At 62.9% G+C, this 56,842-nt stretch carries 54 protein-coding genes and 1 pseudogene (1 of these 55 only partly in view); 24 read left to right on the forward strand and 31 right to left on the reverse strand.

All coding sequences use genetic code 11. The features are described 5' to 3' along the window. Nucleotides 1-3: 3 nt before the first annotated feature. A complete protein-coding gene (locus MU551_RS13595) occupies nt 4-483 on the forward strand; it encodes a GNAT family N-acetyltransferase (protein WP_247045408.1) in 480 nt (159 codons plus the stop codon). Here the strand turns inward: MU551_RS13595 and MU551_RS13600 are convergent. The 6 genes from MU551_RS13600 to MU551_RS13625 form a co-directional block, all read right to left on the reverse strand. Next, nucleotides 478-1,218 carry a CE1759 family FMN reductase gene (locus MU551_RS13600; protein WP_247045410.1) on the reverse strand — a complete coding sequence of 247 codons (741 nt, stop codon included), beginning with the start codon at nt 1,216-1,218 and terminating at the stop codon, nt 478-480. The two genes, MU551_RS13595 and MU551_RS13600, sit on opposite strands and share 6 nt — an antisense overlap. Beyond that, on the reverse strand, nt 1,215-1,688 hold the full coding sequence (locus MU551_RS13605; RefSeq protein WP_247045412.1) for a MarR family winged helix-turn-helix transcriptional regulator: 474 nt from the start codon (nt 1,686-1,688) through the stop codon (nt 1,215-1,217). Before MU551_RS13605 ends, MU551_RS13600 begins: the two co-directional genes overlap by 4 nt. A 2-nt stretch (nt 1,689-1,690) precedes the next feature. Then, nucleotides 1,691-2,881, reverse strand: coding sequence for an LLM class flavin-dependent oxidoreductase (locus tag MU551_RS13610; RefSeq protein WP_247045414.1), 1,191 nt, complete (start codon nt 2,879-2,881; stop codon nt 1,691-1,693). A 94-nt stretch (nt 2,882-2,975) separates the two neighbouring features. Continuing rightward, nucleotides 2,976-3,944 carry a glycoside hydrolase family 43 protein gene (locus tag MU551_RS13615; RefSeq protein ID WP_247045416.1) on the reverse strand — a complete coding sequence of 323 codons (969 nt, stop codon included), beginning with the start codon at nt 3,942-3,944 and terminating at the stop codon, nt 2,976-2,978. A gap of 89 nt (nt 3,945-4,033) precedes the next feature. After that, nucleotides 4,034-4,978: a glycoside hydrolase family protein gene (locus MU551_RS13620; protein WP_247045417.1), complete on the reverse strand. Its 945-nt coding sequence runs from the start codon at nt 4,976-4,978 to the stop codon at nt 4,034-4,036. 12 nt (nt 4,979-4,990) lie between these two features. After that, a complete protein-coding gene (locus tag MU551_RS13625) occupies nt 4,991-7,042 on the reverse strand; it encodes a glycoside hydrolase family 36 protein (RefSeq protein WP_247045420.1) in 2,052 nt (683 codons plus the stop codon). Between the two features lie 368 nt (nt 7,043-7,410). On the opposite strand from MU551_RS13625, the gene MU551_RS13630 reads away from it, so the two are divergent. From MU551_RS13630 to MU551_RS13655, 6 genes are all read left to right on the forward strand, one after another. Continuing rightward, nucleotides 7,411-7,677, forward strand: a complete 267-nt coding sequence (locus tag MU551_RS13630) for a hypothetical protein (protein ID WP_247045422.1) — start codon at nt 7,411-7,413, stop codon at nt 7,675-7,677. Further along, the gene (locus MU551_RS13635) at nt 7,674-8,594 is read left to right on the forward strand and encodes an SDR family oxidoreductase (RefSeq protein ID WP_247045424.1); all 921 of its coding nucleotides are present in this window, start codon (nt 7,674-7,676) and stop codon (nt 8,592-8,594) included. Before MU551_RS13630 ends, MU551_RS13635 begins: the two co-directional genes overlap by 4 nt. A 51-nt stretch (nt 8,595-8,645) precedes the next feature. Continuing rightward, nucleotides 8,646-9,221 (forward strand): HhH-GPD-type base excision DNA repair protein, encoded by a 576-nt coding sequence (locus MU551_RS13640; protein ID WP_247045427.1) that lies wholly within the window; start codon nt 8,646-8,648, stop codon nt 9,219-9,221. A gap of 85 nt (nt 9,222-9,306) precedes the next feature. Next, nucleotides 9,307-9,891, forward strand: coding sequence for a histidine phosphatase family protein (locus tag MU551_RS13645; RefSeq protein ID WP_247045429.1), 585 nt, complete (start codon nt 9,307-9,309; stop codon nt 9,889-9,891). A gap of 94 nt (nt 9,892-9,985) precedes the next feature. Next, nucleotides 9,986-10,354, forward strand: a complete 369-nt coding sequence (locus tag MU551_RS13650; protein WP_247045432.1) for a nuclear transport factor 2 family protein — start codon at nt 9,986-9,988, stop codon at nt 10,352-10,354. 17 nt (nt 10,355-10,371) lie between these two features. Continuing rightward, nucleotides 10,372-10,773 carry a RidA family protein gene (locus tag MU551_RS13655; RefSeq protein ID WP_247045434.1) on the forward strand — a complete coding sequence of 134 codons (402 nt, stop codon included), beginning with the start codon at nt 10,372-10,374 and terminating at the stop codon, nt 10,771-10,773. Between the two features lie 30 nt (nt 10,774-10,803). Here MU551_RS13655 and MU551_RS13660 read toward each other — a convergent pair whose 3' ends face one another. From MU551_RS13660 to MU551_RS13680, 5 genes are all read right to left on the reverse strand, one after another. Continuing rightward, nucleotides 10,804-11,409, reverse strand: coding sequence for a TetR/AcrR family transcriptional regulator (locus tag MU551_RS13660; protein WP_247045436.1), 606 nt, complete (start codon nt 11,407-11,409; stop codon nt 10,804-10,806). A gap of 129 nt (nt 11,410-11,538) precedes the next feature. Continuing rightward, entirely contained in the window at nt 11,539-12,333 is a 795-nt protein-coding gene (locus MU551_RS13665) for a strictosidine synthase (RefSeq protein ID WP_247045438.1), read from the reverse strand. 30 nt (nt 12,334-12,363) lie between these two features. Then, nucleotides 12,364-13,221 (reverse strand): alpha/beta fold hydrolase, encoded by an 858-nt coding sequence (locus MU551_RS13670; protein ID WP_247045440.1) that lies wholly within the window; start codon nt 13,219-13,221, stop codon nt 12,364-12,366. 72 nt (nt 13,222-13,293) lie between these two features. Then, nucleotides 13,294-14,289 carry an NADP-dependent oxidoreductase gene (locus MU551_RS13675; protein WP_247045441.1) on the reverse strand — a complete coding sequence of 332 codons (996 nt, stop codon included), beginning with the start codon at nt 14,287-14,289 and terminating at the stop codon, nt 13,294-13,296. A 178-nt stretch (nt 14,290-14,467) separates the two neighbouring features. Next, nucleotides 14,468-15,487 (reverse strand): LacI family DNA-binding transcriptional regulator, encoded by a 1,020-nt coding sequence (locus MU551_RS13680; protein WP_247045443.1) that lies wholly within the window; start codon nt 15,485-15,487, stop codon nt 14,468-14,470. A 113-nt stretch (nt 15,488-15,600) separates the two neighbouring features. Between MU551_RS13680 and MU551_RS13685 the strand changes: the two genes are divergently transcribed. Further along, complete coding sequence (locus MU551_RS13685) at nt 15,601-17,526, forward strand: glycoside hydrolase family 127 protein (RefSeq protein ID WP_247045445.1); 1,926 nt, start codon at nt 15,601-15,603, stop codon at nt 17,524-17,526. Nucleotides 17,527-17,586: 60 nt separating this feature from the next. Here MU551_RS13685 and MU551_RS23630 read toward each other — a convergent pair. Next, nucleotides 17,587-17,934, reverse strand: a pseudogene (locus MU551_RS23630) (RICIN domain-containing protein); the annotation flags it as partial. Here MU551_RS23630 and MU551_RS13690 point away from each other — a divergent pair. From MU551_RS13690 to MU551_RS13700, 3 genes are all read left to right on the forward strand, one after another. Then, entirely contained in the window at nt 17,818-18,105 is a 288-nt protein-coding gene (locus MU551_RS13690) for a hypothetical protein (protein ID WP_247045446.1), read from the forward strand. The pseudogene MU551_RS23630 and the gene MU551_RS13690 overlap by 117 nt on opposite strands. Nucleotides 18,106-18,149: 44 nt before the next feature. Continuing rightward, nucleotides 18,150-18,572: an alternative ribosome rescue aminoacyl-tRNA hydrolase ArfB gene (arfB, locus tag MU551_RS13695; RefSeq protein ID WP_247045448.1), complete on the forward strand. Its 423-nt coding sequence runs from the start codon at nt 18,150-18,152 to the stop codon at nt 18,570-18,572. 170 nt (nt 18,573-18,742) lie between these two features. Beyond that, a complete protein-coding gene (locus tag MU551_RS13700) occupies nt 18,743-19,450 on the forward strand; it encodes an SDR family oxidoreductase (protein ID WP_247045451.1) in 708 nt (235 codons plus the stop codon). A gap of 54 nt (nt 19,451-19,504) precedes the next feature. Here MU551_RS13700 and MU551_RS13705 read toward each other — a convergent pair whose 3' ends face one another. Together MU551_RS13705 and MU551_RS13710 are read right to left on the reverse strand one after the other, a co-directional pair. Beyond that, nucleotides 19,505-20,137 (reverse strand): dihydrofolate reductase family protein, encoded by a 633-nt coding sequence (locus tag MU551_RS13705; RefSeq protein WP_247045453.1) that lies wholly within the window; start codon nt 20,135-20,137, stop codon nt 19,505-19,507. Between the two features lie 67 nt (nt 20,138-20,204). Further along, nucleotides 20,205-21,713 (reverse strand): MFS transporter, encoded by a 1,509-nt coding sequence (locus MU551_RS13710; RefSeq protein ID WP_247045455.1) that lies wholly within the window; start codon nt 21,711-21,713, stop codon nt 20,205-20,207. A 356-nt stretch (nt 21,714-22,069) separates the two neighbouring features. On the opposite strand from MU551_RS13710, the gene MU551_RS13715 reads away from it, so the two are divergent. Beyond that, nucleotides 22,070-22,621 carry a hypothetical protein gene (locus MU551_RS13715; protein ID WP_247045457.1) on the forward strand — a complete coding sequence of 184 codons (552 nt, stop codon included), beginning with the start codon at nt 22,070-22,072 and terminating at the stop codon, nt 22,619-22,621. Nucleotides 22,622-22,649: 28 nt separating this feature from the next. Here MU551_RS13715 and MU551_RS13720 read toward each other — a convergent pair whose 3' ends face one another. The 7 genes from MU551_RS13720 to MU551_RS13750 all read right to left on the reverse strand — a co-directional run bounded on the left by MU551_RS13720 (nt 22,650) and on the right by MU551_RS13750 (nt 32,472). Beyond that, entirely contained in the window at nt 22,650-23,264 is a 615-nt protein-coding gene (locus MU551_RS13720) for a dihydrofolate reductase family protein (RefSeq protein WP_247045459.1), read from the reverse strand. 139 nt (nt 23,265-23,403) lie between these two features. After that, nucleotides 23,404-25,356 (reverse strand): FAD-binding monooxygenase, encoded by a 1,953-nt coding sequence (locus tag MU551_RS13725; protein WP_247045460.1) that lies wholly within the window; start codon nt 25,354-25,356, stop codon nt 23,404-23,406. 328 nt (nt 25,357-25,684) lie between these two features. Then, the gene (locus MU551_RS13730; RefSeq protein ID WP_247045462.1) at nt 25,685-27,166 is read right to left on the reverse strand and encodes an ABC transporter ATP-binding protein; all 1,482 of its coding nucleotides are present in this window, start codon (nt 27,164-27,166) and stop codon (nt 25,685-25,687) included. After that, nucleotides 27,163-28,020, reverse strand: a complete 858-nt coding sequence (locus MU551_RS13735; RefSeq protein WP_247045465.1) for an ABC transporter permease — start codon at nt 28,018-28,020, stop codon at nt 27,163-27,165. The genes MU551_RS13730 and MU551_RS13735 overlap by 4 nt, the downstream gene beginning before the upstream one ends. Next, complete coding sequence (locus MU551_RS13740) at nt 28,017-29,054, reverse strand: ABC transporter permease (protein WP_247045467.1); 1,038 nt, start codon at nt 29,052-29,054, stop codon at nt 28,017-28,019. Before MU551_RS13740 ends, MU551_RS13735 begins: the two co-directional genes overlap by 4 nt. Before the next feature lie 11 nt (nt 29,055-29,065). Beyond that, on the reverse strand, nt 29,066-30,616 hold the full coding sequence (locus MU551_RS13745) for an ABC transporter substrate-binding protein (protein WP_247045469.1): 1,551 nt from the start codon (nt 30,614-30,616) through the stop codon (nt 29,066-29,068). Between the two features lie 347 nt (nt 30,617-30,963). Then, nucleotides 30,964-32,472, reverse strand: coding sequence for a CoA-acylating methylmalonate-semialdehyde dehydrogenase (locus tag MU551_RS13750; RefSeq protein WP_247045471.1), 1,509 nt, complete (start codon nt 32,470-32,472; stop codon nt 30,964-30,966). A 310-nt stretch (nt 32,473-32,782) separates the two neighbouring features. On the opposite strand from MU551_RS13750, the gene MU551_RS13755 reads away from it, so the two are divergent. Continuing rightward, nucleotides 32,783-33,355, forward strand: coding sequence for a helix-turn-helix domain-containing protein (locus tag MU551_RS13755; RefSeq protein WP_247045473.1), 573 nt, complete (start codon nt 32,783-32,785; stop codon nt 33,353-33,355). A gap of 103 nt (nt 33,356-33,458) precedes the next feature. On the opposite strand, the gene MU551_RS13760 is transcribed toward MU551_RS13755, so the two are convergent. Continuing rightward, the gene (locus MU551_RS13760; RefSeq protein ID WP_247045475.1) at nt 33,459-33,623 is read right to left on the reverse strand and encodes a zinc transporter permease; all 165 of its coding nucleotides are present in this window, start codon (nt 33,621-33,623) and stop codon (nt 33,459-33,461) included. 200 nt (nt 33,624-33,823) lie between these two features. On the opposite strand from MU551_RS13760, the gene ligD reads away from it, so the two are divergent. Beyond that, nucleotides 33,824-35,068 (forward strand): non-homologous end-joining DNA ligase, encoded by a 1,245-nt coding sequence (gene ligD, locus MU551_RS13765; protein ID WP_247045477.1) that lies wholly within the window; start codon nt 33,824-33,826, stop codon nt 35,066-35,068. 10 nt (nt 35,069-35,078) lie between these two features. Here the strand turns inward: ligD and MU551_RS13770 are convergent, their stop codons facing one another. The 9 genes from MU551_RS13770 to MU551_RS13810 form a co-directional block, all read right to left on the reverse strand. Next, nucleotides 35,079-35,357, reverse strand: a complete 279-nt coding sequence (locus MU551_RS13770) for an MmyB family transcriptional regulator (protein WP_247045479.1) — start codon at nt 35,355-35,357, stop codon at nt 35,079-35,081. A 25-nt stretch (nt 35,358-35,382) separates the two neighbouring features. Next, nucleotides 35,383-35,607, reverse strand: a complete 225-nt coding sequence (locus MU551_RS13775) for a hypothetical protein (protein WP_247045481.1) — start codon at nt 35,605-35,607, stop codon at nt 35,383-35,385. 39 nt (nt 35,608-35,646) lie between these two features. After that, nucleotides 35,647-37,020, reverse strand: a complete 1,374-nt coding sequence (locus MU551_RS13780) for an L-serine ammonia-lyase (RefSeq protein WP_247045483.1) — start codon at nt 37,018-37,020, stop codon at nt 35,647-35,649. After that, the gene (locus MU551_RS13785; RefSeq protein WP_247045485.1) at nt 37,020-37,658 is read right to left on the reverse strand and encodes a sarcosine oxidase subunit gamma; all 639 of its coding nucleotides are present in this window, start codon (nt 37,656-37,658) and stop codon (nt 37,020-37,022) included. The genes MU551_RS13780 and MU551_RS13785 overlap by 1 nt, the downstream gene beginning before the upstream one ends. Further along, on the reverse strand, nt 37,651-40,608 hold the full coding sequence (locus MU551_RS13790) for a sarcosine oxidase subunit alpha family protein (protein ID WP_247045487.1): 2,958 nt from the start codon (nt 40,606-40,608) through the stop codon (nt 37,651-37,653). Before MU551_RS13790 ends, MU551_RS13785 begins: the two co-directional genes overlap by 8 nt. After that, on the reverse strand, nt 40,605-41,024 hold the full coding sequence (locus MU551_RS13795; protein WP_247045489.1) for a sarcosine oxidase subunit delta: 420 nt from the start codon (nt 41,022-41,024) through the stop codon (nt 40,605-40,607). Before MU551_RS13795 ends, MU551_RS13790 begins: the two co-directional genes overlap by 4 nt. Before the next feature lie 15 nt (nt 41,025-41,039). After that, a complete protein-coding gene (locus MU551_RS13800; RefSeq protein ID WP_372489856.1) occupies nt 41,040-42,260 on the reverse strand; it encodes a sarcosine oxidase subunit beta family protein in 1,221 nt (406 codons plus the stop codon). After that, a complete protein-coding gene (gene glyA / locus MU551_RS13805; protein WP_247045588.1) occupies nt 42,257-43,555 on the reverse strand; it encodes a serine hydroxymethyltransferase in 1,299 nt (432 codons plus the stop codon). Before glyA ends, MU551_RS13800 begins: the two co-directional genes overlap by 4 nt. 171 nt (nt 43,556-43,726) lie before the next feature. Beyond that, nucleotides 43,727-44,404: a GntR family transcriptional regulator gene (locus MU551_RS13810; protein WP_247045491.1), complete on the reverse strand. Its 678-nt coding sequence runs from the start codon at nt 44,402-44,404 to the stop codon at nt 43,727-43,729. Nucleotides 44,405-44,523: 119 nt separating this feature from the next. Between MU551_RS13810 and purU the strand changes: the two genes are divergently transcribed. The 10 genes from purU to fdhD all read left to right on the forward strand — a co-directional run. Then, nucleotides 44,524-45,438, forward strand: coding sequence for a formyltetrahydrofolate deformylase (gene purU / locus MU551_RS13815; RefSeq protein WP_247045493.1), 915 nt, complete (start codon nt 44,524-44,526; stop codon nt 45,436-45,438). Nucleotides 45,439-45,489: 51 nt separating this feature from the next. Further along, a complete protein-coding gene (locus MU551_RS13820) occupies nt 45,490-47,982 on the forward strand; it encodes a GcvT family protein (protein ID WP_247045495.1) in 2,493 nt (830 codons plus the stop codon). A gap of 37 nt (nt 47,983-48,019) precedes the next feature. Beyond that, nucleotides 48,020-48,646 carry a cyclodeaminase/cyclohydrolase family protein gene (locus MU551_RS13825; RefSeq protein WP_247045498.1) on the forward strand — a complete coding sequence of 209 codons (627 nt, stop codon included), beginning with the start codon at nt 48,020-48,022 and terminating at the stop codon, nt 48,644-48,646. Continuing rightward, nucleotides 48,643-49,518 carry a bifunctional 5,10-methylenetetrahydrofolate dehydrogenase/5,10-methenyltetrahydrofolate cyclohydrolase gene (locus MU551_RS13830; RefSeq protein WP_247045500.1) on the forward strand — a complete coding sequence of 292 codons (876 nt, stop codon included), beginning with the start codon at nt 48,643-48,645 and terminating at the stop codon, nt 49,516-49,518. The genes MU551_RS13825 and MU551_RS13830 overlap by 4 nt, the downstream gene beginning before the upstream one ends. Nucleotides 49,519-49,578: 60 nt before the next feature. Continuing rightward, a complete protein-coding gene (locus MU551_RS13835; protein WP_247045502.1) occupies nt 49,579-50,454 on the forward strand; it encodes a methylenetetrahydrofolate reductase in 876 nt (291 codons plus the stop codon). A gap of 11 nt (nt 50,455-50,465) precedes the next feature. After that, complete coding sequence (locus tag MU551_RS13840) at nt 50,466-52,793, forward strand: FdhF/YdeP family oxidoreductase (protein WP_247045504.1); 2,328 nt, start codon at nt 50,466-50,468, stop codon at nt 52,791-52,793. Continuing rightward, complete coding sequence (gene folE / locus MU551_RS13845) at nt 52,790-53,389, forward strand: GTP cyclohydrolase I FolE (RefSeq protein WP_247045506.1); 600 nt, start codon at nt 52,790-52,792, stop codon at nt 53,387-53,389. Before MU551_RS13840 ends, folE begins: the two co-directional genes overlap by 4 nt. 310 nt (nt 53,390-53,699) lie before the next feature. After that, nucleotides 53,700-54,917: a formaldehyde dehydrogenase, glutathione-independent gene (fdhA, locus tag MU551_RS13850; protein WP_247045508.1), complete on the forward strand. Its 1,218-nt coding sequence runs from the start codon at nt 53,700-53,702 to the stop codon at nt 54,915-54,917. 110 nt (nt 54,918-55,027) lie between these two features. Next, a complete protein-coding gene (locus MU551_RS13855; RefSeq protein ID WP_372489857.1) occupies nt 55,028-56,344 on the forward strand; it encodes a molybdopterin molybdotransferase MoeA in 1,317 nt (438 codons plus the stop codon). Next, nucleotides 56,332-56,842 carry the 5' portion of a formate dehydrogenase accessory sulfurtransferase FdhD gene (gene fdhD, locus MU551_RS13860; RefSeq protein ID WP_247045510.1) on the forward strand. Its footprint extends 371 nt past the window's final position, so 511 of the gene's 882 nt are visible here — the first part of the coding sequence; its start codon is at nt 56,332-56,334; its stop codon lies beyond the right edge, outside the window. Before MU551_RS13855 ends, fdhD begins: the two co-directional genes overlap by 13 nt.

The raw sequence follows: 56,842 nt of genomic DNA on the forward strand, positions 1-56,842 counted from the left end.
GCCGTGACTGTTGATTTCTCTGCAAGCGCCAATATCCCCCGGCGGGCTACTACAGCCGACGCCGCGACAGTTGCCCGGTTGCTTCACGATTTCAATACAGAGTTCGATACTCCTACCCCCGGCCCGGACGCCTTGAAAAGGCGGCTGACGTACCTGTTGGCGGGCGACGATTTGGTTGCATTAGTCGTCGGGGAGCCGGCAACAGGACTCGCGGTGCTCAGCTTCCGGCCCAACGTCTGGTACGAAGGGCCCGTTGCGATCCTTGACGAGCTGTACGTCCGCCCCGACCAACGTGGTCAACGTCTGGGCAGCGCGCTTCTGACCGCCGCATGCGACCTGGTCCGACGTCGGGGTGGGGAATTGATGGAAATCAACGTCGACGGCGAGGATACCGACGCACGGCGTTTCTACGAGGCCCGGGGGTTCAGGAACACTGAACCGAATCGGACGGATCCGCTGCTTTACTACTTTCGAGAGCTATGAGCCCGCGTCCGGGCCCAACCTTGTACTGCTGGAGTTTCGTCCCGCCCCGCCTGCTGCGAGCTGCATGAGTGTGGAGTCGAAGTCGAGGTCCTGGGTGGTTTGCGCAGCCCTCGTGGCCCGCCCGGCGAACTCGTGTTGGTAGCCACTCCAGGCGGCATCCGAGATGGCGCGGCCAACGCCCGTCCTGATGACCTGCGCGAGTTCCTGTGCGGCGCGTTCGATCCGGTCGCCAAATGCCGGAGAACCCCAATCTTCGGGCGCTGCGAACACTGATGTGGGCAGGGTCAACGCACGGAAGTAGGCAAAGAGTGAGCGCAAATGATCGTCGACGACGAGCGCGTGGCGTGCCGTCCCTGCCGTGGCGGCGATCATCACGGGCTTTCCGATGAGAAGGTCACTGTCGATCAGATCCACGAAGGACTTCAGGAGACCGCTGATGCCGGCCTTATAGACGGGAGTCGACACAATTAATGCGTCGGCTTCGGAGAGAGATTTCATGGCCTCTTCGATGGTGCTGCCAGGGAAACCTGCGGTGGTGGCGCGGGCGATATCAAGTGCGAGTGGGGCCAGCTCTATCACGCGCACCTGCGCAGAGCGGCCCTGCTCAGCCAGCAGGGCGGTGGTTTTCCCGGCCAAGCGATCTGCCAGCATACGGGTCGACGACGGTTCACTGACTCCCGCGGTGACGACGACGAGGGAAACCGCTGCCGCGGTGGGGCTTGAGTCAGCGCTCATGGTTGTGGGGTCCGTTCTTCCGGGGCGGTTGAGTTATGTGGTGTTGCTGCGAGTTCCCGGCACAGATCCCGCAGCAAGGCGAGCTTGCCGGCGTCGAGCGTTCGGGTCATCGCGTCAGCGACCTGCATGGCGTGGCGTGCTCCAACTCTGCGCTGGAGGGCGGCACCGGCAGGCGTCAGCCGCATGCGGGATACGCGCTTATCGTCCGGATCAGGGAACCGCTGGACCAGGCCGCTCTTCTCCAGGCGGACGAACAGCCTGGACAATCCGGGCTGGGTCAGGAGTACGTCCTCACCCAGTTCGGTAATGCGTTTCCCTTCCGGTGCGGTCGACAGGGCATACAGGACGCCGTAGTCGCGAGGAGGAAGATCGGCCCAAACATCGCTTTGTTCAAGCTCTCTAACGATCGCTGTCTGCGCCCGGAAAAGCGCTTCCCAGGCCTCGTTGGCCAGGCGGGCATTGCGCGTCATCTTCAGGCCACCGTCGGGAAACGGGCGATCAGATCCGGGTCGCTGTCCTCGTAAGGCGAACTGCCGGTCAGGTTGTCACCGCGGTTGGCGCGGGGTTTTGGCTGACGGGGCGCCGCGGCGCCGTACTTGGCCCTGAGAAGGCTCTCGTGAGTGGGAGCATCGGGAACGCCCGGTGCACGCCGTGCGTCCATTTCCTTACGCAGCACGGGAACCACTTCAGTTCCGAGCAATTCGATCTGTTCGAGGACTTGCTCGATCGGGAGCCCGAACGCGTCAACGACCCACAACTGGCGCTGGTAGTCGCCGAAGCCCTCCTGGAAGGTCAGCGTCTTGTCGATCACCTGCTGGGGACTGCCCACGCTCATCGGAGTACTCTCCATGTAATCCTCAAGGTCATAACTGTGGCCGTAGATCGGGGAGCCCTCGAAGTACGGACGGAAGGTTCTGACGGCGTTCTGGGAGTTCTTCGCGATGAACGAATGGCCGCCCAGGCCCACAATCGCCTGTGCCGCAGTGCCGTGCCCGTAGTGCTCGAAGCGTTGCCGATACAGGTCCACGAGTGGCTTGAAGTGCAAGTTCGGAGCGAGCAGATTGTTCGCGAAGAAACCGTTGCCGTAGTAGGCAGCCTGTTCCGCGATCTCCGGGGTCCGGATCGAACCGTGCCAGACGAACGGCGGGACGTCATCGAGGGGGCGGGGCGTCGAGGTGAAGCCTTGGAGAGCACTGCGGAACCCGCCCTCCCAATCTACGACGTCCTCGCGCCACAAGCGGTGCAGGAGGTTGTAGTTCTCGAGCGCGAGCGGCAGGCCTTTGCGGATGTCCTTGCCGAACCACGGATACACGGGAACGGTGTTTCCGCGGCCGACCATCAGGTCCAGCCGCCCCTTGGCGATGTGCTGCAGCATGGCATAATCCTCGGCCAGCTTGACGGGATCGTTTGTAGTCATCAGCGTGACTGATGTGCTGAGGATGATCCGCTTCGTCAAGGCAGCGACCGCCGCGAGGAGTGTTGTGGGTGAGGACGACACAAACGGGGGGTTGTGGTGCTCCCCTACCGCGAAGACGTCAAGTCCAACCTCATCTGCCTTCTGCCCTATCCGCAGAAGTGCCTGGAGACGCTCTGCCTCGCTGGGGGTCTTCCCCGTAACCGGGTCCTTTGTAACGTCGCTTACCGAAAATATTCCGAACTGCATGATGTCCGCCTTTCATTGTCGTCAGGTACAACAACATGCGCAGTCATGTATTCCCAAGGCGTCGATCTTCGATAAGCGCTAGCCCGCAGCCGGGTCAGAAACGGTCTGGATTCCCCCAAGCGGTGTAGAGCCGTCCGTACTCTTCGGCGGTCACCGGCAGCACGACACCGTGGCAGGGGTCCGGCGGCAGCCGAAAGTCCTCGGAAGGAGTCCATTGGCCGCCGGCAAGGTTGGTCGTCTCGAAGGGAACGTAACGGCGTTCCGGCGTGAACTCGTCGAGCCACAGGAACCACTTGTCCTCAGTGTTCGACCCGTACACCAAGGGCCCCTCGCCCCGGCTGATCGCGTCGAGGCCGATGCCTTCGGCCAGCGGCTTCCAGTCGAGCGCGGTCAGTGATTCGGCGGTCTCCGAGAAGACAGACTTGCCGTGCGGGGCCTTTCCACTCCGGGCGCGTTCGTCTTTGACGAAGCGGTAATAGAGGCCTTCGTGGTCGATCACCGTGGCGTCAATCGTGGGCCATCCCCGGTCGATCCAGACGCGCGGCTCGGAGAACTCGCGGAAGTCGCGAGTGGCAGCGTACATGATCCGGTTGTAGCTCTCGCCTTCGTGTTCGGCGTTGTCATAGAGGGTCGAAGACCAGTGGACGAGGAAGGCGTCCTGCCCAGGATCCCAAACCGACTCCGGCGCCCAGGTGTTGCCTGCCTCGGGCGGCGCCACCTCGACGAGACGGCCTTCCCCCCAGTCCACCAGATCCGTCGACTCCCAGACCATGATCGAGCGGCTCCCCCTGCGCTGGAGTCGCTCCCAGTCGGCGCAATCGTGTACACGCAGGTCGGTCGCAACGAGGTAGAACCGGTCGCCTTCCGGCGAACGCACTATGTGCGGGTCACGGACGCCGCGTTCCCCCAAAGCCGAATACAGGACCGGCTTGCCTTCGTTGAGGTCATCGAAGTGCAACGGGTCGTTCCCATCGCTCAGGGCGAAGTGGATCTGCTCACCGTCGGCTGATTCGCGTTTGAAATGGACATAGAGGTACCCCGCGTACACACGGCTGGAACTCATCGGTCTGGACCACTCTTTTCTGTGTCAGGGTGTAGCCAATGTCGGCTGGGATTAGTGTTTCAGCTTGTGGCGGCGGTGAGCAGTACAGTTCACGGCCCATCCGGCGGAAGGATCGGCGCCGTCAGCACCTCGTCCCTGTCGCACACCAGCCGGCCTCCGGCAACACTCGCCCGGGCGACCTGGATGGACGTGCGGCGGTGAGCGTAGAGGCTGTCGCTCGCCGTTGCGCCTGTGGGCCGTCCTGGGTGGGTGAAGTAGAAGACGAAGGCATCATTGCCGACAACGACCACGTCGGCGTGGAGTCCGTTGCCGCCGTCGTCCTCACCCGAGCCGGAGTCGGCGAGGATACGATCCTGAATCTCCCAGGTGCGCAAATCGGTCGAACGGTGCACCCGCAGGCCGGCCCATTCATCGGTGAGCATCCAGTACGAGCCGCCGAGCCCGAAGACGTTCGGCCCCTCGTGAGGCAGGTTCTCCACGGCCGCTCCGCCCGGCGTCCACCTGTACAGGTCGGGGCTGTCGGCCGAGTAGGTGTGTGTGCCGTGGTCATCGTCCTTGAACCACATACGCCAGCCGCCATCCGGGAGCTGGACCACACAGGCGTCAATGACGTGCTCGGAATTGAGGTCAAGCGTGGACTGGTACTCCCAGCGCGCCAGATCCACGCTGGTGTAGTGGCGAATGGCCCCCGGGGCGCCCCACCTTGTGTGCACGCCCTCGATGTAACTCACGTACATGTGGTAGATCACGCCGTCGTCGACAACCTCGGGCGCCCAGAATGTGTTCCGGCCCCAGCCCGTCTCCAGTCCCTGTGCAGTACCGCGGTAGGACCATGTCGCACCGCCGTCGGCCGAGGCGGCGATCCCGATGTCGGTGCCGAACACCCAGGCGACGTCGTCGATCGGGGGCGCCAGGACGCGGCGGTTGGTGTAGAACATCCACCACTCCCCCGCGGCGCGGTTCCAGATCACAGTCGGGTCCGCGGCTCCATCCTGAAACGGGTCACGGAACAGCGGCTTCGGGATCTCGGTCATCGTTTCGCCTCCTCACCGCACCGCGAAGATCCGGGCGGCGGGACCGGCCGGAACCTTAATGACCGGCAGATCTTCATCCGTGCGGATCTTCCACTGTGGCAGGGTGACGGGATAGACCTGCTCGACGGTCCGCCCACGCAGGCCTGGCAGGGTGATCTCTGCCTCCCCACCGCGCGACCAAAGCGCCAGCAGCGACTCGGAACCGGCGTCCAATTGCAGCGCGATCACCTCGTCCTCCCATCCCGGGAGGCCGAGCGGCCATACGGGATGTGCCTTGGCGATGCGGTGGCGCCAATCGCTGTGGAGCGCAACTGCCTCGCGCACCAGCGCGAACCGCCCGGCGTCGAGCTCGCCCAGGAAACCGGAGAGATAGAGCCGGCCCATCACGCCCGCCGTCATGGCGAAGGCCGTCTCCTCAACGCTCATCGACGCGGCCGGGTACGCCCAGTTCCCGGCCTGCTCGGGGAGGACGCTCGCGGGCGCGGCAGCGGCGATCGCCGCGTACCGGCGGAAATCCTGCTGGTCGCTGGTGGACTGCAGGTGCGCGACGGACAGCAGGTTGTAGTCCATGCGCATTCCGCCCGAGGAGCAGCTCTCAAACAGGACTTCGGGGTGCCGCCCCTGGGTGTCGCTCAGCCAGTCACGGAAGGCCCGGGTGTGTCCCAGGAGCCCGGCCCCGGGCCCCTCAGCGTCCACGTCGGTGCCGACGCCCGAGTTGACGTTGTAGTCGAGCTTGAAGAACTTGATCCCGAACTCGCCCACGAGCCTGTCCACGGCCTCGTCCAGGTGCGCGCGCGCCGCAGGGTGCCGGAAGTCGAGCTGGAGATGCCCGGTCTCGCTGACACGCCGTCCGTGCCGCCGGAAGAATGCTTCCTCCGGCAGCCGCCGGGCCAGCGGGGCATCGACGCCGACGGCCTCGGGTTCGAGCCAGAGACCCGGGCGCATCCCCTTGGCGCGGATCGCGTCGATAACCGAGATCAGCCCGCCCGTGAACTTTCCGGGGGCCTCTCGCCAGTCGCCCGCGTCCGCCCACCAGTTGCCCGAGCCGAACCATCCGGCATCGATGCAGTAGTACTCCGCACCCGCTTTCGCCGCCGCCTCGATGAGCGGCAGCTCCTTCTCCGTGGATGGACCGGCCATGAGCGTGTTCATGAAATCGTTGTAGACCACCGGAAGGCCTGCATCGACCGGACGCATTTCGCGGATGGCACGGCGGTAATCCGTGAGCGCCGCGAAGGCAGCGTCCCGTCCGCCCTCGGCGACGCAGAACCCGGCGGGCGCCGTCGTAAACTCACCTCCGGGAGCCAGGCGTTCGGCGAACTGGTGATACAGATCAGTCGGACCGTACACGCCGACGGTGACCGTGCCCTCGGTCTGTGTCACCTCCCAATGCCAGCCCGCGCTGGTCTCCACCTGCCATGCGAAGGAGGGCCCGTCGGTGATGGCGAGGACTCCGGTGGGCAGGAACTCGCCGCTCGAAAAGGAACCATGGCTGGTCACCGCGAAGTTCCCGCGCGGTTGCCGGTTGTGGAACGCCGGGCTGATATCCGGCAACAGTTCGGAGAGTGGACGCTGATGCCAGCGTCCCTCGGCGAGCCATTCGCTTTCACCCCAGAGCACGTCGTACTCCCCCTCCGGGACGGCCACGAGTCCGGAGCTCACAGAGAGGAGCACGAGATCGGCCTCCGCGCCGTTGCGGACGGTGTGCTTGATCTGGACCCCTGGCCCTGCTGCCCGGAAAACACTGGTCACTTCAACGCCGCTCTCCTGATCACGCTGGCGAATCCGCAGCTCATCGCCCAGGGCTTTGTGACCGGCGTAGCGGAGACGGAGGCCGGCACCCCACAGCAGGAGGCTCTGGTTGAGGCGGGCGCGCTGCTCCCCGGCAGTGCTCACGTCTACGATCGGCGAGGTTGCCACCAACGACACGCCATCCGGGCCGGTCGCCCAGTGGATGAGCCGGACAGGGTGGTCATCGGCGTGGTCGAACCGCAGGTGCAACCCGGGGTGAGCCCACTCGATGACTGCTTCGAGGTGGGGCTGCTGAGGGTGGTTCACTGTCATTGGCTTACTCTCATTGGATAATTTTGTGCGGAAGAGTCAAGGAAACAAGCTAACCGGAGGCCCGGGTGACCACAACAGCTGGACGCCCAAAAGGTCGGATGGATTCAGACCCGCCCATAAACCCAATGAACCATTCTCCTGCTGCATCTTGTTTAAAGAGGCAGGTACTCGAACGGATAGATCATATGTATCAGGCCTCGGCGAATGCTTTCCAGTTACTTTAGCCGTGATGGTGAACGCAGGCAATCGATTTCCTCAGCCTGGTTAGCGGGACAAAAAACGTCTCTGCCGGGTGTTGGCAGTCCAGTAGTTGAAGGTCCGGACAGAAGATGCCGCCAGCCGCGAACTTTTTGCGGGACACTACGTGTATGGCCGAAAACAAGACCGTCCCGACCGGCGCAAGCGTCGAGGAGTTCCTATCTTCCGTTGAACATCCCACCCGCCGGGAGGACGGCTTTGCCCTTCTCCGGATCATGTCCGAGGCCACCGGGCAGGCCGCCGTCATGTGGGGTCCCAGCATTGTGGGCTTCGGGTACCACGTGGATACTGCAGTCCTGGAGCAGCTCGTCCGCACGGGCTACGAGTACGTCGTGACGGAACTTGATGTTTCACAACCCGGCGGGGGGCGGCGATGACTGACAATGGACCGGTGTTGGTGGTGGGCGGTACCGGCATGCTGGGCGGCCAGGTGGTCAACGAGCTGCTGGCACGCGGAAAAGAAGTACGCGCCCTGGTTCGTGTCGGCTCGGATGCGACCCGTCTGAAAGCCGCCGGGGCCACAATTGCCCGTGGCGACATGATGATCCCGGGTTCGCTGAGGCGGGCGATGGACGGCGTCGACTGCGTGATCACTACCGCGGCAGGATATACCCGGCATCGGAAGGGTGACACACCAGAAACCGACGTCATCGGCAACGCCAACCTTGTTGATGCAGCGAGCGCCACCAAGGTGCGTAGATTCGTCCTGACGAGCATCCTTACCTGCGACCAAACCCCCGGCGTTCCGCACTTCTGGCACAAGAAGCTGACCGAGGACCGGCTTGAAGCCCTGGGCGTACCATTCGTGGCTGTGCGGCCTGGCGCGTTCTTTGACCAGGTAACCCGTTTCGGTGGTGACCCCATCCGCAATGGACGCTTCAGATGGCTTGGCGACCCCCGAATCCCGCTCTCATTTGTGCTCACGGCAGACGTGGCGGGTTACCTGGCAACGGCAGTGGACGCCCCCGGCGTCGAGGGTCAACGAATCGATATCGGTTGGGACAGGCCGATCAGCATGCAACAGGTGGCCGGGATCGCCGGGCGGCTCGTCGGCAAGCGGATGAGGGTGCAGGCCATCCCCACCAGACTCGTCCGCACGATGAGCACCCTCCTTGGACCGATAAACCCCATGTTGAAGGATCTGGGTTCGATGATCGCCTGGTTCCAGAGCGGCCGCTACATTGCAGAGATCACCCGGCAACGGGAAGTCTTCGGCACAGTGCCGACCCCCGAAGATTCCATTGCCCGGCTGATCACAAGCCTCGGCCACTCAATCGAGCCACAAGCCTTGTAACTCAGTGCAACTTCCCCTGACCCCGAACACGGCCCATGGGAAGATTGGCGCATGGACCTGCATATCACTGGCGACTCCGCCGCCGACCAACTGCTCAGCAATGACGCCTTCGCACTCCTGGTCGGGATGCTCCTCGACCAACAGGTGACCATGGAATCCGCCTTTGCCGGACCCGAAAAGATCCGGACGCGCATCGGCTCAATGGCCCCAGCCGCAATCGCCGAATACGACCCAGCGGGCTTTGTTGAAGTTTTTAAGGAGCGCCCGGCCGTTCACCGCTTCCCGGGCTCTATGGCCGGCCGGGTCCAGGCGCTCGCCGAAACCATACAGCGGGACTGGGATGGGGACGCGGCTGCCATCTGGACCCGGGACGACCCGGATGGACGGGAAGTACTCCGCAGGCTGAAGGAATTGCCAGGGTTCGGCGAGCAGAAGGCGAAGATCTTCCTGGCGCTGCTCGGCAAGCAGCGCGGGCTTCAGGCAGAAGGCTGGCGGGAGGCGGCCGGTGCTTATGGCCAGCAGAACGCATATCTGTCTGTCGCCGACATCGTTGACCAGGAATCGCTGAAAAAAGTGCGAGCCAGCAAGCAGGCTGCAAAGGCCGCTGCCAAAGCCCCCAAGACGTGACGTGATAACTCCTTGGCTGTAATGAACCGCTGTCCAAGGAGCTGCTGGTTCGGTGCTTGCACCGCTGCCGGGGCAGAATGAACACGTGACTCTTACGACTTTCGCCCTCCTCCGCCATGGTCAAACAGATTGGAATGCGCAGCGCCGGCTGCAGGGATCCACCGATATCCCGCTGAACGACGTCGGCCGTGGCCAGGCACGCGACGCCGTCGCCGTCCTTTCCGGCTACGAATGGGACGCGATCGTATCCTCACCGCTGAGCCGTGCCGCTGAAACCGCCGATCTGATTGCCGCCGGGCTGGGGCAGCACGTGGCCCGGCGCGTACCCGAGCTCGCCGAACGGAGCTTCGGACCCGCGGAAGGCCTGTGCGCCGGCCCCGACCTGGACGCATTGCGCATCCCCGGTGGCTACCTCGGCGCAGAAAGCGAGGACGATGCCGCCGGCCGGGGGCTGGACGCCCTGGAAGCACTGGCCGAGGAATTTCCGGGCGGACGCGTCCTTATCATCGCTCACGGCACGCTCCTCCGTCTAAGCCTCAGCCGAGCCATCGGCCGCACCCTGCACAGCATCGACAACGCCACCCTGAACCTTGCCCACCATCACCCCGTTGACGGCTGGCAGCTTGAGTATTTCAACGGCCAGCAGATAACTGCCGGCGTCGCCAGCTGACGCACGGGGGTTTGCATCGGCATCCCGGAACCCTTGTCGGCTGTGACGTCCGCGCGTAACCTGTGAGCGAAACCGGTCGGCAGGAGGTCCAATCATGGCATCAACAGAGTCAAACAAAGAGACCGTGGCACGTCTTTTCGACGCCTTTCGGGCCGGTGACACGCAGGCCTTCGGCGAGGTGATCGTGAACGACTATAAACAACACAATCCCATGGCGGGGGATGGTTTACAGGCTGTTCAGAGTTTTTTCGAGCAGTTCGGTCCAGTCGACGTTGAAGTCCACCGTGTTATAGCGGAGGGCGACTTCGTCGTCGTCCATGCGCACTACAAAACGTTCAATTCTGCCGGCGTCGACATCTTCCGCTTCAACCACGACGGCAAAATCATCGAGCACTGGGATGTTCTCCAGGACGTTCCTGCCACGACGGCCAGCGGGAACGACATGTTCTCGCAACTCACCTGAGTTCAAGGCCACCGGGCATGGCACGCATTCAACGCATCCGTCCTGAAGGGCTTGTTTCAAGCCCCGCCTTCAGCCATGTGGCCATCGTGCCTCCCGGCGCCACCACCACCTACGTTGGGGGACAGAACGCCGTCGATGCCGAGGGTTCGCTCGTCGGTGAAGGCGACGTGGCCGTGCAGTCTGCCCGCGCCCTCGAAAACGCCAGAATAGCCCTCGCCGCGGCCGGAGCGACTTTCGCTGATGTCGTGCAATGGACGGTGCTCTTTGTGGACGGCGTCGATCTTGCAGCCGCCTACGGTGCGATTGCCTCGCAACTCGCCTTCGAGGAACCTGCTCTGGTCACCGGGGCGCGTGTCGCCGGGCTGGGCGTACCCGGCGCGCTCGTGGAGATCAGCGCGGTTGCCGCTGTTCTCCCGTGAAAGTGCGGCTATTCCTCGCTGGATTCAGGATTAGCGCATCGGCAAGAGAACCCGGACCTGCTCGCCGATCTGAGTGAGGATTTCGTCCACAGAGCTGGAAATGTTGATGGTGGCAGCCATGCTGACGAACATAATGGCCGAGATGATGTGCGCGAGCTTTGCGGCATCCCCGGGCTCGACGCGCGGGTCACGCCCCAACACACCAGCCATGGCTTCCTCAGTCTGAACGGTCAGGGTGAGGGCTTCGCGGTGGTGTGGTTCCTGAGGGTCACCGAACACCAGCTCCCGGAGGTATGTCCGGCCGTTGTCGACCTGTTTACGGTTGCACTCCACCACCGGACGGACGATCGCCATCACAGCCTCCAGTACATCGGGGATGCCCTCGGCGTTCGCCCTGCCCTTGACCAGTGCATCTGCGTAGGTGGAGTTCTGTACCAGCAGGAGCAGCTCAGCCTTGGTCTTGGCATAGAGGAACAGGGTGCCCGTGCCGATATCAGCTTTGTCGGCGATCTGCTGGGTAGTGACCTCATCCACACCAAACTCGGAGAAGAGCTCGAGGGCTGCTGCCGTGATGCGGTCGAGCTTGTGCTGTTTGTTCCGCTCACGCCGTCCAACCTGCTGGGGGGTGACTGACATTACGTTTCCTCCGGAAAAATGTCCTGATTTTGCTGGTTCGGGAGCATAGTCAGAACTGCTTTAGCTCGAATCTGTTGTCGGTTCATTCTTTCACGCAGTCATCCTCGTACCGAGTAAGACTGCGTGCGTCTACGCCTGGTAATGCGGGAGGATGCCGCCATCCTTCACATAGGTCAGCGCCGCGGTCACGTTGTAGGCATGGACGGCGCACGCTACCGACGCCAGGGAATCGGACATGTTCCTGACCGTGCTGCTTTCGAAGAACGCGGCGCGCGCTGGGCTATCTGCGAAGCCGAGGCTTATTGAGGCATGGAAGCGCTGGTCTTCAGGGTTGTCGTGGGCGACGTTAGGGGTGTCCCACAGCTTCTCGTTCCAAGGCATGAATACCTGGGTTCGGAGTTCTGTCAGCGCGCCCGGGTTCGCGAGTGCGGGCACCAGCTCGTCGGTGACGAACTTCCGGAAAGTCCGGGTGCCGATGCCCTCGCGTCTCCTGAGGTAGATCAGGGCCCGGGCGCCCGTTTTCTTACCGGGGCCTGCGACGTCGTACCAGCGGGCAGAGTTGGGCAGCCCGGCGTAAAGCAGGGTGCGTCGGAACACGTTTATCTCGTCCTGGTACGCGAGACGGGTCTGCTTCCGGCCCAGTAACGGAGAGAGCACGGAGGCGAAGGTAACTTCGGCGACGCCATCGATCCGCCGGTCTGTGGGGATGGCCGTCTCGAGCCCGGCGCTGGCCGGCCACAGCCCGGGATTGGTCTCGGCGAGGTGGATCTGGCGGTACTCATTGAACCCCGGGGTCGGCGAGATGATCTTGGAGTGGGGGCCCTTCCAATAGTCCATCCCCTGCTGCCGGGGCTGATCCGTGCGGATCCACAGCATGATTGATGATGCGAACGGCTTTTTCGTGTACGGAATCGTGTTGGACATTAGCTCGTCCTTTGTGGGTTTTCGGTGTGGTCAGTTGGTGAGGAACTCGACGGCGATCGGTGCGAACTTGTCGTGGAACTGGAAGATGCCGCCGTGGCCGGAGCCGGGGTAGATGATCAGCTCGGAGCCGTTGATGCGGCGGTGCAGGTCCTCTGACAGGACCGACGGGACCATCCGGTCGTTGTCTCCGTTGGCGATCAGGGTGGGCTGGGTGATCTTCGAGAGGTCTGCCGGCGTGCTTAGCCCCCATTTCTTGATCGCCTGCAGCTGGGTCCGGAAGGCTTTGATCGTGATAGGTGCGTCGCGATCTGCAGTGCGCTCCTCGAGTCGTTTCACGAACGCTTTCCCGGCCTGCTTGCCGGCGGCGTCGCGGTTGAAGAACAGGAATTCCTTGGCATCGGACCGGGTCAGGGTTGCGCGGAGAATGTCGTAATAAGTGGTTCCGATGACCTTGTGCATGTCTTTGCCACCCTTGGGGCCTGTTCCGGTGAGGACAAGCTTGCGGACCAGTTCCGGGTGCCTGGCAACCAGGGCCTGGGCGACCATGCCGCCGAGGGAGAAGGAAAACACATCGATTTTCTCGTATCCGAGGGCTGTGATGAAGGTGTAGGCGTCCTCGGCCATCGCTTCGATGCTGTCGGGCACCTGCCCGGTCGAGGCGCCGACGCCCTGGTTATTGAACGTGATGACGTGGCGGTTCTTCGCGATGGGATCGATGATCCGCGGGTCCCAGTTGTCCAGGGTTGCGGCCAGGTGGATGAAGAAGACGACCGGGATGCCGCCCTTGGGCCCAAGTTCACGGTAGGCGTAGCTCAAGCCTCCCGCATTGATGGTGCGGGCCGGTGCTTTGGCGTAAGAGGTGATGACGGGTTCATTCAAGGCAATCATGATGGTGCTCCTATGGGATGAGATGTGAGTTGTCTTTGTGGGAGGGGCGTGATCGCCTGGTTGCGGGCAGGGCTAGCGGTTGCTGATGACGGCCTTGCCGCGGATGCCGCCCTTGTCCAGGCCCTGAAGTGCCTGGACAGTCTGGTCGAAGGGGAAAACCCGTCCGACGATCGGGCGCAATGCACCGCTGTCGATGAGGGCGGTGATCTTGCGCAACTGGTCCCCGCTGGCGCGCATGAACAGGAACTCGTAGCTGACGCCCAGCTTCCTGGCCTGACGGCGGATGCCCGCGCTAAGGCCGCTGATGGCAAGGCGCAGCACGGGATTCAGTCCGGCTTCACGGGCAAAATCCGGGTCTGGGGGTCCGGAAATCCCGATTGCCTTACCGCCGGGCTTCAGCACGCGCAGGGATTTCTGAAGGGTCTCGCCGCCGAGGCTGTCCAGCACAAGGTCGTAACCGCTCAGGAGCTGTTCGAAGTCCTGGCTGCGGTAGTCGATGGCGATGTCTGCTCCAAGATCGCGCACGAAGTCCAGGTTTCCGGCACTTGCCGTGGTGGCGACCGTTGCACCGAGATGCTTCGCGAGCTGGATCGCTATCGAACCAACTCCCCCGGCGCCTGCGTGGATAAGGACCTTCTGTCCCGGCCGGACATTGCCGCGCTCAACCAGGGCCTGCCACGCCGTTAGGGCGACCAGGGGCAAGGAGCCGGCCTCCTCCATGGTGATGGATTCCGGCTTCAGAGCCAGATCAGCCTCATCGACCGCGATCCGTTCTGCAAACGTACCAATACGGTCCTGATCCGGGCGGGCGTAAACCTCGTCCCCCGGCTTGAAAGCGCGTACCGCGGCGCCCACACGGATGACCGTTCCGGCAACGTCATTGCCGGGAATCAAAGGCAGCTTGTACGGCAGGATCTGCTTGAACTCCCCCGCACGGATCTTCTCGTCGAGCACATTCAGACCTGCAGCCTGTACCCGCACGAGCACATCGCGCTCCCCCACTGTTGGCTCGGGGACATCCGATTCCTGCAGCGGACCCTTGTATTCCTTGATGACGAACGCTCTCATGCTGCCTGCTCCTGGTTGGTGGAAGTTGTGAATATGGGCATGCGGCCCAAATGTACGAGTTCACTCAATTATGAGTTCACTCATTTATTTTGTCAAGGGGGCAGCCAGCATCGACCTCAAAGAGAGGAAGCCTCTACCAATCGGCAGAGGCTTCCTCTATTGATTCAGGAATATCAGGTCACTCAATGCTCCCCCGGTCCACGATGAGGCCGGAGAGTTTATGGATTCCAGCAACGGGTGCGCCGGGGGTGATGAGTGTTTGGATGGCCGCACGCCCGAGCCCGTCCAGGTTCAAATCGACGCTGGAGAACGGTCGTCGCACATCCGCGCACAGCACGGACCAGTTATCGAACCCGATCAAGGCAACGTCTCCGGGTACGCGAAGCCCTCGCGCTTCCAGCGCATCCATTGCCCCGCGGGCAATCTGATCGTTACCGCAGACCAGCGCGTCGAATTCATTGGCTTCGTCGAGGAGTCGATGCACCGAGGACCAGCCCCAGGTTTCGTGCCAATCCCCCATCGCCGGCGCGCCCCCAATGAGTTCAAGTCCCGCTGCCGCTGCAGCCAGACGTGTGCCTTCGGCCCGGTCAATTGCAGCCAACGACTGCGCTGGACCTCCCAGATGCACAATCGCTCTTCGGCCGGCGCCGATGAGTCTTTCCGTGGCCAGCTTTGCGGATGCTGCGTTGTCGCAGACGAACGACGTGTCGGCAGGATCCTGCGACGGAGCGTAGACGTAGACGACGGGCACGACTGTCTGCAGACGCAGCGGCGGCCTGGGCTCGGGAGTATCGCCGACGAGTAGCAGTCCATCTACACGGCGGCTCAATAGCGCTTTGGCGTGTTGTAGTTCAAGCTCCGGATTTCCCCGCGAATTGGACAGCAGTACCGTGGACCTGTCGGCGGCCATGGCGCCTTCGGCTCCCATCATGATCGGGAGTGAAAATCGGCCTTCAAGATCACTGGTGATGATTCCAACAGACTGAGTTCGGCCGCCGAGCAGCCCGCGGGCCAGGAGATTCGGTGAAAACGAAAGCTCCTCGGCAGCCTCGAGAACGCGCACCTTCGTTGTCTCGGCGACGTCGTAGCGATTGCTCAACGCCTTTGAAGCGGTCGCTATTGAAACTCCCGCGGCAGCTGCCACATCTGCCAGCGTTGGGTTTTTGTGGGGTGCTGTGTCGGACGGTTGAGCTCCCATGAACACTTCCCTCTCTCTTGACAGCTGCAGATCCACGCTACTACATTTGGGCTTCGAAAAGCCTTTCGAAAAGCTTTTCGAACGGCTTTTTCATCATTAGAAGGATCAAAACCATGGCATCCCAAGCCATTGCCCGAACCGGGCGCCCCCTGTCGCCGCTGCCCCTCGCGGCTGTCGTTATAGATGACCATTTCTGGTCGCCCAAACGTGACGTCGTGCGCAGCCGGACCTTGCCCCAGCAGGAAGAGCAGATGCGGAAAGGTGGTCAGTTTGAAGCACTGAAGCTGGCCTGGAAGGCCGGTGAACCTGAGCCACACATCTTCTGGGAAAGCGACGTCGCCAAATGGATCGAAGCAGCAAGCCACTGCCTGGCCACTTCCCCGGATCCGGAACTCGAGGCTGCAGTGGACGAGGCGATCGAGCTTCTGGACGGCGCCCAGCAGGAGGACGGTTACCTTAACGTCTACTTCACTGTGGTTCGGCCTGGTGATCGGTTCACCGACTTGCGGGACGGGCACGAGCTGTACTGTGCCGGTCATCTTATTGAAGCCGGTGTTGCCCACTATCAGGCAACCGGCAAAACCAGTCTCCTGGGGATCGTCCGACGGTACGCCGACCTTATTGCCACGACATTCAGCCCTGGCGGGCCGTGTGAAGGCGGCTACGACGGGCATCCGGAAATCGAGCTCGCTCTGGTCAAGCTGTACCGTGCAACCGGGGAGCGCCGGTATCTCGAGCTGAGCCATCAGCTGATCACGAACCGGGGGCGGCAGCCGTTCTACTTCGACATTGAGTTGGAGCGCCGTGGCAACGAGGGCTACTTCGCCGGCTTCTTCCCGCAGCGGCCCGAGCAAGTCCAGCGTTTCCGGGAGTACAACCAGAGCCATAAGCCCGTCGCCATTCAGGACAAGGCGGTCGGGCATTCGGTACGGGCTGTTTACATGTATTCCGCTCTGACTGACCTTGCAGCCGAGTATGGTGACACCGAACTCGCCAAAGCATGCGACGTGCTCTGGGAGAACCTGACCAACAAAAAGCTCTACATCACCGGCGGCATCGGCTCGAACCACTCCATCGAGGGATTCGGCCCCGATTACGACCTCCCGAACGAAGATGCCTACGCTGAAACCTGCGCCGCCATCGGCCTTGTTCAGTGGGCCCAGAGGATGGCCAACACCCGTCACGACGGGCGCTACATCGACGTCCTGGAACGTGCCCTCTATAACGGCGTCTTAAGTGGCGCCTCAGCGGACGGAACGCGCTACTTTTACGGCAATCCGCTTGCAAGCAGCGGCAATGTGCATCGTCAGGAATGGTTCGGCGTAGCCTGCTGCCCTCCCAACCTGGCCAGGCTCCTGAGTGAACTCGGGCGCTACGCATACTCCCTGGGGAGCAACGAAGCGTTAATCAACCTGTTCATCGCGGGCACCGCACGATTCACACTGGACGTTGGCGACATCACCCTCCGCCAGATAACCGACTACCCACGACACGGCAAAACGGAAATTATCGTGAGTACACCCCAGGCCGCCGAGTTCACCCTTTCCGTCCGTATCCCGTCTTGGAGCAAACCGACGGTGACGCTCAACGGCCTGCCGCTGGACATCACGGGTGTCCGTAACGGTTATTTGTCCCTGACACGCACTTGGGATGACGGTGACACAGTGAGCCTGGACCTGAATCTTGCACCCCGACGGACGTGGGCCAACCCCAACATTGCCTCAACAACGGGCAAAGTGGCGCTGGCATGGGGGCCGCTTGTGTACTGCCTTGAAGGCGTCGATCACAACGTGCCCGTGCGCAGTATTACCCTGCCCCGATCCAGCGAGCTGAGGGCGGTCGCAGACGACCGCACCGGAGCCGTAACCCTTCACGCCGCTGCAACTGCCCTCAGTCCATCCCATGACGGGGAGCTTTATCCGACATCCCCGCCTGACGCGAAGCCAGTGGCGCTGACAGCCGTGCCTTATTTCTCCTGGGCGAACCGTGGCCAGGCAGACATGACCGTGTGGATCCATGAAACCGGCCTCCACACGTAGAAGGATAAGGAGGTGCGGGCCTCCGGGAAGAACCCGCACCAACCCTATTTGTTCTGACCGCATGGTCCACTGCTGGTTGGTCTGGCTGCTGCAGCTCCAGATCACCACGCGGGAGCCATTTGCAGTACTGGCCTGATTTACATCCAGGCATTTGCCCGACTGCTGCCCGACAAGCTCCCGGGTGACCTGGTTATAGGTCCACTTCTGGTTGGCGCCTCCCGTGCAGGACCATTGCTGCACGACGGCGCCGTTGGAGGTTGACTGGCCTTTGACGTCCAGGCACTTGCCGGAGTGGGCATTGACGAGCTGCCCAGAGGAGTCGAGAGTCCAGTTCTGGTTCATGCCGCCATCGCAGGTGTAGATATCAACCACTGCACCATCCCGGGTATCGAAGCCGAAGAGGTCCAGGCATTTACCGGATTGCGCCCCGAGGAGGGTCTTCGCCTGCGGCCGGAGCTCAGCCACAAGCTGCTTGGCCAGATCAACCGAACCACCCACCTGCAGGGCGATGTCCTGGCCTCAGAACTCATTTCACGGCGTTCCATGGGCCGTGCCGCAGGAACGCTCAGCAAGCTCTAAATGCGGATGCTTCCGTAACGCCCGTCTTGTGCGACGCTGGTTGCATGGATCTTGAGGTGTTGCCCGCGCTCACGATTCCCACCTCGGAACTCAGCTGGCGGTTCTCGCGTTCCTCCGGGCCTGGCGGTCAACACGTCAACACTTCCGATAGCCGCGTTGAACTCTCGTGGAACGTCGCCGCTTCTGCTGTGCTTTCGGACGCTCAACGCCTGATGCTGCTTACACGTCTCGAGCGACGCCTCGTCGACGGCGTGATCACCGTGACCGCTTCCGAGCGGCGCTCTCAGCTGCGCAATCGAGAGATCGCATTGACCAAGCTTTCCGACCTCGTAGCGGAAGGCCTTGCTCCCGAGGCAGTTCCCCGCCGGGCAACCAAACCCACGCGGGCATCGAACCGGCGGCGGCTGGCCGCAAAGGAACACCGCTCGACCACGAAGCAGCAACGGAAGCGGCCATCGGCAGAGTAGGCCGGGTGCACGTTGGGAATAGAAACTGAGGACACTCGGTTATGAGCATAGTCACCATTTCTCGAGCGGATTGTTTTGTTCATTCCACCCGGCAAAAACCGGTCAACGGTGGCAGATCAATCTCCGCAGCGGCTGCTGCGGAGACAACTTATAACCAGAAAGTTCGTGATATGCCTTCACTCAATGGAGCAGTCGTCCTGGTCACCGGAGCAAACGGCGGCATCGGAACCCACTTCGTGCACGATGCCCTCCCCCGCGGCGCCAGCAAGGTTTACGCCACTGCCCGTACCCCGCGTACCTGGGATGACGAGCGCATAGTCCCGCTCACGCTCGACGTTACCGACCCCGCTTCCATTCAGGCCGCTGTCGAGGCCGCAGGCGACGTCAATGTGTTGATCAACAATGCCGGCGCCTCCCCGGCCAGCTTCGGCATCCTTACGCACACCGATGAGGAAATCCGGAACAACGTGGAGACGAACTTCCTCGGCCCGCTGTTTCTCGCCCGCGCATTCGCACCGATCCTGTCAGCGCAGAACGACTCCGTCATCATCGACATCCATTCGGCAATGAGCTGGTACGCCGTAGGTGGCATCTACAGCGCCACCAAGGCTGCCCTCTGGTCGGCCACCAACTCGCTGCGCCTGGAACTCGCCCCCGAAGGAGTCCACGTGGTGGGCGTCCACGTCGGGTGGGTCGACACTGCCATGGCCGCGCACAGCACCGATCCCAAAACGGATCCGGCCGATCTTGTACGCACAGTATTGAATGCCGTCGAAGCCGGCCAGTACGAGGTTCTCGCCGACGAGCTGTCCGTGCAGCTCAAGGCCGGTCTCAGTGCACCCCTCGAGGCTCTGTACCCCCAACTGGCTCAAGCCTAGGAATACTGACGGCCGTGGTCATGATTCGCGCCCATGACCACGGCACAAAATTCTTCAATCGGTGCCGCTGCCCGGCGGACCGGTGAGGACTGTGGGGATGTACTCGAGCAGTTGGAGCCGGCCGTCGAAGGTCCTGCTGTCCACCATCTCAAGGGCGACGTCGGGATAGCCGTCATAGATCCGCTCCCGGCCGGTGCTGCCCGTGATGACCGGGAATACGACCAGCCGGAACCTGTCCACGAGGCCAGCAGTCAGCAATGACCGGCAGAGGCTGAGGCTGCCGAGGGTGCTCAAGGGTTTGGTCCCGGTCCGTTTCAGCTCCGCCACAGCCTCGACGGCGTCCCCAGTGACCAGCTCAGAGTTCGGCCAGGTCAGCGGCGCTTGGAGGGTGGAGGAGAATACGATCTTGGGCACGGCTGCAAGGCCGGTCAGGCTGGCGCCCTCGGTTTCGGAGAATGCCGAGTCCTCAGCCGCGGCCTGCTCTGACATGCCGGACATCAGCCGATAGGTGTTGGCTCCGAAAAGGAAGGTGTAGTTTTTCTCCGCTTCTTGCTTGAGCCAAGCCAGGTATTCAGGCCCTTCGAGGCCCCACCAACCCGGCCACCCCTCCGCCGAGGCATATCCGTCCAGGGAGATGATGAGATCGACCATCAGCTCCGATGATGCATCCGCCGTTGCCTCGCCCATGGCTATCTCCTCGCTCTTAATCGACGCCGGCCCGTACATCCGTGCGTCATTCCCACTTATTGATTACTCATCCAGCAGACTGGGAGTCCGCGTCCGCCGTTGGCTTCGCCTCGGCTGCTGCCTTCGCATACGAGGCCGAAACCCGGCGGTAGACCGGGGTCAGGAAGGCCAGCAACGCGGCCACTACCATGATGATCCCTGCGATCAGGAACACCAGGGCGATGCCGCGGGAGACGCCCTCGCCCAGCAGCGGGGCCAACTGGGTGGCGCCGTCGTCGGACCGCGCGTACGGGATGATCCAAAACTGGGCGATCGGCGCGATGAGGAACGCGGTGATTGGCGCTGCGGCGGACTCGAACGCCATGGCGAATCCGAACACCCGGCCCTGCCGTTGAAGCGGCACCACCTGTTGGATGACCGTCTGCTCGGCAGCCTCCACGACAGGGATAAGAACCAGGTACAACCAGATGCCTGCGATGTACAGCCATGCCCACTCCCGCACTGTGAATACAGCACCGAGGACCCCCATGACGACCACCGCGAAAAGCATGGTGCGCAACGGGTTGGCTCCAAGCCCGAACTTACCCACCAGCGCTCCGCCGATGATGAAGCCGGTGGACCCCAGCGCGAAGACGGCTCCCCAGATTTCAACCGGGAACATCTCCAGGCCATAGGGATCCATCAGCGCCATGTAGACGCCACCGATGAAGTTGTTGAATGTGGAGAACAGGATCAGCGCGAAGAGTCCGGCGATGGCCAACACGGCGGCGATGGAACCCCGCAGGTCGAACGCGCCGTGCGCGTCGGTGGTGGCCACCCGCACTTCCTCGGGCATGCGCAGGGTGAGCAGATGCGCGAAGGCCAGTATCGTGAGCACCACGGCGACGACCACCGTCCAGCCCATGCCCAGCAACCCGATGGACAGTCCGGAGAGCACCGAGGTGACAATAAAGGCCAGCCCCTGCACCATGCCAACCATACCGTTGGCGTTGGCCCGCCTGTCCGGATCGATGAGGATGGTGACAATGGTGGAAAGTGCCACGTTGCGCATGTTCTCAACCACGGCGCCGACGAGGATGATCAGCGTGAAGAGCCAGAACCACGGCTGTGTCAGGTCCAGCAGCTGCGCCGTTGGTGTCAGCAGGAACATCACTCCGGACAGCACGAACATCACCAGGGTGAAACCCGCGGCGAACCGCATCACGGCAAGTTTGCGGTATCGGTCCACGAACGTGCCGAAGCTGATGCTGGAAAGGGCAATCAGCAGCATATATGCACCGCCGACTACCCCAGTGGCGATTACGTTGCGCGTTTCCAGGTACACCCAGAACGTCAGCGCGAACCACAAGTAGCTCGTCGTGATGTTGGCCAGGGCTGTGTTCACCAGGATCCCGGCGAAGGTGCGGGAACGCTGTTCCGGACTTCGCAGCGAAGTGTCGACGGCGTCCGGATCAGTTAAGTGCGGGGATTCACCGTCCTCGACCTGCGTCGAAGTCAGGGCCGATTCCTCAGGGAGGACACGGTCGCTTTCTGGAGCTTCAGCGGCCTTGTTCCGGGCCGGTTCCTGCTCGGTCATGCGTCCCAGTGTAGTGACAACCACGAAGGGCCGACAGGGTCCGGACCTGACCAAAATTTATCCGGGGTAGGGTAATCAACCTCACAGCCGGCTCTGCTTACGGCCCGCCTTGGGCAGCGCAATGTGGACACAGTTTCCTATTTCGCCAGAGACCCAGCAAGCTAGATAGGGGCTCAGTTCAGGTGCGATCGTGACGCACCCCCGCAGCGCAGAAAGGCCCACAAGCCGTGGCAAGACCAGAACGGTCACACAATCCGTTGGTTCGCAAGTTCCTCAGGGGCAGCCCCAAGAACCATTCGGCTGCGAGAGGCCTCGGCGAGTTAAAACCTGTTGAACCGGCCGCTCGACGGAACGGGATGCCAGTCCTCGGCGAGGATCAGGTCTATGTGATCAAGTACGGAACGGATTACCACAGGGCGTGGTGCCGGGTTGTCGCCGAAGCATGGGACCAGGCACCCAGGGGCCTGCGCGTGACCCTGTTCGCTGACGTCGGCGAGCGAAACGGGTGCACGGGATGCGACGCGATCATGAAGAAGATCTCCTCGGTGCAGGAAAACGAAGGGCAACCCCACCCCTCACTGCAACTCCCGCCGTCGGACGCCTTGATCCCATTGAAAGTCATCGGGGTTGCCCATGGAATCCTGTTCCTGGCGGCAGGGCAGGAACATCAGGAACGCCTTAACGAGACCGCGGTGGAACCCGCCACCCCTCTGTCCGTGGACGGACGGCGTGACGGCATGGTGGTACGGCTGGATGCCACCCGCACCGAACCACTCCTGGTTGTCCAGTTGGATCCGCGGGCCACGGTAACGGACGGGCCGTACCAGATGCACCTGCGTCGCCCACTCCAGCGGTCGGCCACCAAACCCTATGCCGTTGAGTCCGTCGAACCGGCACCACGGGCGTAGGACTTCATCGGGGCCAACCCCGAGGCCGCTACCCCTGGCTGATATCGACGCCCGTGATCGGCGAACCTGCGCGTTCATAGACAAGAGAGACTGCGCCCTTCGGGAACGCCTTCGGCGGCTGCGCGAACCGGAACGCCGCCGGGACACCGGTGCCGTCCGCGAATAACCGCTTGCCTGATCCGAAGGTGAGCGGATAGAGAAAGAGGTTCAGCCGGTCGACGAGGTCAGCCTCGAGCAGCGACCGTGCGAGATGCCCGCTGCCGATCACGTGGATGTCCTCAAACCGCTCCTTCACAGCCGCCACCTCCGCCACGTCCGGCAGCGCAGTCGTGCCTTCCCATTTCGGCTCGGTGAGGGAACGTGAGACGACGAACTTAGGCAGCGCGTTGAATGTCACCGCAATCGGGTCGTCACCGCCCCTGGTGGGCCAGAATCCGGCGAAGATGTCGTAGGTTTTGCGTCCGAGCAGGAGGGCGTCCATGCGGTTGATGCCGGCGCCGATCGCCTCTCCGGTCTCGTCGTCGAAATAGGCGCCCTGCCAACCCCCGAATTCGAAGCCGCCCTCGCGATCCTCATCGGGACCGCCGGGCGCCTGATACACGCCGTCGAGGGTGATGAACAGGTCAACGGAGAGGATTCCCATGGTGTGCTCCTTCACGTGAACGGCGACCCGGTGCCGCCTCTGCCTGCGCGGGTCGATCCGGTGTCCTGAATCGACATCTTGAGTGCCAGATTAGCGACGAACGCCCGGCAGGTCGAGAGATTTGCTCGCTAGACCGTGGTTATGGTGCCGAGGGTGCCGCCGGCCGAAGTGTCGCGGGTTGCTTCTCCGGGAGGAGGGGCGCGAAGAACGCACCCAGCTCGGCCGTAGCCGTCAGTGGCAGGACGTTGGCCACATACTGGTCCGGGCGTACCACAACAACGACTCCGCCGCGGTGGAGGCCGCGCAGTTCGAAGATGTCGGCAGTGGGATCCGTTGCATAGACCTTCTCGTAGTCGGTGAGCTTGAACGGGCCAACCTGGGGCTTGAAGACCGCGGGGACGGCGCCGATGTCGATAGCGGCATGCTCCTGCTGGTAGATCACCTTCAGGTCGAACCAGGCGTCAGGATCCGCGCTCGACGGCGTTGCGGCCAGCGGCGATTCGGGCGAGCTCGCTATCCACTCGGCAAACTGTTCGGTAGGCGACGCTGTTCCCTTCTGATCAGATCCCGGCTTTCCGGACGGGGTGGCCGGATCGGCGAAGACGTAAATGCGCCAGCGTCCGTCCGCCGTCGCGTGATGGCCAAGGTGCATCGGGTTGGTGTCGCCAACGCGTACGACGGGCGCGGACTTGAAGCGTTTACCAATGGTGAAGCCCGCGGCCAGCTCTTGGTGCTTGGCAGTGGCCACCAGCACGGACGGAGCGTACTCGGTCATGAACCCGGCGGGGAACTCGGCGGTGCGCACGTAGAAGTCCTCGAGGTCAGAGGGGTGTTCAAACTCTTCGGGCTTTTTGGCCATCATGGTGGACCACTCTTTGTCGAAGTCGATGAGGTTCTTGGCCACCACCTGCCGCTCGGCGGAGTAGGTGGATAGCAGGGTTTCCGGACTCCGCCCCTCAAGCACGTGCCCCAGTTTCCAGGCGAGGTTGAAGCCGTCCTGCATGGACACGTTCATGCCCTGGCCGGCCTTTGCGCTGTGAGTGTGGCAGGCGTCGCCGGTGATGAAAACACGCGGTGTGCGCGTGCCGCGCTGCTCCGGGAGGACGTCGTCGAACCTGTCAGTGAGGCGGTGACCCACCTCGTAAACGCTGTGCCAGGCGACGTTTCGCACATCGAGCGTGTAGGGGTGCAGGATCTCGTTCGCCTTGTGGATGATTTGCTCGATGGTGGTGCTGCGCACGGCTCCTTTGTTGTTCGGGTCCACCTCGCCAAGGTCTACGTACATGCGGAAGAGGTGCCCGCCTTCGCGCGGGATCAGCAGGATGCTGCCGCCCGTTCCGGACTGAATGGCGCATTTCGTGCGGATGTCCGGGAAGTCCGTCACGGCGAGGGCATCCATCACTCCCCAGGCATGATTGGCCTGGTCTCCGGCGAGAGTGCAGCCGATCGACTCACGCACCTTGCTGCGCGCGCCGTCGGCACCGACGACGTACCTGGCCCGGACAGTGCGCTCCTGGCCCTCCTTGGGTCCGGCCGTGTGGAGAAGGGTCACGATGACGGGGTACTCCCCCTCGTCAGCGACCTCAAGACTGCGGAACTCAAAGCCATAATCGGGCACCATGCGCGTTGGCGAGTTCAGCATGAACTCCGCGAAGTAGTCCAGCACCCGGGCCTGGTTGACGATGAGGTGCGGGAATTCACTGATGCCGGCCTCATCGTCGACGGCACGGGCGGTCCTGACGATCCGGGACGGATCACTGGGATCGGGCTTCCAGAACGCCATTTCAGTGATGCGGTACGCCTCGGAGATGATGCGCTCTGCGAAGCCGAAAGCCTGGAAAGTCTCAACGCTCCGGGCCTGGATGCCATCAGCTTGCCCGATAGCGAGCCTCCCGGGGCGGCGCTCCACGATGCGGGTGGTGACGCCGGGGAACTGGGACAGTTGAGCAGCGGTGAGCATGCCGGCAGGTCCGGTGCCGACTATCAGCACGTCGACCTCATCCGGAAGCTCCGCAGGCCGATCAATGCCGACGCCGGCGGCTGGCTGGACCCGCGGGTCTCCGGATACGTAACCGTGATGGTGGAACTGCACGGGCTTTCCTCGCTTCACTGTGTGGCTGTTTGGATCAATGGTTTGTTCTATAATCGAACGCGTGTTTCGATAGTTGAAACATTGACTTGATCCAATACTGTACGGCACAGGTGACGCGAACAACAAGGGGATGCAGAACCGTGTGAGCAATCTCCTTCGCGGCCGAATTGCGTAGCTTTTAGCTTCTACCCGAGTGGCAGACCTTGGAATCTCGGGGCTGAAGGCGGCTGCCGAGGCCAAAAGTTACGCATTTACGTTCGCGGACGAGGGTGACGCGAACAACAAGGGGATGCAGATTCCTGCATCCCCTTGTATCCAGCGTCCGTTTTTACTGTGCTGCCAACTCCAATTCGGGCTCAATCACCGCCGATGGCGCACCGAGCGCAATGCTGCGGGTGGTAACCGCGGCGGCAAGGGCGTCGTCGTGCGTTACCAGCACCAGCGCACAGTCCAGCTTGTCCACCTGCTCCATCAGGCACATCATCGTCTCTTCCTGCGTGATGAGGTCCAGGCGGGAGGTGGGTTCGTCAGCGAAGACCAGAACTGGCTCCAGGAGCATTGACCGGATAATGGCGATCCGCTGCAGTTCCCCACCCGATATCTGCCCGGGCCTGCGGTGAAGCAGTTCGGGCGCAAGCCGCAGTGAGCCCATCAGTTCCTCAAGGCGTGCGTGGTCCAGTCCGTGCCGCCGCACAACGTCCCCCAGTGAGTCCGCAAGTGGTACACGCCCGGGAAAAGCCAGGGCGGGGTCCTGGTAGAGCTTTTGGAGCCGGCCCCGCTGCAGGAGCTCGGAGTGCTGGACAGTTCCGGTGTCGGGCGGGAGGAGCCGCAGCAGTACATTGCCCAGGGTTGTTTTTCCACTTCCGCTCGGGCCACTTAATGCAACCCGCTCCCCCGCTCTGACTTCAATGGACAGATCAGTGAAGAGCTCTTGGTCGCCGAATGATTTTCCGAGACCCGTACCCGACACCAGCAGGGTGCCCGAACTTTCGATGGACCCTCCATGCCGACCGTCGGCACGCTCGGTCCCCTCGGAGAGGTCCCTCATCCACTGATGCCTCCAGCGTGATGGTTCGGCGGCCAGCAGGCGGCGGGTATAGGGGTGAACGGGATTGGCGAGCACCTCGCCGGCTGCTCCCTTCTCTACGACATGCGCGTCCTTCATAACCAGGACTTCCCCGCCGAGCTCGCGGGCCAGATCAAGGTCATGGGTGATGGTCAGCAGGATGCCGCCACTCTTGATATGGCTTCTGAGCAGTTCCGCCAGCTCGGCCCGGGCGCGTTGATCCAGGCCCTTGGACGGCTCATCCGCGATGAGAACGGGAGCTCCGCCGATGGTTGCGGCGGCGAACGCCACCCTCTGAGCCATACCGCCTGAGAGTGTGTGCGGGAATGCTGCCGAAGCGTGCTTCAGGCCCAGGGAGGCCAGCAGGGCGTCAGCGGCGCGCCGGGCACCTTGTTTGTCCGTCCTGAAGGTAGGAGCGCCCTCCGCCACTTGCTCCCTGGTGCGCATTGTGGGGTCCAGGGCAAGCACAGGTTCCTGGGGAAGAAGGGACATGGTGCGCCCCCAGAGCCTGCGCCTGTTCGCCTGGTCGCTGACGTCGTAGACCTGGTCGTCCACAGCCAGGCTTCCCTGTGCTTTGAGGTTGTGCGGGAGCGTGCCCATGATTGCGTGGGCAAGCAGGGATTTTCCGGAACCGCTCTCCCCGACAATCGTTACGGGCTTTCCTGGCTCGAAGTCCAGTTGGCCGGTCTCGACGAGGACTTTGCCGGCGTGGCTGACTACGAGGTCGTTGAGGCGCAGGCTCATGCTGGGGACTCCTTGCTTCGCAGGCCCAGGAGCCCGATCAGGATGGTGGTGAGAACCAGGACGGGCGCCAACGCCATCCAGGGTGCTTCGTGGTAGAAGGGGAACGCCTCGGTAATCATCAAACCAAGCTCGGGCGTCGGCGGGCGGACACCGATCCCCACGAAGCCCAGCGTCGAGAGTGCGAGGATGGAGGATCCGACGCCGAAGGTCGCCATAGTGGTTAGCAGTGGGCGCAGCTCAGGCAAAAGGTGCCGTCGGATGACGTGGACCGGGCCTAGCTGGAACAGGCCAGCGGCTTCCACCGCCGGTCCGGCAAGGACCAGTCCGCTCCGGGCGCGGACCATACGGAAATACTCCACCCACTGCGCCAACGCCAGCCCCAGGCAGAGGGTCCAGAGGTCGCCGTTGGCTATCGCCGAGACAACGAGAACCACCAGCAGAGCCGGGAGCGCGATGAAGACCTCGGACAAGCCGTGCAGCACCGAATCAATCCAGCCGCCGCGCCAGGCGGCCGCTATGCCTGCGAGCGATCCGAAGAGCAGGGCAGCGCTCACACAAAGCACCGACATCACGAGGGAAAGCTGCGTGGCGTGGGCCAGCCGCGCAATAACACTGCGGCCCAGGTGGTCACGGCCAAGCGGTTCGCCGGCCCCTGGAGCCTCCAGGAACCTGGAAAGGTCCTGCACTGCATGTCCCGGCCAGATCAGCGGCCCGGCCACGGCGAATATGACCAGGACTGCCAGGAGCCCGGCTGAAACGAGCTGGGTTGCCGAACGATTAGCCAACCATTTCGGCCGTTTCGAGTCCCCGGCTGATGCGGGAAGAAGTTCTTGCATAGCGACGGCATTAGTCACAGTACTGCCTCCTTGTGGCGGGGGCGCGGATCCACAGCTGCTGTTGCGAGGTCAACGAGAGTGTTCATGGCGACCACAAGGAGCGCCAGCGCCAGTGCTGCGGCCTGGATCATGGGGATGTCCCGCCAGAAAATGGCGTGGACAAGTGCGTGGCCCAGACCTGGCCACGCGAAGAGGCTTTCAACCACCACAACACCTTCGATGAGAACCAGGACCTGAACGCCCACGTAGGCGATCAAAGTCACCCCGGTATTTCGGATGACGTGCCGCACGAACACAAGCCAGCTGCCGAGGCCTTTGGTGTCGGCAAAGCGGACATAGTCCGATTGCCGAATTTGCGCCATTGTGTCGCGGGTGACCCGCGCGAAGAGCCCGGAGAGACCGACGGCGAGCGTTGCTGCAGGAAGCACGATGTTTTTCGCTTCTCCATGACCCGCCGCGGGAAGCACGCCCAGATGGACGGCAAACAGGAGGATCAGGACCAGCCCGAGCAGGAACGGCGGCAGCGCGCGCGTGACAGACACCCAGACTGTGGTGAGTCGGTCAAGGATGCCGCCCGGGCGGGCAGCTGCCAGGGCTCCCGCCGTCGTCCCCACCATCAGTGCAAGAATCAGCGCAACAGCAGCCAGCTGCAGGCTGCTGGCAAGGTTGAGCCCAAGCTCCCCCGCCACGCTTGCCCCAGTGACCAGGGAGTTGCCGAGGTTCAGGGACACCAAGCCACCGAGCCAGTCCAGGAACTGGAGCCAGGCAGGCTGGTCAAGGCCCAGTTCAGCGCGGACACTGTCCGCTGACGCGGCCGTCACCTGGTCATACCCGTACCTGCCGGCGGCAATCCGGAAGGCGATGTCGCCGGGAAGGCTTTGAACCATAGCGAAACATGCGGTGGAGACAAGTACAACCACTCCCGCCGCTTGGAATGCCCGGCGGCCAAGAACCCGTGCAGTGGTGCCCAGGGCTGGATGGAGAGTGCGCCCGGCGGAGCTGCCGGGTTGGGTAGTCGCTTGGGTCATCGGTTTGGTAGTCAAAGAGACCATGCCCTCCCTTCCTACTTCTTCCAGGTCAAGTCGCTCAGACGCCATGAGCGCTCGAGCGGATCCAGGACGAGGCCTTCAACCCGAGGACTGACCACAGCGCTCTGCCGGTACCACGCCACAGGGATGACGGGCAGTTGGGTCTGCAGTATCTCGTTCACTTTCCGGCGGTTCTCCGCCGATTTGTCAACGTCTTTGCCGCTGGCCAGGGCGTTCAGGGCTTCGGTGAGGGCGGGATCATTCCATCCCATGGCCCCGAAGTCCGAACCGGCAGGCGCAAAATCCTCGGCCAGGGTTACCAGCGCATCGGGAACTAGTGCGTAGTTACGGGAGAACAGCGCTAATTCCAGCGAACCATCCTTGTGTCCGGCCGGAATCTCGCTGGAGTTGCCCACTTTCACGTCCAGGGCAATCCCCAGTTCCTTCAGCTTGGCTTGGATGGCTGTTGCCAGTATGGGCAGTTCGGGGCGGTCCGGGAAGGTGCGCAGGGTGACTGAAAACTTCTTGCCGTTGCGTTCCAGGATGCCGTCGCTGCCCGGAGCCCATCCGGCTTCAGCCAGCAGTTTCCGGGCTTCGGAGGGATTGTGGGTGAGTGGTGTGGCCGAGTCCTGGTGCCACTCCGGCAGCGAGGGCGGGAAGAGCTGGGTGGCTGCCATCTCGCGGTCCCGCAGCAATGCTGTGGCCATCGCTTCCCGGTCGAGGGCCAGGCTTAGGGCTCGCCGAACTTTCACGTCGCCCAGCATTTCGTGGCCGGCGTTGACCTTCAGCAGGATCGAGCGGGGCAGGGTTACGGCGGCAATGTCCAGCTTGCCTGCCTGCTTGATCCGTTGGAGGCTGGTGGGGTCCATCCCGAAAGTGACGTCGGACTGTGCGCTTTCGGCCATCAGTGCCCGGCTCTCAGATCTCCCCACGGCCTGGTATGTGACCTCGGAGATGGCTGGTTTTTTCCCCTGCCACTGCTCGAAGGCAGCGACGTCAATGTGGGCAGGCTGCTCGATATGCTTCACCCGATACGGGCCTGAACCTACTATCTTGGTTATCGATCGGTCCGTGCCGTAGGAGCTGGGCGCAAGAATCTGGGTGCTTGTGTGGGCCATGACCGCCGGCAGCGGCGCATACGGTTCCGTGAGATCCACTCGGACAGAGTCACCAACCGCAGAGATCCCCTTAACGGGAACCGTCGCCAGCGGAGTGCCGGCCTTGCCTTGTGCGATGTTCAGCGAGGCGGCTGCCGCTTCGGCTGTGACTGCGGTGCCGTCATGGAAGAGGGCTCCCGAGCGGAGCGTGAATCCCCAGGACAGCCCGTCAGCGGAAACATCCCACTTTTCGGCGAGTCCCGGTTGGAGGACGCCTTTGACATCTGCGTCAACCAGGGTTTCAGCCACCTGCAGACGGGTGAAGAAGCCACCGGCGGTAGACGGATCCAAGCTGTGCAGCTCGAACTGGCCCACCACCCTCAGCGGCTGCTCAGCTGCAGGACTGTCGTTTCCTGCCGCCGCGCACCCGGTCATCATCAATAACGCAATGGCGGACGCGCCCGCCACCCTCATCTTCTGCCAGCCCATTTTTCCAGTTCCTTCTGTATCGCAAATTCCCTATGGTTCGACCCATCACACTAGATGCAAACCATTATCATTAGCAATTCAGGTGCAAGTGGAGCGGAGGTCTGGAGGCAAAATGCAAGGAGGGCTCTGGTGGCCGACCGCAAGCCAGTCACAAAAGGCGTTAGCTTTGCGTCGAGTGCTGAGTTGATGCCCTTTTGAAGGTTCAGAAGGGCATCTGCCCAACAATCGACGGTGGTTGGGCCCACGCCGCCAGCCTGGCTGTGGGGCCACATCGGCGAAGGTCCCTGCCTGAGCTTGCGAAGGCTGGGAGCCGATGGGGACTTGCGAGGCGAGGGCGGCGGTGGGGACTAGTTGGAGGGGAAGTTGTAGGAGGCGCCGGAGGCGTGGGTGGGTTCTGTCCAGCGGGAGGTGACGACCTTGCCGCGGGTGTAGAAGGAGACGCCTTCGGGGCCGTAGATGTGTTTGTCCCCGAACAGTGAGGCCTTCCACCCGCCGAAGGAGTGGTGCGCGACCGGGACGGGCAGGGGCACGTTGATCCCGATCATGCCCACGTCCACCGAGCGCTGGAACTTCCGGGCATTCGCCCCGGAGGAAGTGAAGATCGCGGTGCCGTTCCCGTACGGGTTCGCGTTGATCAACGCGATCCCCTCTTCCAGGCTGTTGACGCGGACGACGACGAGGACAGGCCCGAAGATCTCCTCCGTGTACGCTGTCATCTCCTTCTTCACGTGGTCGATCACGGTGGGCCCGACCCAGAACCCGTCCTCGTGCCCGGAAACCACCAGATCCCGGCCATCGACCACCATCGCAGCCCCGGCCGTCTCGGCCTCGGTGACAATCCTGATGATCCTGTCCCGGGACTCCGGCGTGATCACAGGCCCCATCTCCGCCCCGGGCACGGTCCCGTTGCCCACCTTCACGGCCAGGGCCCGCTCCCCGACTTTTTTGACCAGCAGGTCAGCGGCGTCCCCGACGGCGACGGCGACGGAGATGGCCATGCAGCGTTCCCCGGCGGAGCCGAACGCGGCCGCGGCCAGGTGATCAGCGGCGTTATCCAGATCGGCGTCGGGCAACACGATGGCGTGGTTCTTCGCCCCGCCCAGCGCCTGCACCCGCTTACCGTGCTTCGTCGCGGTCTCGTGGACGTACTTCGCGATCGGGGTGGACCCGACAAACGAAATGCCGTCCACATCAGGGTGCGTCAACAACCCGTCGACCGTTTCCTTCCCGCCATGCAGGACCTGGAACACCCCGTCCGGCAACCCGGCGTCCTTCCACAGCTTCGCGAGCAGCATCGACGCCGACGGGTCCCGCTCCGAAGGCTTGAGGATAAACGCGTTCCCGGTCGCGATCGCCATCGGCGCCATCCACAACGGCACCATCACCGGGAAATTGAACGGCGTGATCCCCGCGACCACCCCCAACGGCTCCCGGAACGAAAACACATCAATCCCGGTGGACACCTGATCCGAATAATCCCCCTTCAGCAGCTCCGGAATACCGCACGCGAACTCCACCACCTCCAGGCCGCGCCCGATCTCCCCCTTCGCATCGGACAGGACCTTCCCGTGCTCGGCAGTGATCAACGCCGCCAGCTCATCGACATGGGACGCCACCAGCTCACGGAACCTGAACAACACCCCCGTGCGCTTCGCCAACGAAATATCACCCCACGAATCAGCAGCAACCCGCGCCGCAGCAACCGCCGCGTCCAGATCAGCACGGTTCGCCAACCGGAGCTCCCCCGAAACAGCTCCGGTCGCAGGATTGAAGACAGGACGCGTGAGGTCACCTTCGCCGGCCGTTTCAGCGCCATTGATGAAGTGATTGATGAGAGTGATTGTTGACGTTGTCATAACCAGTTCCTTTAGAAGATGAGAGTTGAAGCCGGTTGCGCAGTTCCCGTGGTACGTCAGCGGCTTTATGGTTCTGGGCAGCTCCACCCGTTAGGACATGCGGCGGAACAAACGGGCATTCCGTAAAACTCGAGTCCATGCTACTAAACAATAATTTAGTGCCACTAATTGCTAACAGTGTGAGCTCTACGGCAGGGCAATGTCAAGGGAACTGCCTGTCACCTTGACAGCTTCCAGGCGACGGAGCCAGACTGTTCCTGGCTATTCAGCTAAATTTTTGTTTAGTACGGGCAAACCGGAAGTCTCTCCCATGACCAGCGAAACTGATCTTTCTCAAGCACAACTCGGCCAACGGGTTCTCCAGTTTCGTTCTTTACGGCGTATGTCACTAAAGGAACTAGGCGAAGCAACGGGGACCACAGCCGGCTTTCTCAGCCAGCTTGAGCGCGGTCTGACGAATGCCAGTATCGGCGTGCTGCGGCGAATCGCAACCGCTTTAGGAATGACGCTTGCGGATTTGTTTGAGGAAGTGCCCGCAGGCTCACCACGATTGCTGCGCAGGGAAGCGCGCCCGGAACTGTCCACCAATGCGGGAATACACAAGTTTCTGATCTCACAGCGACCCCTGCGCCACCTCGAGGTCTATGCCGGAGAATTTGAGCCCGGAGCGTCGACCGGAGACGATCCCTATACGCACGGAGACTCACAGGAGATTCTCTACGTAGTATCGGGCGAGATTGTCATAGAGCTGGATGGAGAACCCCACTCAATGCAGCAGGGCGACAGTATCGACTACATGTCCTCGTTGCCCCACAGATTAACGAACACCAGCACTCTCCCGGCTGAGGTTCTGTGGATAGTCAGCCCGCCAACCAGTATCTAGCTGTGTGTGATGGCTCCTGGCGAAGATGAACACCCAAAGCAAGGGACCGGCGGCCGTGACGGCCGCCGGTCCCTTCGTATCTAACGAGTGCGTCTTCCCGTGCTCAATGCTCGTCGTAATGGCCTTCATGTTCAGCATGCCGGTGACCATCATGAATGTAGTCCACATGGTCTCCATGCTCCACCGTCTCATGGGCGCAGTCCGGGCCGCCATGTTGATGCTCCGCAAGGCTGTGCTCGGCGTGGACTTCCTCTGTCATTTCACTCATTTTCCGACTCCTTCGAATTGGTCAGGAAAAACCCTGCCGCGGCTTCTTCCTCTGTTGGGTTGACCACTACAGCAATACCTAAGCACCTTTACCGGGACCCCGCTAGCCTTGAAGGCTCCAGCGGGTCCTTCCGGCGAGCCAATTTTGGTTGTGGCGCAAAAGCTCTGGATGGGACATTCGATCGTTGCTAGCGTGGCGGCATGAACCCGTCGAAGACTCCGGCCGAGATCCTCAACATTGCGGGCACCGAGGTTCGCATCTCGAGTCCGGACAAGGTGGTGTTCCCCGAGCCTGGTCTGACCAAACTCGATCTGGTGAACTACTACCTCGCGGTCGCCGATGGTGCGCTGCGTGGTGCCGGCGGCCGACCCATGGTGCTCAAGCGCTTTCCGAAGGGGATCGACTCTGAGCCGTTCTTTCAAAAGCGCGTTCCCGAAAACCACCCCGACTTCATCGACACCACCACCCTGCAGTACGCGTCGGGGACGTCAGCGGAGGAGGCCGTCATCCGGGATGCCGCGGGCTTGGCGTGGGTGGTGAATCTTGGGTGCCTGGACCTCAACCCGCACCCCGTCCGCGCCGAGGACCTCGAGCACCCGGACGAGCTCCGGGTCGACCTCGATCCGATGCCGGGGGTCGACTGGTCCCAGATCGTCGACGTCGCCTATGTAGCGCGCGAGGTGCTCGACGACGTCGGGCTGGTGGGATGGCCCAAAACGAGCGGATCGCGGGGACTTCACATCCTGGTCCGCATCGCGCCGCAGTGGTCGTACCGCGACGTGCGGCTGGCCGCCGAGACCCTCGCCCGCGAGGTCGAAAACCGCGCCCCTGGCCTCGCCACCGCACGCTGGTGGAAGGAGGAACGCGGCGAGAGCGTGTTCGTCGACTTCAACCAGAACGCAAAGGACCGCACCGTGGCATCCGCATACTCTGTCCGGCCTCTTCCCGATGCCCGGGTTTCGACGCCGCTCTCGTGGGACGAGGTCCGCTCCACCCGGCCGGAAGAGTTCACGGTGGGCACAGTGCCCGCCCGCTTCGCCGCCCTGGGCGACCCTCACACCGGAATCGACGACGCCGTCGGCACCCTCGATGGGCTCCTCGCCTTGGCGGCCGAGCTGGGCCCCGCAGAGAAACCACCACGCAGTGGTGACAGCTCCGGCCGCCGGCAGTCCGTGATGCCTCTCATCGAAGTGGCCCGCACCAAGACCAAACCCGAGGCGCACGCAGCACTCGACGAATGGAAGGTCAGGCATGCGGACATCGTCCCGGCCCTGCATCCAGCCGACGTGCTCGTAGACGGGATGCGAGGATCGAGTTCCCTCTGGTACAGGGTGCGCGTAAACCTGCAGCATGTCCCCGAGACAGAGCGTCCGCCCCAGGAGGAACTCATCGCCGACTACAACCCCTGGGTAGGCAAGGAGTGGCCGGGGCGTCCCGGGTCCTGACCGGACCTTGCTACCCCTCGAGCCGAATTTCCTCGGGGTGGTGTGCCGCCAGACTTCCCAGCACGCGGAGAGCGTGGTCAGTTGAAGACCCGGGCTCGGCTGTGAAGCCAACGAACTGAAGACCCGGATCGGTCATGATCTGCATGGCTTCGTAACTGAGATCGAGATCGCCCACCTCCGGGTGATGGAAGAGTTTTTTGCCGGCAAGGTGTATCCGCATATCGTGGGCTTCCCAGAGCCGCGAGCGGCGCGTAATGAGGAACTCACCGATGTTGGCGACGGCGGTCATACTCTCAATGGGGTATCGGTGTGGACTAGACCCAGACCTCATATCCAGTCCGCTTATCGAAAAGCCTTCGGGTGTTGGCTCCGGCGGCCGCGATCCACAGGACTGAGTCGTCTGGGGCGGCCTGGTCCACAACCCCGGTCATGATGTGCTCGCCCAGCAGCCATACCTCCACGGTGTGGCCGGTCAGCCGGGCCCAGTCTTTACGCAATCCACGTCTGGCACCAATCCTGGTTGATCCCGTATCCAACATGAGTCCGCCCCTACCAGTCACCTGATTTACTTCACCCGATCAGCATTCGATGACGTTCACCGCAAGGCCGCCTCTGGAAGTCTCCTTGTACTTGTCCTTCATGTCCGCGCCGGTTTCCCTCATGGTCTTGATGGCCTTGTCGAGGGAAACCTTGTGGCTGCCATCGCCGTGCAGGGCCAGGCGGGCGGCATTGATGGCTTTGACGCTTGCGATCGCGTTCCGTTCAATGCACGGGATCTGCACCAGCCCGCCCACGGGATCGCAGGTCAGGCCGAGGTTGTGTTCGATTCCCACTTCGGCAGCGTTTTCCACCTGTTCGGGTGTCCCGCCGAGGATCTCGCAGAGTCCTGCGGCCGCCATGGAGCAGGCGGAACCAACCTCGCCTTGACAGCCCACTTCCGCGCCGGAGATGGAGGCATTGATCTTAAACAGAATTCCGACTGCACCCGCAGCCAGCAGGAAGCGGACCACTCCGTCGTCACTGGCTCCCGGGACAAACTTCACGTAGTAGTGCAGCACTGCCGGGACAATCCCGGCCGCGCCGTTGGTGGGCGCCGTGACGATCCGGCCGCCGGCGGCGTTCTCCTCGTTGACGGCCAGGGCAAACAGGTTGACCCATTCCATCGCCCGGAGCGGGTCGGTCACGCCGGTATCCGCCGTCAGGGTCTGGAATAACGACGGCGCCCGGCGCCTCACGTTCAAGCCGCCGGGAAGGATCCCTTCCGCCCCACAGCCGTTGTCCACGCACTGCCGCATAACGGCCCAGAGTCCCAGCAGCTTCTCCCGGGTTTCCGCTTCGCTGCGCCAGGTGAGCTCGTTGGCGAGCATCACGTCGGAGATGGACATCCCTTCGCGCTTGCAGATTGCCAGGAGTTCGTCGGCCGTGGTGAAGGGATACGGCAGTGGGGTGTCATCGGCTACGATGCGGTCGCCGGCGTCGGCATCTCCATCCACCACGAAGCCGCCACCAATCGAATAGAAGCTTCGTTCGCTGAGCACGTCACCGGCATGGTCCAGGGCACGGAACGTCATGCCGTTGGGGTGTGCCGGGAGGGACTTGCGCCGGTGCAGGACCACGTCCTCGTCCCAGTTGAAGTCCACCCGGTGGTCCCCGCCTACCCACAGCTCGGCATCGAGGGCGGCGGCAGCCACCTGATCATCAGCTGTGAAGGTGTCAACTGTTTCCGGGTCCAGCCCCTGGAAGCCCAGGACCACGGCTTTGTCCGAGCCGTGGCCGCGCCCCGTGGCACCAAGGGAGCCGAACAATTCGGCCTGGACGCGTTTGGTGGAGCTCAGGTGTCCGTCATCTTTGAGCCCGTCCGCAAACAGCTTGGCCGCCCGCATCGGGCCGACCGTGTGTGAGGACGACGGCCCGATGCCAACGGAAAACAGATCCAGGACGCTGAGGGCCATTAGGGGACCTCAGGCGAGGCATACTCCCGCATGGCATCCAGGAGCCAGCGGCCCAGGAATTCTGCAAATGAGGCGCGTGGGAAGATCCGGTAGCTCTCATCACCGGTCTTCCAGAGGACCACGGGGATGTGGCCGATCTCCGTGGACAACGCCGTTCCGGTTTTGAACCAGCGCGGGTGGAGGTCCAGGGAGCAACCCTTTTCCAGGACTGCTCTGGACCGCGGCCCGGTGAGTTCGAACGTGGTGCGGTTGGCGGAGAGGTCCACCACCTGTCCTGCGTCGTCGCCGAGGGCTTCCCTCAGGGCCTGGATGAGGTCACCGCCGAGGGACTCGTGGGCCTCCGAAGGGGCGACCACCAGGAATTCCTCGGGCCCGAGCCAGAGCACAGAGGTGTCGCCCGTGCCGCTCACGGCCCCGCACGTCGTGGGCAGACCGCCGGTAACCGATGCGATCCGCTCCCCTGCGTCTGTGTCCCGGGGAACCCTGAGGCCCACCATGGTCAGGAAGGTGATTTCGCGCAGTTCAACAGTGCCGGGCACGGAGCCGGCTTCAAATGCTGCGCTGAGCAGTTCAGCCGGACTGGTTCGGAGGGACAGGTTGGTCTCAGGGGAGGTTTTGGGTGCTGCTGTTTCAGCCATCTTTGCGGGTCCCTTCAGGGTCAAAAAGTACGGTTTCAGCCACAACAACATCCACGAGCTGGTTTCCGGCGGCGGCCACCAGGGTTTCGCCGATCCGGTTGCGGCCATTCTTGATCAACGCCAGGGCGAAGGACCTGCCCAGGGCCGCGCTGTGGTAGCTGGACGTGACAAATCCCTGCATGGGCACGGGGCCATAGGCCGGTGTCACGGGGATGCCCTTTTCCACCAACTGGGTGCCTTCCGGCAACCGGATGCTGCCATCAATGGGCAACACGCTGACCAGGTGCTTACGGTCCTCGCGCTTGGCATCGACCCGGGCGTACGAGCGCTTGCCGATGAAGTCCTTGGCCTTGGAGACGATCCAGTCCATCCCGGCGTCCTGAGGGGTGACGGTACCGTCGGTGTCCTGGCCAACGATCGGGTAGCCCTTTTCGGCGCGGAGCACGTGCATGGTCTCCGTGCCGTACGGGGTGATGTTGAATTCGGCCCCGGCAGCCGCAACGGACTCCCAGGTGTTCAGCCCGTACCAGGCCGGCACGTTGATCTCGTAGGCCAGCTCACCGGAGAAGGAGATCCGGCAGACCCGGGCGCGAACGCCCGAGGCGAGGGTGGTTTCGCGGAAGGTCATGAACGGGAATGCTTCTGCTTCCAGTCCCCCGTTTGCTGCTAGTTCCGGTGCCACCTTGGCGAGGACTGCACGGGATTTGGGCCCGACGACGGCAATGGTGCTCCACTGTTCGGTCACCGAGGTGCAGTGCACGTCCAGTTCCGGCCACTCGGTCTGCAGCCATTCCTCCAGCCAGTCCAGCACCTTCGCGGCGCCGCCGGTGGTGGTGGTCATGAAGAAGCGGTCCTCGTCCAGGCGCAGGGTCACGCCGTCGTCGAAGATCATGCCATCTGCCTGGCACATCACGCCGTAGCGGGCGGAACCGGGCGCGAGCTTCTTGAAAGCGTTGGTGTAGATCCGGTTGAGGAACTCGCCGGCGTCCTTGCCCCGGATTTCGATCTTGCCGAGCGTGGTGGCGTCCATGAAGCCCACGGATTCGCGGACGGCGGCGCATTCACGCAGCACGGCCTCGTCCATGTCCTCGCTGCCCTGCGGGTAGTACCAGGGACGCTTCCACTGTCCGACGTCTTCGAAGAGGGCGCCCTTGGCAACGTGCCACGGATGGATGGAGGTAACGCGGGCGGGGTCGAACAGTTCGCCGCGCTGGCGTCCGGCCAGGGCCGCGAACGCTACGGGAGTGAACGGAGCCCGATAGGTGGTGGTGCCGATGTCGCCGATGCCGCGGGATGCTTCCCCTGCATGCTTGAGTGCGGCGGCGATGACGCCGATAGCGTTGACGCCGGAGGTTTTGCCCTGGTCATTGGCGGTGCTGATGGAGGTGTAGCGCTTGATGTGCTCCACCGACCGCATTCCGGCTCCGGTGGAGCGCAGGACGTCGGCGACACTCTGGTCCCGCTGGAAGTCGACGAAGTGGTGGTGCCAGTCATCCGGAGTGCCGCTCTGCCCTGGAACCAGCCACAGCTGCCGGGTGGGGGCGGACGCCTTCGGCTCGCCAAGGGCAAGGGGCTCGTCGGCTGCGGCTGAATTTTCCGCGCTGAAGCCGGCAGCAATGGCAGCCTTCACACCAGCGAAGATGCCTTCGGCGACGCAATCCTGGAGTTCGAAGCTGCCGCGGCCGGAGCCAATTATCTGCTGGTTCGGGACAGCAGTGCTCGGCACAAAAGCCGCCAGGTCATCGTCCCAACGCAGCTTGCCCTGCCGCTGGGAGTGGAGGTGTACCAGCGGGCTCCAGCCGCCGGAGACCGCCAGCAGGTCGCAGGTGATTTCTTCAATTCCCGAGGTGAGTTCGCCGTCGTCGTTGATGCTGCGGACGGTAACGCCGTCAAGCCGGCCATCCGCTCCGGCGGCGGTGGCGGCCACCGCGCTGCCGATCAACACGCGCGTCCCGGCTTCGACGGCGGCAGCAGCCACCTCGGTGAGCTTGGGACGAGCGTCGACGATGGCGGCGATCCTGATGCCGGCGGCGCGCAGATCAGCGGCAAGGGTGTAGGCGCTGTCGTTGGTGGTGCTGATGACCACGCGCTGCCCGGGGGCCACCGCGTAGCGGTTGAGGTAGCTGCGAACGGCCGAGGCGAGCATGATGCCGGGACGGTCGTTGTTTTCGAAGACCAGCGGGCGTTCGTGGGCGCCAGGGGCCAGCACCACCTGGTTGGCGCGGATGTGCCAGATACGCTGCCTGGACACGCCGGGAGCAGCAGGGGTGGACAGGTGGTCAGTGCGGTTCTGGACGGCGATGACGTAGTTGGCATCGTAGGCGCCGAAGGCAGTGGTGCGGTTCAGGACGGTGGACTCGCCGCCGGAGACGAGCTCCGCTTCGACGTCCGCCACCCATTCAAGGGCCGGCTTGCCTTCGATGGTCTCAGCCAGTTCGGGGGCCGTGGAACCGGACAGCAGAGATCCGCCCAGTTCGGGCTGGTCGTCCAGCAGCATAACGCGGGCGCCAGTGCGGACGGCTTCGCGGGCTGCGGCCAGACCGGCGGGGCCGCCGCCGATCACCAGGACGTCGGTGTGGACGTACTTTTTGTCGTACTCCGCGCGGTCCTCTTCAGGATCCAGGCGGCCCAGGCCATTTAGCAGGCCGGCGTTCAGTCCGTCCACCAATGTGACCGTGGTAGCGGGAAGCATCGATTCGGCAACGTGGCCGGGGAATCGCGGTTCCACCTTGACCAAGGCGTTGGATTCCTCGACCCCGGCAGACATGATGCCGCGGGGCCGATCCTCGTAGAGGGAGTTGCCAACGGCAATCCGGCCGTTGGCGAGCAGAGCGGAGGCCAGGGTGTCCCCCGGGTGGCCCGTGAACTCCTCACCGTCCACAGTGAAACGCCAGGAAATGGTGCGGTCGATCCGGCCGCCGGCGGTGAGGCGTGCTTTCTGGGAAGTCACTTGGTTGCTCCTTCCGGGGCGGTAGTGCTGGGTGACGCGGTACCTGTGGCGGTGCTGGTTGCAGCGATGCTGGGCCCGGCAGTACCCGTTGTGGTGCTGTCCGGCGCGGTGCTGGCGGTTCCGGATTCGGCGGCTGGCGGCGCGGCTGCTGGCCGGGGCGTGCCCATCGCATAGACAGCCTGGATCTCGTAAGTGACCGTGTCCCTGAGCATGTTGAACCACTGGCGGCAACCGGTGCTGTGGAGCCAGCGTTCGGCGAAGGCGCCCTTGGTGTTGTCCCGATAGAACAGGAACTCGGCCCATTCGCGGTCGTTCAGTTCATTCGGGTTTTCCGGATAGGCCACGTGCGCCTGGCCGCCGTAATGGAACTCGGTTTCGTCGCGGGAGCCGCAGTTGGGGCATGAAATGAGAAGCATGACCGGACTCTCTTCTTAGTGGGCCACGGCGGCTGCGCCGTGTTCATCGATCAGGGCGCCGGTTTCGAACCGCTCCAGCGCGAACGGCTTGTTCAGGTGGTGCGGCGTTCCGGTGGCTATGGTGTGGGCAAAGGTGAGTCCGGCGGCAGGGGTACCCTTGAAGCCGCCGGTCCCCCAGCCGCAGTTGACGAACATGTTTTCGACCGGTGTGATGCCCACAATCGGGGAGGCGTCCAGGGTGGTATCAACGATTCCGCCCCAGGTCCGGAGCACATGGGCCCGCGCGAAGATCGGGAAAAGTTCGACGGCGGCCGCCATCTGGTGCTCGATCACGTGGAAGGACCCCCGCTGGCCGTAACCGTTGTAGGAGTCCACGCCCGCGCCCATCACCAGTTCGCCCTTGTGGGCCTGGGAAACGTAAACGTGCACGTGATTGGACATGACCACTGTGGGGTGGACCGGCTCGTGCAGTTCGGAGACCAGCGCCTGCAGCGGGTGGGACTGGATGGGGAGCCGGAAGCCTGCCATCTCGGCCAGGACGGAGCTGTGCCCGGCGGCGCAGAGGCCCACCTTTTCGGTGTTGATGGTGCCCTGGTTGGTCTTCACGCCCACCACGCGGTTACCGTCCTTGAGGAAGCCGGTGACTTCGCAGTTCTGGATGATGTCCACGCCCAGCTCGTCGCACTTGCGGGCGAAGGCCCAGGCCACGTGGTCGTGCTTGGCGATGCCGGCGCGAGGCTGGTACGTGGCGCCCATGACCGGGTAGCGGATGTTGTCGTTGATGTTCAGGATCGGGCAGAGTTCCTTGACCTGCTTAGGGTCCAGCCACTCAGCGTCCACGCCGTTGAGCTTGTTCGCCCCCACACGCCGCATGCTTTCGCGGACGTCGCCCAAGGTGTGGGCAAGGTTCATCACGCCTCGCTGGCTGAACAGGAAGTCGTACTCGAGCTCCTCCGGCAGGATTTCCCAGAGCTTGAGGGCGTGCTCGTAAATGGCCGCGCTCTCGTCCCAGAGGTAGTTGGACCGGATGATGGTGGTGTTCCTTGCCATGTTTCCGCCGGCCAGCCACCCCTTTTCGAGGACCGCAATATTGGTCATGCCGTGGTTTTTGGCGAGGAAGTATGCCGTGGCAAGTCCATGCCCGCCGCCGCCGACGATCACGGCATCGTAGGAGGACTTGGGCTCAGGGTTCCGCCAGAGGAAATCCGGGTGCTCCGGAAGCAAGTCGGCCATCATGCCACCTCGATCGCATCTGTGGAAAGGTTCGGGTAGAGCGGGAACTTGCCAGCCAGGATTTCAACCCGCTGCCGAAGTTCTGCCACTGTTTCGTCGCTGAAATCGTGCTTGAGGGCTGCAGCGATAATGTCTGCCACCTCGGTGAACTCGGCCTTTCCGAACCCACGCGTGGCCAGTGCCGGCGTGCCGATACGAAGCCCGGATGAAACCATGGGCGGACGCGGATCGAAGGGGACGGCGTTGCGGTTGACCGTGATCCCGATCCGGTGCAGGCGGTCTTCGCCCTGCTGGCCGTCCAGTTCCGAATTGCGAAGGTCAACAAGCACCAGGTGAACGTCGGTGCCGCCGCTGACCACGGTCACGCCGGACTCTGCAACGTCAGCAGTCAGCAGACGCTCGGCAATGATGCGGGCGCCTTCGAGGGTGCGTTCCTGGCGGTCACGGAACTCCGGCTCCGCGGCGAGCTTGAACGCAACTGCCTTCGCTGCAATGACGTGCTCCAACGGGCCGCCCTGCTGTCCCGGGAAGACCGCGGAGTTGACCTTCTTGGCGATGTCGGCGTCGTTGGTGAGGATTACGCCGCCACGCGGACCGCCAAGGGTCTTGTGTGTGGTGCTCGTAACGATGTGGGCGTGAGGGACGGGGTTGGGGTGGAGTCCTGCGGCCACGAGGCCGGCGAAATGTGCCATGTCCACCATCAGGTAGGCGCCCACCAGGTCCGCGATACGGCGGAATTCGGCGAAGTCCAACTGGCGGGAGTAGGCGGACCAGCCGGCGACGATCAGGCGGGGCTTGTTCTCTACGGCCAGGCGCTCCACTTCAGCCATGTCAATCAGCATGGTGTCCTCGCGGACACCGTACGGAACCACCTTGTAGAGCTTGCCGGAGAAGTTGATTCGCATCCCGTGCGTCAGATGGCCACCGTGGGCGAGGTTCAGGCCCAGGATGGTGTCACCCGGCTGGATCAGTGCGAACATGGCCGCGGCGTTGGCCTGCGCGCCGGAGTGCGGCTGTACGTTGGCGAATTCCGAGCCGAACAATGACTTGAGCCGGTCGATGGCGAGCTGCTCGACCACATCAACGTGTTCGCAGCCGCCGTAATACCTCTTGCCCGGGTAGCCCTCCGCGTACTTGTTGGTCAGTACCGATCCCTGTGCTTCCATGACGGCAGTCGGAGCAAAGTTTTCGGAGGCGATCATCTCCAGTGTGCCTTGCTGACGCAGGAGCTCCTGGTTCACGGCTGCGTGAATTGCAGGATCGGTCTCTGCGAGCGTGCGGGTCAGAACGTCGACCATCATGTCTCCTAGCTGTTGCCTAATATCCGGTTGATATATTAGTTGCGTAGCTCCCAGTATGCTACCGGTAGCTATGAGTGTCAACAGATTTTTACGGTCGGTCCAGAGACGCCGGAAGCGCGGCTTTGAGGGCCGCGCTTCGGGGTGAAAACTGGAGAGCTAAGGTTCGGGCTAGGTGAAAAGAGCCCTGCGGACGGCATCCTCGAAGCCACTGACGTGTGTTCTGGCGAGTTCCGCAGCCCGGGCCTCGTCCCCCTCGATCACCGCTCCGAGCAGTTCCACATGTTCATGGACGTGGTGGGCGAGATCCGGAAGGCGATCGAGCACCATGCACCAGATGCGCGTGGCCAGATTGTCATAACGGATCAGGACATCTTCCAGGTGGGGATTGCCTGCAGCGGCATAGATTCCCTGGTGCACACTTGCATCCAACCTCAGAGTTTCGACGACGGAGGCGGCCTGTGTATCGAATGACTCAACCGCCTCCATCACAGCGCGCAGCTTCTCCCGCTGCCCCGCTGTGGCAACCCGCGCGGCACGAGCGGCTGCGAGGGGTTCAAGCTGGGTCCGGATTTCCGAAATGAAAGCAAGGTCGGTTACCTCCACCCGCGTGGCGAAAGTTCCCCGGCGCGGGTACGAAACAACCAGCCGGTCAAGTTCAAGGCGCTTCAACGCTTCCCGCACGGGAGTGCGTCCCATGCCGAGGTCCCTGGCGAGGTGGTCATCATTGAGGAGATCGCCCGGTTTGATGTCGAGCATCAGCAGCCGATCGCGAATGCTCTCGTATGCCCCTTCCGCCAATGACTTTTTGGCGGCATCGTCCGCGACTGCCAAAACTTCTACTGCCATAACCGGACCCCTTTCCGTTCGAGCCAACAGGCTATTGACCTCGCCCACCGACCAGTATACGCTGATGCCAACCCTAATATATCAGTTCATGATTTGAGAATATATCTAAAGGAGTTGACATGGCTCTAGTGGCTACAGACTTATCAACCAGCACCCTGGCTCGGACGGAGCCCGGCTTGGAAGGCAAGGCCCAGAAGTTCGTGCTCACATTGTCGTGCGTCGAACGTGCCGGGATTGTCCAGGCGGTCACTACTTTCCTCTTCGAACGTGGCTTTAACATCGACGAGCACCAGCAGTTCGACGACGGGCTCCGCCAGACACTTCACCTGCGCACCGCATTCTCAGGTTCCCCTGAGTACACGCCGGAGAGGCTCCAGGCGGAGTTCAACGCCATCGCGGACCGGTTCGAGATGAAGTTCAGCTTCCATGACCAGACTAAGCAGCGCGTCCTGGTGATGGTCTCCAAGTTCGGGCACTGCCTGAATGACCTGATCTTCCGCTGGCGCGGTGGCAGCCTCGGCGGTGACATTGTCCTGATAGTTTCGAACCATGAAACCCACCGGGCAATGGCTGAGGCAGCGGGCCTCCCCTTCCTCTACGTCCCGGTGACGTCGGAGACGAAAGCAGCCGCCGAACAGCGCCTGCTTGATCTTATTGACGAATATGACATCGACCTCGTGGTACTGGCCCGCTATATGCAGGTGCTGTCCGACGACCTCTGCCGCTCCCTTGAGGGCCGCGCCATCAACATCCACCACTCCTTCCTCCCCGGATTCAAGGGTGCCCGCCCGTATCACCAGGCGTACGACCGCGGCGTCAAACTGGTGGGCGCTACCGCCCACTACGTGACGGCGGAGCTGGACGAGGGTCCCATCATCGAACAGGAAGTCATCCGGGTGGACCACAGCTATGGACCGACCGCCCTTTCGACAGTCGGGCAGGACGCGGAAGCCCTGGCGCTGTCCCGCGCCGTGCGGTGGCACTGCGAACACCGCGTGCTGCTGGATCAAACCAGCACTGTCGTGTTCCGCTAAGCACCGCCACCACATCAGCAGAGAAACACGAATACCAGCAGGAGAAACCACATGGCTTCAACGCCGAGCATTGTCATTATTGGAGCTGGAATCGTCGGCACGAACCTGGCCGATGAACTGGTCACGCGGGGCTGGAACAACATCACCGTACTGGACCAGGGACCCCTGAATATGCCGGGGGGCTCCACCTCCCACGCGCCGGGCCTCGTTTTCCAGACAAACCCTTCGAAGACCATGGCACTTTTCGCCAAGTACACGGTGGAAAAGCTCCTGTCCCTCACGGAGGACGGCCAAAACTGTTTCAACCAGGTGGGCGGCCTTGAAGTTGCTACCACGGAAACCCGTCTGGCAGACCTCAAGCGCAAGCTCGGTTACGCGCAGTCGTGGGGCATCGACGGCAAGATCCTCTCCCGCGAAGAGTGCAAGGAGCTCTACCCGCTGATCAACGAGGAAGACATCTTGGGCGGCCTCCATGTACCTACCGACGGCCTGGCCCTGGCTGCCCGGGCAGTCCAGTTGCTCATCAAGCGCACCGAAGCAGCCGGCGTGAAGTACATCGGCAACACCGAGGTGACCGGGATCGAACAGTCCAACCGCCGCGTCACCGGCGTCGAGACCGCCGACGGCGTGATCCCGGCGGACATCGTGGTTTCCTGCGCAGGCTTCTGGGGCGCCAAGGTGGGTGAGCTGATCGGGATGTCCGTCCCGCTCCTCCCGCTGGCCCACCAGTACGTCAAGACCACGCCGGTTCCCGCCCAGAAGGGCAAGAACGAACTGCCCAACGGCGCCCAGCTCCCCATCCTGCGCCACCAGGACCAGGACCTCTACTACCGCGAGCACGGAGAGCGCTACGGCATCGGCTCCTACGCACACCGACCCTTGCCCGTGGACCTGGACGAACTGGGCAGCTACGAGCCCAGTAGCATCAGCGAAGACAACATGCCTTCCCGCCTGGACTTCACCCTGGATGACTTCCTTCCCGCGTGGGAAGCAACCAAGCAGATCCTGCCGGCACTGCGTGAAAGCGAAATCGAGGATGGCTTCAACGGCATCTTCTCCTTCACCCCGGACGGCGGCTCCCTGGTGGGCGAGTCCAAGGAAGTGGACGGCTTCTTCGTTGCCGAGGCCGTGTGGGTCACACACTCCGCCGGCATCGCCCGTGCCGTGGCAGAGCTCCTCGTGGACGGAAAGTCGCAGATTGACCTCGGCGACTGCGATATCCACCGCTTCGAAGAGGTCCAGCTGACCCCCGAGTACGTCAGCGAGACCTCCCAGCAGAACTTCGTGGAAATCTACGATGTCCTGCACCCGCTGCAGCCCAAGCTCTCTCCGCGCAACCTTCGCGTCAGCCCCTTCCACGCCCGCCACAAGCAGCTGGGCGGCTTCTTCCTGGAGGGCGGCGGATGGGAGCGCCCCTACTGGTTCGAAGCCAACGCCGAACTGCTCAAGGAGATGCCTGACGAATGGCAGCCGCCGGCACGTGACGCCTGGTCCGGGATGTTCAGCTCGCCCATCGCCGCGGCCGAAGCCTGGAAGACCCGTACCGCAGTGGCCATGTACGACATGACTCCGCTCAAGCGCCTTGAGGTCTCCGGCCCCGGAGCCATGAAGCTGCTGCAGGAGCTGACCACCGCCGACATGACCAAGAAGCCGGGGGCCGTCACCTACACCCTCCTGCTGGACCACGCAGGCGGGATCCGAAGCGACATCACCGTGGCCCGCCTGAGCGAAGACACCTTCCAGCTCGGAGCCAACGGAAACATCGACACCGCCTACTTTGAGCGTGCCGCACGCCACCAGACGGAAAGCGGGACCGCCAGCGACTGGGTCCAGGTTCGCGACACCACCGGCGGCACCTGCTGCATCGGCTTGTGGGGGCCCCTCGCCCGGGACCTCATCAGCACCGTCAGCAGCGACGATTTCTCCAACGACGGCCTGAAATACTTCCGGTCCAAGAAGGTGGTAATCGGCGGCGTCACCGTAACCGCAATGCGCCTGTCCTACGTGGGAGAGCTGGGCTGGGAACTGTACACAAGCGCAGACAACGGCCAGCGCCTGTGGGATGCACTATGGAAGGCCGGGCAGCCGTTCGGTGTCATCGCTGCCGGCCGCGCCGCCTTCAGCTCGCTCCGCCTGGAAAAGGGCTACCGCTCGTGGGGCACGGATATGACCACCGAGCATGACCCCCTGGAAGCCGGACTCGGCTTCGCCGTGAAGATGGCAAAGGAAAACTTCGTCGGAAAAGCAGCGCTGGAAGGGCGGACCGAGGAAAACTCCGCCCGCCGCCTGCGCTGCCTGACCATCGACGACGGCCGCAGCATCGTGCTGGGCAAGGAACCTGTCTTCTACAAGGACCAGGCAGTCGGCTACGTCACGAGCGCTGCTTACGGCTATACCGTAGCCAAACCCATCGCTTACGCGTACCTTCCCGCCGTCGTCTCATTGGGGGACTCGGTTGAAGTCGAGTACTTCGGCCGTCGCATCCAGGCCACCGTCACGGCGGATCCCCTGTACGATCCCTCGATGACCAGGCTCCGCGGCTAACAGCGCAGTCGACTCGAGCTTCAGCCCAGGAAGACACATGATCAGTTCAGAAACAATCAGCGGCTACCTCACCAGACTTGCCTCCCGCGAACCCACCCCGGGCGGCGGGGCAGCTGCGGCCATCCACGCCGCCCAGGGGGCGGCACTCGTCGGAATGGTGGCCAGGTACACCACTGGCACGAAATATGAGCAACATGCCGAACTCGTGGCACGCATCATCGCCTCTGCCGACAGGCTGGTGGTCGAGGCCCTGCGCCTCGCGGACGCCGACCAGCACGCGTTCCAGGGTGTCATCGATGCGTACAAGCTCCCCACCGGTACCGATGATCTCAAGGTCGCGCGAACGGCTGCCGTCCAGGATGCGCTCATCCTGGCCGCGAAAACGCCCGCGCAACTCATCCTCCTTGCCGGGGCTGTGGTGGATCTAGCCACGGAACTGTTCGAGGTGGCCAACAGCAACGTCATCAGCGACGTCGCAGCCGCCGTCGACGCAGCCCGTGCAGCTGCCACCACCGCCCGGGTAAACATCGACATCAATGTGGTTGCCATCAAGGACACCGAAGCCCGGGCCCGGCTGGCGGACCAGACCAATGGCCTTGAGGACAAAGTCATCCTGGCAGCCGACTCACTCGCAAAGCGCGTTCGCGAAAGGATCCTGGGTTGAGCACTACACTCCTCTCCGGGCGGACCTTGGCCAGGCTCATGCAGCAGAAGGCCCACGACGACGCCCGGAACCTCGAAGCCGAAGGCCTGCGCCCGACCCTTGCAGTTGTTGTGGCCACCGACGACGGCTCCACGCAGTGGTACGTCCGGTCAATCGAACGGGCTGCAGAAAGCGCCGGTGTCAGCTGCCGGATCGTGGACCTGGGCCACGATGCGACAGCACAGGTTTTGGCCGGTGTCCTGAAAGACCTCAGCAACGAGCCAACCGTGCACGGGATCATTTTGCAGACGCCGTTGCCACCCGGCGTTGATGCAGATGCCCTGGTTGGGCATATCGCTCCTGAAAAGGACATCGACGGCGCAAATCCAGTGAGCCTTGGCCACCTGGCTGTCGGCCAGCCCTCGTTCGCACCGGCCACGGCCCGGGCGGTCATCGAGATCCTTGACCACTTCGACATCCCGGTGGCGGGCCGGAACGTCGTCGTCATCGGACGCTCGGCCGTTGTTGGAAAGCCGCTGTCCCTGCTGCTGCTGGAACGCGACGCCGCGGTCACTATCTGCCACTCCAGGTCAGGGCCGCTGGAGAAATACACCAAGACGGCCGACGTCGTGATCGTTGCCGCCGGGCGCATCGGCCTGCTGAACAGCAGCCATATTTCCTCCGAGGCCGTAGTGATCGACGTCGGCACCAACGTCCTTCCGGACGGGTCCCTCGTAGGGGACGTGGATCAAGCCAGTGTCCGGGGCGTTGCTGCGGCACTGACGCCCGTCCCGGGCGGGGTCGGATCAGTCACCACGTCCCTGCTTCTTCTGCACACCGTCGAAGCCGCGCGGGAACAGTCGCGTGCCTTCGTCCGGGAAGGGGCCGCGTAGTGTCGGGTAAATGCAATTCATCGAGGCAGTCGCTGCTGTGAGGACGAAGAACGGAGAGCAATGAGCAACGAAGCTGTTGCACGGGTACGGCTGGAAGTTGTTCCATCTGCCGATCTCCTCAAGCAACTCTCCGCAGTTTTTGACACCAAGGGTTCAGTCAGCGTGACATGCCTCCCCCACCACGGGCCTGGACGGACCGTGGAAGCGTCGGTGAACCTGGCGCGCATGGGTTATCACACGGTTCCCCATCTCGCGGCGCGCAGCATTACCAACCAGGCAGAACTGCATTCGCTGCTGCTGCGGCTGCAGGATGCGGGTGTCTCTGAGCTTTTTCTTGTCGCCGGGGACCGGCGAACACCCGCAGGTCCCTACTTGTGGAGCGGACAACTTCTCGAGGCGGTCAAAGCGTATTCTTCCGACTTCTCCGTCGGCATTGCCGGCTACCCCGAAGGCCACCCGCAAATCAGCTACGAGAAACTCAGCAGCAGCCTGCACATGAAAGCACCTTTTGCGTCGTCTATAGTCACGCAGATGTGCTTCTCAGCCGAGGCGATCAGCCGGTACGTCAAGACAATCCGCAAGAGCGGCCCGGAGTTACCCGTCTGGGTTGGAGTCCCCGGCCCGGTCTCTGTCAGGAAGCTGATGTCCATGGGAGCACGCCTCGGGGTGGGCCGCTCGCTCAAGCTTGCCAGGGGGACAGGCCTGGCGGGAGCACTTATGCGAGGGGACGATTTCATGAGCTACGACAGCGGACGCCTGATTCGCGAGGTCCACCAGGAGTTGGCGGGCGATCCCCTCTTTGCCGGGTTCCACGTCTACACCTTCAACGACCTCAGCCGCTTGCCTGGCCTGCTGGAGGGTCTGCCGGCCCTGCAGCCCACCGCCACGCTGGCTCGGCGCAATGCCGCCACTCCACTGTTTCCTGCCAAGATCTGAAGGGAAGACCCATGGCTTCCAAAGCCCCCAAGCACAATATCGACGAGTCCGAACTGAGCGTGACGAAGCCGAAGTCCAAGGCCGTCGGCATCCCCGCGGTCGTTAACTCGCTGAAGATCTCCCTCGAGCAGATGGGTCCGCTGCGCAGCATCCAGACACTCATGGCTGTCAACCAGGTTGACGGCTTTGACTGCATGGGTTGCGCCTGGCCCGAACACGAAAAGCGCAATGCCGCGGAATTCTGCGAGAACGGCGCCAAGGCCGTAGCGGAAGAAGCCACACGCCGCCGCGTCACGCCTGAATTCTTCGCGCAGCACTCGATTGCTGACCTGAAGACGCGCGACGACTACTGGCTGGGTCAACAAGGCCGGCTGACGCATCCAATGTTGCTTGACGAAGGGGCAACCCACTACAGGCCGATCGGCTGGGACGACGCGTATCAGCTGATCGCCCAGGAGATCAGGGACATGGACCACCCCGACCAATCGGTTTTCTACACCTCCGGCAGGACGTCGAATGAGGCAGCCTTCGCCTACCAGCTGCTCGTTCGGGGCATCGGAACGAACAATTTGCCTGACTGCTCAAACATGTGTCACGAATCGTCCGGCTCAGCATTGGTCGAAACCATCGGCATCGGCAAAGGCTCCGTCAGCCTCACTGATGTGGAGACGGCGTCGCTGATTTTCGTGGCGGGGCAAAATCCCGGCACTAACCACCCCCGCATGCTCAGTGCGCTGGAGAAGGCAAAGAAAAACGGCGCCGTCATTGTCTCCGTGAATCCGCTTCCCGAGGCCGGGCTCCTTCGGTTCGAGAACCCGCAGACCATTTCCGGCATGGTGATGGGCACCGAACTGACTGACGACTTCCTGCAGATCCGCGCGGGTGGTGATCAGGCTCTCTTCCAGGGTCTTGGCAAGTACCTGATTGAAGCCGAAGCCCAGGGGCGCAACACCCCGGGTCTAAGCACGGTGCTGGACCATGAATTCATCAAGCACCACACCGTCGGCCTTGACGAATACCTGCGGTACCTCGAAAAGGCCGAATGGGACGACATCGTCGAAGCCACCGGACTGACATTGGAACAGATCAGGTCCACGGGCGAACGTCTGCTGGCCTCGAGCGCAACCATCGTCTGCTGGGCCATGGGCCTGACCCAGCACAAGCACTCGGTACCCACCCTCCGTGACGTGGTCAACGTCCTGCTTCTGCAAGGCAACATCGGCAAGCCCGGAGCCGGCGTCTGCCCTGTCCGCGGCCACTCCAACGTCCAGGGTGACAGGACCATGGGCATCTTCGAAAAGATGCCGGAGACTTTCCACGACAGGCTTGACGACGAATTCGGATTCCTCTCCCCCAGAGCCCACGGGTTCGACACCGTGGCTGCCATCCGCGCCATGCGGGACGGAAAGGTGCGCGTCTTTATCGGGATGGGTGGCAACTTCGTGCGGGCCGCCCCGGATTCAGAGGTCACGGAGCAGGCGCTGGCCAACACACGCCTGACGGTACAGATCTCCACAAAACTGAACCATTCCCACGTATCGACGGGCCGTCGCGCCCTGATTCTGCCAACGCTGGGACGCACTGAGAAGGACACCCAACGCACAGGCGACCAGAGAGTCACCGTGGAAGATTCCATGAGTGCGGTCCACGCCTCCCGCGGACGCCTTCAGCCCGCCAGCGAGCACCTGCACTCCGAAGTGGCCATTGTGTGCAACATCGCCCATAAGCTGTTCACGGACAGTGCAAACCTCCCGTTGCCCAACACCCCCAAAGCCGACTGGCTCTCTATGCGGGACGACTACTCGGTTATCAGGAAACATATCGAAGCCGTCCTCAGCGGTTTCGAGAATTTCGAGGAACGGATCCAGAACCCTGGCGGGTTCGTCCTTCCCCACCCGCCCCGGGACGCCAGGAAGTTCGACACTGCGACCGGCAAGGCCCACTTCACCGGCAACGAACTGGAATTCATCAGGGTCCCGGAGGGTCGGCTTGTCCTTCAGACGCTGCGCTCCCATGACCAGTACAACACCACGATCTACGGCAAGGATGACCGTTACCGGGGCATCCACGGCGGGCGCCGCGTCGTGCTGATCAACGCCGACGACATCACTGGGCTGGGTTTCACCGACGGGGACATGGTCCATCTCATCTCCGAGTTTCAGGGGACCGAACGCCGGGCCGAAAACTTCCGCATCGTTTCGTACTCCACGCCCAAGGGTTGCGCGGCGGCTTACTACCCGGAGACCAACGTCCTCGTGCCGCTTGACTCCGTAGCCGACACGAGCGGGACGCCCACCTCCAAGTCCGTCATCATCCGCCTCGAACGCGCCGAACCATGAGCTCCCGCCTGGCCACACCAACGATGGCCAAGGGCGTGGACGGGCCCAGGGTGGAACGGGCAGTCCGCGAATACCTTCTGGCTATGGGGGAGGACCCCGAACGGCCCGGACTGGTGGACACTCCAGCCCGCGTGGCCCGCGCCGCCGCGGAAACGTTTGGCGGGCTCCATGAGGATCCCCTGGCAGTCCTGGACAGAACCTTCGACCTGGGCCACGGTGAAATGGTCATCGTCAAGGACATCCCTTTCTATTCCACCTGCGAACACCACCTGGTGCCGTTCCATGGTGTGGCGCATGTGGGCTACATTCCGTCCGCAGAGGGACTCGTAACCGGCCTCAGCAAACTGGCCAGGCTGGTGGATGTGTTTGCGCGAAGGCCGCAGGTCCAGGAAAGACTTACCACCGAGGTGGTGGACGCGCTGGTCGCATCACTGCGTCCTCTGGGCGCAATTGTGGTGATCGAATGTGAACACCTGTGTATGTCCATGAGGGGCGTCCGTAAACCAGGAGCAAAGACCATCACCTCCGCAGTCCGCGGTGAACTACGCCTGCCGGCCGCCCGTGCCGAGGCTCTGAGCCTCATCCGCGGCCGCTAAAGAATCTCTGGACACAGCCGCCGGGCTACCTTACGATGTAACTGATATATCTTTAGTGGACATGCGAAAATATCAGTCTCTATGCATGTCGGTACGGCATCCCGTTGACAGCCTTCGCCTTCACGAAGGATGAACTGTCCCGTTCCCGTGAAGGGTGCTTCGGTGGTTAGAAACCTGGGGAGGTACACCGAAGCACCACTTTCGGGCGACGGGGCATCGCCGGCGATTTTCCGGACCAGTGCAGGGCAATCCAACATGGCAGGCCTGGCACCACAAACCCAGCACCACCCGCGTATCCAAAGGAGTGTCCATGTCAGGAAACAGAGCCGTAGCCTACAAGGAACCCGGCGTCGTCGAGATCATCAATACCGACTACCCGACGTTCGAACTTAAGGATGGACCCGGCGTCAATCCAGCCAATATCGGCCGGAAGGTCCCCCACGGTGTGGTCCTCCGCACGGTAACCACCAACATCTGCGGGTCCGACCAGCACATGGTGCGCGGCCGCACCACGGCGCCACGGGACTTGGTCCTGGGGCACGAAATCACCGGTGAGGTGGTGGAAGTTGGTCCTGATGTCGAATTCATCAAGGTCGGCGATATCGTCTCGGTGCCATTCAACATCTCCTGCGGCCGCTGCCGGAACTGCAAGGAACGCAAGACCGGTATCTGCCTGAACGTCAACCCCGACAGGCCCGGCAGCGCCTACGGCTATGTGGACATGGGAGGCTGGGTTGGCGGCCAGGCGGAGTACGTATTGGTCCCGTACGCTGACTGGAACCTCTTGAAGTTCCCCAACCGGGACCAGGCTCTGGAAAAAATCATGGATTTGACCATGCTCTCGGACATCTTCCCCACTGGCTTCCACGGAGCAGTCACGGCAGGAGTCGGCGTCGGTTCCACTGTGTACATCGCAGGCGCGGGTCCGGTGGGCCTCGCGGCGGCCGTCGGTGCGCAGTTGCTTGGCGCGGCAGTCGTCATTGTCGGTGACATCAACGAAGACCGCCTGGTTCAGGCCAGGTCCTTCGGATGCGAAACGGTGAATGTCTCCAAGGGAGACCCGAAGGACCAGATTGAGCAGATCCTTGGCGTGCCCGAAGTGGACTGTGGTGTGGACGCAGTCGGATTCGAAGCCCGCGGCCACGGCAGGGACGCCTCGCACGAAGCTCCGGCCACTGTGCTTAACTCCCTCATGGACATCACTGCCGCCGGTGGTGCCCTGGGCATCCCGGGACTCTACGTGACCGGTGACCCCGGGGGAATCGACGAGGCGGCCCAGCACGGATCCCTCTCGCTGTCGCTGGGCACCGGGTGGGCAAAATCTTTGTCCTTCACCACCGGCCAGTGCCCCGTGATGAAGTACAACCGCCAACTGATGATGGCCATCCTGCATGACAAGGTGCAGATCGCCAAGGCGGTGAACGCCCAGGCAATCACGCTTGATGAAGCGCCTCGCGGCTACGCGGAATTCGACGCCGGGTCGGCAACAAAATTCGTGCTGAACCCGAATGGATACGTCAAGGCGTAGCAGGCCGGTTGATGGCGCCGGGGAGTGTGGGGCAAGCACCGTACAGTGCGATCCTCACATTCCCCGGTCCCACTTTTCAGTGCATCAATACCTTCAGAAAAGGGGCACCGTTGCTCGCCCAGGAAATCACCACGAGCGGTCGCACATCGGAGCTGCTCTCAGCCTTGCGCCCTTCCGGACATGCCTCCCCCACGTGGTCCGAAGCCCGTCAGCTGGCTTTCGATTGCGCCGTCCCGCTCGCACCGGTGGAGGTCCCCCTCTCATCGGCAGCAGGCCGCATCCTGACCCGTGACGTCGCTGCCCTGCAGGAGCTCCCCCACTACGACTCCTCAGCTATGGACGGCTGGGCCATTAGCGGTTCCGGTCCATGGCTGCTTACCGGCAACAAGCATTTTCTGTCCCCCGGGCGGGCCCGCGTCATCGCCACCGGCGGGCTGGTTCCTGCCGGTGCGACGTCGATACTCCGCAAGGAAAGCGGCGAGATCCGCCAAGACGCTGCAGGCAACACTCTCCTGCGGCTCAACAACAATGCAAAACCTGGCGAGCCGGGCCAGGGCCGCCATATCCGTCCTGCCGGCGAAGAAGCTGCGGCCGGTGAAGTGCTGATCCCCGCCGGCACAGAACTGAACCCCGGCCATCTTGCGCTGGCAGCCGTGGCTGGCCATGACAACCTGCAAGTGCGGGGCAAGCCGGTGGTGGGAATCGTCTTGACCGGTTCCGAAGTAGTCACGGCGGGTGTTCCTAAACCAGGCCATGTCAGGGACGCTTTTGGTCCCCAGCTGGGCACAGTCGTTTCCCTTCTGGGCGGCATACCTGCCGGCTCCCTGCGCGTCGGTGATTCCTACGACGAGTGGCTCGCGGCTTTGGATGGCTCAGCAACATTTCCCGGGCCCCGGCCTGAGGTGACCATAACCACTGGTGGAACCGGGTGTTCCGGGACAGATCATTTTCGCGGCGCTATCGCCGCTCTCGGCGGCCAGCTGCTGCTGGATGGCATCGCCATGCGTCCCGGCCACCCGGCCGTCCTGGCCGGACTACCGGACGGCCGCTTCGTCGTCGGACTGCCAGGGAACCCCTTGGCGGCAATGATGGCCCTCATCAGTATTGGTGCGCCACTGCTGGATGCGCTGGGAGGAAGCTCCCTCGCCGCCGTTGGGCAGGTGACGTCGGCCGCTGACGTCGACCCCTGCCCCGGCGGTACTCGCCTGATTCCGTGCTGGTTCATCGAAGGTTTGGCCTTTCCTGCCTCGCATACCGGGCCCGGAATGATGCGCGGACTGGCCGCAGCTGACGGTGTCATGGCTGTCCCCCCTGGCGGAGTCCTTTGCGGCGAGCCGGTTCCCGTGCTCCCCCTCCCCTGGACACAGTCCAACGGGACGATCCTGTCCGCCACCCACCGAGTACGGAGCACCACATGGCACGCATGACTCAGCGCCGGAAGATCCATCGCTTCCATCTGGACGGATCGGGCACTGAATACCCGGTACGGGTCAAGGAGGACCTACTCGCCGCTGAGGAGCCCCTGGAAATCCGTATCGGCGGCCGCTCTTTCGCCGTCACAATGAGGACCCCCGGGGACGACTTTGACCTGGTGGCCGGGTTCCTGGTTTCGGAAGGCATCATCAGCTCCCACTCAGAGCTGGTATCACTGCGCTTTTGCACCGGAACTGCGGAGGGAGTACAGACGTATAACGTCATCGATGCCCAGCTGAGGCCCGATGTTCCCCTGCCCCAGACCATGCGGCACGTCTATACGTCAAGCTCCTGCGGCATCTGCGGGACAGACTCAATCGATTCCGTCCGAAAGACCCTTCGCTTTGACCCTGCCCATGACCCGCTGCGGATACCCGTGGATGTCCTCGCCGAACTCCCCGGGCGGCTTCGCGAGGCCCAGGCGGTGTTCGATAAGACGGGCGGCGTCCATG

The sequence above is a fragment of the Arthrobacter rhizosphaerae genome, assembly GCF_023062595.1.
GTDB classification, from domain to species: domain Bacteria; phylum Actinomycetota; class Actinomycetes; order Actinomycetales; family Micrococcaceae; genus Arthrobacter; species Arthrobacter rhizosphaerae.

Coding starts and splice junctions, on each gene's coding strand:
- MU551_RS13670 (WP_247045440.1), bottom strand. CDS start 13,221: ATGATTGCCTTGAATGAACCCGTCATCACCTCTTACGCCAAAGCACCG.
- MU551_RS13795 (WP_247045489.1), bottom strand. CDS start 41,024: ATGCTTCTCATTTCATGCCCCAACTGCGGCTCCCGCGACGAAACCGAG.
- MU551_RS13635 (WP_247045424.1), top strand. CDS start 7,674: ATGACTGACAATGGACCGGTGTTGGTGGTGGGCGGTACCGGCATGCTG.
- MU551_RS13660 (WP_247045436.1), bottom strand. CDS start 11,409: ATGTCAGTCACCCCCCAGCAGGTTGGACGGCGTGAGCGGAACAAACAG.
- MU551_RS13780 (WP_247045483.1), bottom strand. CDS start 37,020: ATGGCCCTCAGCGTCCTGGATCTGTTTTCCGTTGGCATCGGGCCGTCG.
- MU551_RS13700 (WP_247045451.1), top strand. CDS start 18,743: ATGCCTTCACTCAATGGAGCAGTCGTCCTGGTCACCGGAGCAAACGGC.
- MU551_RS13680 (WP_247045443.1), bottom strand. CDS start 15,487: ATGGGAGCTCAACCGTCCGACACAGCACCCCACAAAAACCCAACGCTG.
- glyA (WP_247045588.1), bottom strand. CDS start 43,555: ATGGTCGACGTTCTGACCCGCACGCTCGCAGAGACCGATCCTGCAATT.
- MU551_RS13820 (WP_247045495.1), top strand. CDS start 45,490: ATGGCTTCAACGCCGAGCATTGTCATTATTGGAGCTGGAATCGTCGGC.
- MU551_RS13800 (WP_372489856.1), bottom strand. CDS start 42,260: ATGATGGCCGACTTGCTTCCGGAGCACCCGGATTTCCTCTGGCGGAAC.
- MU551_RS13770 (WP_247045479.1), bottom strand. CDS start 35,357: ATGACCGCCGTCGCCAACATCGGTGAGTTCCTCATTACGCGCCGCTCG.
- MU551_RS13620 (WP_247045417.1), bottom strand. CDS start 4,978: ATGACCGAGATCCCGAAGCCGCTGTTCCGTGACCCGTTTCAGGATGGA.
- MU551_RS13615 (WP_247045416.1), bottom strand. CDS start 3,944: ATGAGTTCCAGCCGTGTGTACGCGGGGTACCTCTATGTCCATTTCAAA.
- MU551_RS13600 (WP_247045410.1), bottom strand. CDS start 1,218: ATGAGCGCTGACTCAAGCCCCACCGCGGCAGCGGTTTCCCTCGTCGTC.
- MU551_RS13730 (WP_247045462.1), bottom strand. CDS start 27,166: ATGAGCCTGCGCCTCAACGACCTCGTAGTCAGCCACGCCGGCAAAGTC.
- MU551_RS13625 (WP_247045420.1), bottom strand. CDS start 7,042: ATGACAGTGAACCACCCTCAGCAGCCCCACCTCGAAGCAGTCATCGAG.
- MU551_RS13840 (WP_247045504.1), top strand. CDS start 50,466: ATGGCTTCCAAAGCCCCCAAGCACAATATCGACGAGTCCGAACTGAGC.
- MU551_RS13775 (WP_247045481.1), bottom strand. CDS start 35,607: ATGTTGGATACGGGATCAACCAGGATTGGTGCCAGACGTGGATTGCGT.
- MU551_RS13675 (WP_247045441.1), bottom strand. CDS start 14,289: ATGAGAGCGTTCGTCATCAAGGAATACAAGGGTCCGCTGCAGGAATCG.
- MU551_RS13610 (WP_247045414.1), bottom strand. CDS start 2,881: ATGCAGTTCGGAATATTTTCGGTAAGCGACGTTACAAAGGACCCGGTT.
- MU551_RS13630 (WP_247045422.1), top strand. CDS start 7,411: ATGGCCGAAAACAAGACCGTCCCGACCGGCGCAAGCGTCGAGGAGTTC.
- MU551_RS13715 (WP_247045457.1), top strand. CDS start 22,070: ATGCCAGTCCTCGGCGAGGATCAGGTCTATGTGATCAAGTACGGAACG.
- MU551_RS13835 (WP_247045502.1), top strand. CDS start 49,579: ATGAGCAACGAAGCTGTTGCACGGGTACGGCTGGAAGTTGTTCCATCT.
- MU551_RS13825 (WP_247045498.1), top strand. CDS start 48,020: ATGATCAGTTCAGAAACAATCAGCGGCTACCTCACCAGACTTGCCTCC.
- MU551_RS13665 (WP_247045438.1), bottom strand. CDS start 12,333: ATGTCCAACACGATTCCGTACACGAAAAAGCCGTTCGCATCATCAATC.
- MU551_RS13685 (WP_247045445.1), top strand. CDS start 15,601: ATGGCATCCCAAGCCATTGCCCGAACCGGGCGCCCCCTGTCGCCGCTG.
- MU551_RS13640 (WP_247045427.1), top strand. CDS start 8,646: ATGGACCTGCATATCACTGGCGACTCCGCCGCCGACCAACTGCTCAGC.
- fdhA (WP_247045508.1), top strand. CDS start 53,700: ATGTCAGGAAACAGAGCCGTAGCCTACAAGGAACCCGGCGTCGTCGAG.
- arfB (WP_247045448.1), top strand. CDS start 18,150: ATGGATCTTGAGGTGTTGCCCGCGCTCACGATTCCCACCTCGGAACTC.
- MU551_RS13785 (WP_247045485.1), bottom strand. CDS start 37,658: ATGGCTGAAACAGCAGCACCCAAAACCTCCCCTGAGACCAACCTGTCC.
- folE (WP_247045506.1), top strand. CDS start 52,790: ATGAGCTCCCGCCTGGCCACACCAACGATGGCCAAGGGCGTGGACGGG.
- MU551_RS13745 (WP_247045469.1), bottom strand. CDS start 30,616: ATGGGCTGGCAGAAGATGAGGGTGGCGGGCGCGTCCGCCATTGCGTTA.
- MU551_RS13740 (WP_247045467.1), bottom strand. CDS start 29,054: ATGGTCTCTTTGACTACCAAACCGATGACCCAAGCGACTACCCAACCC.
- ligD (WP_247045477.1), top strand. CDS start 33,824: ATGAACCCGTCGAAGACTCCGGCCGAGATCCTCAACATTGCGGGCACC.
- MU551_RS13605 (WP_247045412.1), bottom strand. CDS start 1,688: ATGACGCGCAATGCCCGCCTGGCCAACGAGGCCTGGGAAGCGCTTTTC.
- purU (WP_247045493.1), top strand. CDS start 44,524: ATGGCTCTAGTGGCTACAGACTTATCAACCAGCACCCTGGCTCGGACG.
- MU551_RS13760 (WP_247045475.1), bottom strand. CDS start 33,623: ATGAGTGAAATGACAGAGGAAGTCCACGCCGAGCACAGCCTTGCGGAG.
- MU551_RS13750 (WP_247045471.1), bottom strand. CDS start 32,472: ATGACAACGTCAACAATCACTCTCATCAATCACTTCATCAATGGCGCT.
- MU551_RS13655 (WP_247045434.1), top strand. CDS start 10,372: ATGGCACGCATTCAACGCATCCGTCCTGAAGGGCTTGTTTCAAGCCCC.
- MU551_RS13650 (WP_247045432.1), top strand. CDS start 9,986: ATGGCATCAACAGAGTCAAACAAAGAGACCGTGGCACGTCTTTTCGAC.
- MU551_RS13720 (WP_247045459.1), bottom strand. CDS start 23,264: ATGGGAATCCTCTCCGTTGACCTGTTCATCACCCTCGACGGCGTGTAT.
- MU551_RS13710 (WP_247045455.1), bottom strand. CDS start 21,713: ATGACCGAGCAGGAACCGGCCCGGAACAAGGCCGCTGAAGCTCCAGAA.
- MU551_RS13755 (WP_247045473.1), top strand. CDS start 32,783: ATGACCAGCGAAACTGATCTTTCTCAAGCACAACTCGGCCAACGGGTT.
- MU551_RS13810 (WP_247045491.1), bottom strand. CDS start 44,404: ATGGCAGTAGAAGTTTTGGCAGTCGCGGACGATGCCGCCAAAAAGTCA.
- MU551_RS13705 (WP_247045453.1), bottom strand. CDS start 20,137: ATGGGCGAGGCAACGGCGGATGCATCATCGGAGCTGATGGTCGATCTC.